Consider the following 57,671-nt stretch of genomic DNA (forward strand, 5'->3'; position numbering starts at 1 on the left):
GGTGCCGGCGACTTGTCCCAATTTGGCCTGTCATGGGGACAATATTCACAGATAGAATTGTTTTTCAAATTTCATTAATGGTAATGTTGTCTTACCTTTGATCATGAAATTAGCACGCTTATTTCTTTAAGTTGTTGATATTTTGGGCTAATTCCGGACTCGGTGGTATATGAATTTCGTAATAAACGCCGCTTATACAGAGATGGCGTGAATTCTGCACTCGTAAATCCTGCAGATAGAAGTGCAGAAAGGTAGCAACTTGATTGCTGCACCTGTAGTACAAGTAAAATGTGCGTTTCCTTAAGTTTTAGGGTCTATGAGACCTGTCGCAGAAATGCGGACAGAGTGTGAAAACAGCAAGGAGGCAACATGACCCCCGGTACAATCTTACAAATTCTGGTCGTTGAAGACGATCCTGTGGTAGCAAGCCAGTTAACCTGCTTTTTGACCGGACTGGGATGGAAAGTGGATTTTGCTGCCAGCGGAAAGCTGGCTATCCGTCTGAGCAAGGCTCAGCGATACGACGCTATTCTGCTTGATGTGGCGATGCCGGATTTACCCGGTGCGGAAATACTGGCACAAATAAAACAAGCCTGTGATTCGCCGGTATTACTGATGAACCCCGGACAAGACCCCGCAGGTAACGCAGCCTTTGCCGCTGCAGATGACAGTGTTCCGGATCCTTCAGACTATCGTGACATTGTGAGTCGTTGTCAACGTTTTGCCACACGGGAACCCCTGGCAATCACAGCCTGACAAAACGACCTCAAAAGAGAGTTCATGGAAACCTGTAGCTGAAAAGCCACAGGTTTTTTTATGCCTGTTTAACTGATGGATTAGTTCTTAATCTCAGTGTTGTAAGTAAGGGAAAGTGGTCAGAGCCTACATCCGGCATTCTTTCTATTTTGACCAGTTCGAAATGCTCAGTATGAAAGACATGGTCAAGGGGCCAGCGCAGTAACGGGTAATCCGCATGGAAAGTGTTGAAAAAACCACGGCCACGGCGGGGATCCAGCATGCCACTTATTTTTCTGAATTTTCGGGTCGTCGGTGACCATGCCACATCATTGAGGTCACCGGTAACAATGGCCGGATGCTTTAACTTTGCCATTTCTTTTCCTACCCGTGTCAGTTCCTTATCCCTGGGTCCGGCAGATTTATTTTCTGTGGGACTTGGCGGTTTAGGGTGTACAAAATGGATTTTTACCTGAGTACCGGCCATTTCCTGCCAGATTTCCATAGACGGTACGTCATCTTCAATAATGAAACGGATTTTTTCGTTGCCGAAGGGACGCCGGCTATAAAGATGCATGCCGTAAAGATTTTCTAGCGGACAAGAGAGGCGATAGGGATAGTCATCGTGAAGGACCGACAATGCCTGCTCCCAGTCTTTATTGCTTTCCAGCGTCACCAAAATATCCGGTTTACGTAGCCTGGTAAGATTAATCAGTGCGTCATAGTTATCGTTAGTCATTAATACATTGCTGGTGAGAATGCTTATTGTGCGGTCGTCATCAGTTGCCGGTACCTGATTCACTTCTGTGCGCCATACCGGTGTGTAAGGGATTACCCAGGCAAGTTGATAGAGCAAAGCACAGACAGCACCGGCCTGCATGTAAAGCGCCAGTAAGGGCGTTTCGATATACCAGTATGTCCAGACTAAGGTGAGCACAAGTAAAATAAACGCCTGCTGCAGACGGGGAAACTCCCATACGCGGATTAACCAGTGCTGACCGGGTATGTGAGGCAGTATCGCAGCCACAATAAAGAAAAGGGTAATGATAGAGAGTACTGTTGTCATGGTTCGTCCGCTGAAATTACTGTCCGGAATCAAAATATTTAGCTTACTTATATAAAGACTTTCTGTCCTGTTCGATCAAACGAGGTGATTTCAGCAATTGTAAATGCAAGGTAAAAAATACGGGGTTCTGAGAAAAGTTTGCATGAAGGGAAAGAGCGGAAAGTTGGAGTTCACTATAAAAAATCATATTTTTCAGTTATTTAATTTCCTGGCATGAAGTTGGCTTCATTTTTTTTGCTTGATAATTAAGGAGAGCAAAATTATGAAACGTTCAATTCTTTCACTATTAGTAGCTGGTACATTAACTACTTCTGCTTTTGCAGGATCTATGGATACTGCGAACAAGTGGGAGGAAGGTGCCAAGGATGCCTGGATAGACGGCAAAGCTGAAGCAACATTACTGTTTAACGGTAATCTGAATTCTTTTGATATCAACACCGATGTTCAGGATGGCAAGGTTATTCTGACCGGTAAGGTAGACAACTCGGTTGATAAAAAGCTCGCGGAAGAGCTGGTAGCGAATATCGACGGCGTAACAGATGTTGATAACCAGCTGACCATTGTAGAAGAGCATGACTCTCAAGCTATGTCCGGTGATGACATGGATATGGACTCTGCAACCGGCAAACTGACAGATGCTAAAATCGCGACTGTAATCAAAACCCGTTTACTGATGGACTCTGACATTTCCGGTTTTGATATCGACGTGGATGTTGAGCAGGGCAATGTTACGCTTACCGGTACAGTAGACTCAGACGCTGAGCGTGACCTGGCCGTTGAGATTGCGAAAAACGCCACAGATGTTACAGACGTTGAAGACAACCTGAAGGTCGTTCAACAGAAAACAGCGATGAAAAGTGAATAATACTTTTTAACTGCATAATCAGGAAAGGGCTGAGTTATCTCAGCCCTTTTTTATTGCGTTCCGGTTGATGAATCCTGCTGAAAAGCTTTCCTTCCCGTCTGTGAAAATATTTCCCGTCTGTAGTAAAAAAGTATCATCAAATTCCCGGGTCAACGGAAATTATTTGGGTGTCATTACCTGCACCTTTTTCCTCTGATTTTTCTTCTATGATAATGAATTGATACTTAAGTCTAATAAATCAGTAGGTTACGAAAACGCCGGTCATGACGTTGAAGCACGGAGGTGGCTTTTGCGGCGTTTCTGTGAGGTCTCTAAAAATATGGCGCGGAAATTGGAATGTTAAAAATAGTTGTGAGAGTAAATAAGTCATTTACCGGAATTCAATTCTACGCACGCAAGGGAGCAGTATGAAATTTCTGAAGACTAAACACCGTCCGTTACCGTCAACGTCATTTGAACGTCTCATTCACTCGCAGCCAGTTTTTAACTGGTTCGATCGCTACGACAAACGTGACCACAAAGCCGGTAAGGCAACAGCAGGTGCAGTGATGGCGGAGGCAGCGACCGCTAACTAAGTACAGGAAAGCGATCCGGACGGCCCTTGAATTAAACAACGATGGTGAAAAACATGAATTACTTAAAAATTGCGGTAATGACAGTGTTACTTCTGACCAGTCTTGTAGCTCTGGGGTCCGGAAAGCAACTTTCAACCTGGCTGGGGGAAACGCCGGCAGAAACATCAACTGGTGCTGATCTGGCAGAAGTTGAGGCGGTATTTAATGAGTTGGAATTTGACCCGGCGAATTCGTTTCATCAAATTCGTAAGCAAAGGATTGAGCATTATCTTGATTTGGCCCGTAACTATGATGATAGTGACTGGGACTACAGCAGGGATGAAGCTCTGCAGCGGGCTCAAAATATAATGAATCACCACGAAAGGAAGGAAAGTGGTATCTATGCCAGCTTATAGACAAGGTGCTTTCGCCTTAATTATTTGTGTATTTTTATTGGGCGGCTGTGCCAGCGCGCCCGACATGCCTGAAAATTCTGCTGTACAACCGCAGAACAACACACAACCTCAAAAAAACGAACCTGCACTGGCTGAAGAGCTTGCGAAAGGGAAAGACGTTACCGTACAAACCAGCCAGGGAGCCGTATCCGTTTCTCCGGTAGTGGTTGCAGTAGGTGATACCCCTGAGTCAGGGAATACCGGTGATGAGGTGTATTACAACGATCCCTGGGAAGGCTTCAACCGGGCCATGTTCAGCTTTAATAATGTGTCTTATCAGTATGTACTTTTACCGCTGGCAGACGGTTATCATTATGTAGTGCCAGGGGTGGTGAGAGACAAAATTGGTAATGCCTTTGATAATCTCAGAGAGCCGTTGAATCTGGTCAACAACACCTTTGCAGGCGAGTTCAGTGAGGCTGGTGCAAACTTAGGGCGCTTTCTGATCAATTCTTCGGTGGGACTGCTCGGCTTATTCGACCCCGCATCCGACTGGTTCGACATCAAACCGCAAAAGCAAACCATCGCAAATACCTTACAACGCTATGATATTGGCTCCGGCCCGTATCTGGTTATTCCCATTTTAGGTCCGTCTGATTCCCGCGGCGCGTTATCTACGCTCACCGAAGGGTTTGTCCATCCGGTAAATTACATTGCTGAACCACCGGAAAGCTATCAGTTGAGGATTTTTGAAGGTTTTGATGACTTCTCAAATCAGTCAGATACGTACAAGAAATTGTATGAGCAGGCTGAGGATCCTTACATCTATTTCCGTAATCAGTACATTCAGGGACAGCGACGTGACGAACTCTTCGAACTCAGTGAACGCGAACAGCAAGATAACCAGTAAGCTGGCGGCAGGGATTATTTCAGCCCGCTGGGGTATTCTGATTTTCTTTATTGCGGCTTTAGCGTGGCTGGGATTACACATATCGCAATTTCGCATTGATGCGTCCGCAGACACCTTACTGGTCAAAGATAACAAGCTCTACATTCAGACTCAGGTTGCTGATCAGACATTCGCCCCGCAGGAATTTATTCTGCTGGCTTATGAGCCGGTTTCTCATGATCTGTTCAGCCGGCAGACATTTGATGATATTGCTGCGCTGTCGGCAGAAATAAAGAAAATCGACCGTGTTGAAGCTGTGACATCCATTATCACCGTGCCGCTTATTAATGATGCCGGTGCACTTACCGGTGATACCGATGTGGCTTCTCTGTCATGGGAAAAGCAGCATTATTCTCCCGCACAAATGAAATCTATGATTTCAGGCCATCCGATCTTTACTGATCTGCTGGTTAACCGTCAGGAAACCGCAACGGGTATTCAGATCGTTTTTAAAGACAATCCTGAACTGGTAGAAATAGACAAAGAAATCACCACCATTCAGGCTAAAGTACTAGACGGTGAGAGCCTCAGTGACGCCGACAATAAGAAAATTGAAGCGTTAAAGGCGAAGGCTGAGCCTATCCGTCAGCAACTGACCACACAGCGAAAAGCCGAAATCGAACAAATTGAACAAATCACGCAGTCTTTGTCTGACAGAGCCAACACCTATCTTGGCGGGGCCTATGTGGTAGGCCAGCATCTTATCGATATCATCAAGTCAGACCTGGTGAATTTTGGCACCGCAATCGCTGCGGTTATCGTGTTACTTCTGGCCTTATTGTACCGGTCATTTAAATGGGTATTCTTTCCGTTACTTTCCTGTGCAGTAAGCGTATTTCTGACCATGGGCCTGTTCGGGTTGCTGGATTTACGTACCACGGTCATTTCCGCAAATTTTGTGGCTTTGCAACTTATTCTTACCCTGGCGGTGATGATCCACGTCATCGGCAGTTACCGCGAAATAAGCCGGGATAGCCCGGAGTATTCTCAACGCCAGCGCATTATCGCTACGTTGGAAGACAAACTGTCTCCCTGTTTTTACGCCACGCTGACCACCTCTGTAGGATTCGGCGCTCTTATCTTTTCAGGCTTGCAGCCGGTGGTCGCATTTGGATGGATGATGCTGGCTTCCATGTTGATCACCATGGCAGTAAGTTTGCTGCTGTTCCCGGCTTTGCTGTCATTTTTACCGGCCAGTAAAGAAACGAAAGAGTACGGTTTTATTAAAGCATTGCTGGAACGCCTGCGCGGGCTGTCGATGCGCGCACCATTGGCTGTCAGCGGGTTTGTGCTCATTGTGTTTGCTGTTATGGCGGCGGGCATCACACGGCTTAATGTTGAAGACTCTTTTATTAATTACTTTGATAAAGACACGCAAATCTACAAAGAACTGGCGTTTATCGACCGTGAATTTGGTGGTTCTACTGCCCTGGATGTCATTATTACACTGGATGGACAAAACGCGTCGAAGGAACTGGTGCTGACGGCAGATTCTGTCGCACAGTTGCAGCTGGCGCAGGCGGCCATCAAGGCATTTGACGCTACAGGCAGTGTGACGTCGGTAGTGAATTTTACTGAACTGGCAAAACAGTTAAATGGTGGAAAACCGCTTACTGAGTATGAGCTTACCTCTATCTACCGTTTATTGGATGAAAAGGTGGTAAATCAGCTGGTGGGGGCGTATTTTTCTGCTGAAGATAATGCCTTTCGTATCTCTACGCGTATTCAGGACACCACGGAAGGGTTGAACCGTCAACTGTTTATGACTCAACTGCAGTCTGACTTAAAAGCCACGGGGCTGGATGACTCTCAGTATGAATTGACTAACCTGTTCGTGTTGTATCAGGATATTCTCAGTCGTCTTTTTGACTCCCAAATCAAAACTCTCGGTATTGTGTATGCAGTGCTGGCACTGGTGCTGTTTGCTATTTTCCGCTCGCTTAAGGTCACACTGATTGCACTTCTACCGAATATACTCACTACACTGGGAGTTTTAGGGATCATAGGCTGGTCCGGTATTTCCCTTGATATTATGACTATCACTATTGCGGCCATAGCCATGGGCATAGCTGTCGATGATACCATTCACTTTTTACACAGTTACCTGTCTGGTATGAAACAGGGAGATGGCAGCGCATACGCGGGGAGCCGTTCAGCCTTCGGGCATTCCGGACTGGCTATATTGTTCACCTCTACCATTATTGCAACGGGTTTCTCACTGTTCGGTTTTTCTGACTTTTTACCCAGTGTGTATTTTGGCTTGCTGACGGCACTGGCGATGCTGCTGGCACTGTTTACTGACCTGAGTTTATTGCCGGCGCTGCTAAACCGTTTTGTTGGTAAGAAAAGTAGCGGGTAATGCCCCTGCAATCAGGTATGATGTATAGACGAATAAAGGCTTGCAGCGATGCAGGTCTTTTTTACTGATGGCTGAGAAAGGAGCTGAGCAATGCCGGAGGCAGATTCCGTTGCAGGGTTAGGGTGTGAAGAGGCGTGTATTCAGGTGTTTATGGCAAACCGGCCTGATTATCCTCTGACGGGGCCTCCGGGACAATTGTTGCCGGCAAATAATACCCTCATTGAGAACATAAACCGGGAATGCGGAAATGGCTGGCGTAAAGTATTTAATGTCTACGCAAAATGGGTATTTGCCTTGTCAGAGAGTGCCGGCAAAACACAAGGCATTTCCTCATGGCAGCAGTATCGTGACGAGCTTTTGCTGACAGAACAGGGGGAGTACTGCGCTCTGGTTTGAAGCGCCGGAACATTTTAACCCTGCCAGATTAAACATTGTGATGGGCAAAACCTTTGCCGGAACGTTGGGACTTACAGACAGTGTGGAATGGCTGACGGCTGATTTTGCTGTGTGCTTGCAACGGTCACTGGTTGTGACGCCGTATTTTGACTACCGGCAGCTGACAAATGAAAAAGTTGGTTTTCTGAATTATCTGATCAGAAGCAGGCCGGCTTTGCTGAAACAGGCTATGGGGTGTCAGAAATAAAAAACCAGACCCGGAGGTCTGGTTTTGATTTTTCTTAGTACTGATTAACAGTCTTTGTCTTCTGCATTCATGCCTTCTTTGGCATCTTCACAGGCGTCTTCAACTGCGTTACCTGCATCGGTAACGACTTCGTCGAGTTTTTCACCTGCGTTTTCTGCTTCACCGTCGCCGCATGCGGCCAGTGAGAATGCGAAACCTGCTACTAACAGTGCCTTAAGCATTAATTTAGATAAGTTCATAGTCCTTTCTCCTTGTTCCAATGTAAATTGTTAGACTCTAGGTGATTTGCCGCGTAATGCATTTGCGATCAGAGAGATCACCAGCAACGCTACAAACACGAAGAATAAAAACTGAGCAATGCCTGATGCTGCACCGGCAATGCCGCCAAAGCCAAAAACTGCTGCGATAATGGCGATAATGAAAAATGTAACTGCCCAACCTAGCATAATTATTTCCTCATATTGCTCTAGTAAATGACATATACACTTATGCTGGTATTGTGCCATTATTTAAGATGTTGAAAATTAAGGGTTATTTTTTGTTTTACTGCGTTTGACCCTGATGGACAGGGCGGTAGTTACAACTTACTTGCATTTTTTACACAGTCTCCGGAAAGCTTTCATGCAGTGCATTAGAGACGCTGGTACACTAGATTTATATTTCATCATTTATTTAATCCGGCTTACCCGTGGCCCGCCAGCCGTTGCCGGTCCCGCTTTCGATATACGGACAACTATTCATGAGTAAAAACCATTCTGCATTTATCGGTTTGATGCAAAGAGCAAGAAACGTAAAACGCTGGCCCTTAATGGCGCAGTTTCAGGAAGAAATGTTATCGACGCATATTTATGAAGCGGCGGTGGTTGCTCATATGCTCGGGGCAATTGCAAAAGAAGTATTTAACGAAGATGTTGAGCCTGACCGGGTAGCCTCCATGGCTATTTTCCATGAAGGCAGTGAAATTGCCGGTATGAGCGACATTCCCAGCCCGGTAAAATATCACGACCCGGAAACCACCATGGCGATTAAAAAGCTGGAGCGGAGGTTTGAAGCCATGTTACTTCAAACACTACCTGAACCACTACGTCAGCGTTATCAGCCTCTGATTGAGCAGGATAAAGAAGATATTCATGTGGCGCTGGCGAAAGCCGCAGACGTATTGTGTGCTTATCTGAAATGTGACTATGAGTTATCAAAATCTAACTCAGAGTTTTCAAATGCTATGCACGAAATGGACATACAACTGAAAAAATACCGGGACACGTTTAAATGTGTGGATTATTTCTGTCAGGTATTTCTTGAAGATGCAAAAGGAACGCTGGATGAGCAGACCCGCGATCTAGACTGGGTCGAAAGGGCTAATACGCTGAATATTAAAGAATAACAGGGAACATTTAACGTCCTCAGTTCAGGCGCGGTCCTTCAATAACCGCGTTCTGGCTTGTTTCAGGGATAATAATTCATCATAGCATTGCTGCATGCGGGTGCGGATTTTCCGCAACAGCTGAGCACAAGACTGGCTCTGTTTTTCGTTTAACGCATCATCGAACTGTTTCAGAACCCGTGATTCCAGCGCTACCAGTTGCTCAACAAACACCTGCTCACTGTTTGCAGAAAGCTTACTGACTACATGGGTATAGAGTTTTCTCGCTTCGATAAGCAAAGACGTTTCAGTAAAATCACTGTGCTGACCTGCATAAGGCATGAGATCAGTACAGGCTTGTTGCTTCTCTCTTAATATACGCGAAAACAGGGCGCGGGTACTGTCGCAGCTCACGGCTTTAATTCCGTCACTGTAAAACGTGATACCGCTTTGCAGCATATTGATGAGATATGAAATATTATCAGACGGATAATTAGCAGCAGACACAGCGGATTCCCTTTGTTGCAAAACTCTGTATGGGAATTTGCAGGGATCAGGCCATATGTTATGTCTGCTAATTAAATTTTATATTCATGATATACAAAGTTTTTTTTCCGGATGTTCAAACTGGCAGCGTGTGGAAGAAACGGGTAAATACATCTTTACAATTTGCTCTGTAAAAAAGTAAAAGCCGGCATTGCGAACAATGCCGGCTTTTAAGTGCTGTTAACAGTAATTACAGGTTGTACATTTTCACATCGCCTGGATTACCGGAATAGGTAGATACAGTGAGATCCTGAGTGAAGTACACGAAATGTACCTGAGTCGGATTACCGGTGTCGTCGTAAAATACTTCGCCGGCATTACCGGGAATGTATCCGCAGGCGCCACTGTAGTAGTAAGCGTTCCAGCCAGTCACCAGGGGACTGTTGTAGCTGGCCAGCGCATTCACCGGTTCAGGGCTGCTGTAAACTTTGTTCCAGAGGTCCACACAGCCGGCGGTGTCCGCAGTGCTACCCTGAGCCCAGCCATCCGATGTGAAATCTACAGATTGTCCGCCGATATTTATCGGCGTTGTCTGACGAATCTGATATTTGGCCTGTAACAGCGTAATGCCCGACTTGAATGCGCCCATCTGACCCTGAGTGACGGCATTAGTGGCATCTTCAGACAAATCAATAAAACGGGGAGCAGCTGTTACTGCCAGCACGCCAAGAATGACAATGACGATGACCAGTTCGATTTAAAGCCTGCAGAATATTTAATAGTTTTCATCATGGTATCAGGTTCTGATTAACGACATGATGAGAATAGAGTAAAGGAACGTTTGCGCCAATAAAGAAACGCCTGAAACGGGTATTTCAGGCGTTTATCAGGTGTAGAGCAGAATAAGTAAATGACTGCCCGGGCGCTGCTTACAATTCGGATATCAGGCAGGTTTGTTTGCCAGCAGTTCACTGACTGTAAAGGCTTTTTTACCCAGAGTAGCCGCATCATTGCTCATTCTTACCATGATTGAAAAATACACGTCTTCCATGGTCTGCGTTTCAACGGTCATCTCTGTGGTTTGTGCCGGGAATGGCTGGGCTACGCCGGAACAGCCTGACATTGTGCATTGTTCTTCCTGCAGTACAGGGATTTGAGCAGCACTGGTGTCTTTTACCAGGCGTTTGCCGGTAGTCATTTTGCGTTCAACATCTGTTTTCACGATAGCCAGATACTGATAGCCGGCGGCCTGAGCGATTTCAGCTGCGCGGTATAAAGTATATTCCTGCACCAGCGCCGCATCGGTGGCTTCTGTGGCGCGGAACATCACCCTGTACTCCGCATCAGACAGTTGAACAGATGAATATCCGTACTGTTTCTCAGATTTTGCCGCCTTATATGGCGTTGGCGCTGAGTCCGGAACACTGCTGCAGGCACTGAGAACCAGCACACTTGCCGTTAGAACCGGTAAAAATACGTTGCGCGTTTTAATCATTAATCCTGATGCAAAACCTGGCATATAGTGTCCTTATCCTAAGAAATTGAAAACTGCGGTGCGGGCAAAAGCAAACAGGGCTTGCCGGCGCTTGCCTGGCGGATCATCACTGGTTGCACCTTTCCATGCACCGGCACCGAAACAGGTAAGCAGAGTTTCGGGACGGGCAACAAAAAGTCTTGCCGTCACTTTAGCATGGTTCACTGCAACCGCACTTTCATATTGCGATATTTCGTAGTTTTCCTGCGCCTTGTCACGGGCGCGCAGTGCCGAAGTTAAAAACAGGTTCATGATTTTGTTTCCTCCTGTTTTTCCTCTTTGTTCACACCAACAGCCTGCAACAGCGTTCTGATTGCAGGCATCAGCGAAATGTAGCGGTAAGCATTTCTGGCTATCGCAAATGCAGCCACGGCCAGAACGAGATTAAGTACAAAAACAATCAGCGCTGTTATGCCGTTGTGAACGTTAAAATGATGCAATGTAATGGCGATGCCGATATTGGCGATGAGCCAGCAGAAGCAGGCAAACACGAATGACGCCAGAATTGATATGCCGGTGACGACCACTGATTGCCTGGCCACATTCACTTCGGCTGCGGTAAGTTCCGTCAGTGCTATCAATTCCTGTTGCTTTTGGAACAGCACCCATTGCGCGTTGGTAATCATGTCGTCCAGCGAAGGATCAGACTCATCGGAAGTCTCTGTGCCTTCATTGCCAGCGTCTTCAGCGTAAGGATCCTGACGGCCTTCCGGCGATTCTGAGCGGGAAGGAGAAAAACCCCGGTCAGTATCACTGACCAGGGCTTCGTCGGGAATGTGCCCGGTGACCATCTCTTCACCGGGACCAGTCGGCTCCCTGACGCTCATGTTACTTTTTACGTAAAAGTGAAGTAACCAGCATGCCTGCAGCAAACGCGATACCTGCAGTAGCTACCGGGTTTTCGATGGCGTACTTACGTACCCCTGAGGCCTTCCACTTCGCGTCCATCTGGGCCTTACGTGCTGCCATGTTGTCAGCAGAGTCAGACGCGGTGGAGCGGATATTCTGTTCGGCACGGGCCGCTGATTCAGCCAGCTTATCTACAGACGAGTGCAGAGAAGCCTGAGCTTTGTCTGTAAAAGGATGAGTCGAATCAGCCACACCGTTAGAAGTCTTTGTTGCTGAAGCGGTTGATGCTGCGTTAGCCATAATAATTTCTCCTTTTTGGAATGTTCACAAGGAGTATTGCAAGGCCAATACCAATACGAGTTTTGGTGCAAGTTGTTGATAATTTGTGCTTTTTGTTTTTCGGTGAATTGATGTGGCTTGCGAGGACCAGCGTTTGTTACAGGTTGCCTGTAATAATTGCAGGCAACCTCTTACTAAAACAGCGTGGCAAGATCGTTCCGGTTAACCGGTTTGAGCAATGTGCCGGCGATGTCGACGTCTTTTAAGTCATTTTCATCAGGCTCCCGGCCACTGACAATGTATATCTTCAAATCTTTGTGGTCCTGACGGATATCACTGGCAAGGCTGATCCCGTCAGCATCCGGCAGGGTTAAATCCAGCAGGGCGGCATCGAATGGCTTAATCGCAATGAGGGATTTCGCGTCACGGGCATTATGTGCCACCTCAACACTGTGGCCCAGGTGACTGAGCAACAACTTCATCAGTTCTGCAGCATCGTGATCATCTTCAACCAGTAATACCTGTTTTCCGTCAGAATCACCGGGTTGATTGTCACTAGTATCTGGAAGCGGGGGGGAGGACTCCGTTTCAGATGTTTTATAAGGAACAAACTCCAGCGCTTTATTGACATTGGATGCTTCATCTTCTGAAGGCTTTGCCATTCCCGGTGTGCTGATAAGATATCGATCCAGTATGTCGAACAACGCCGGTTTATCGATGGGCTTGCCAAGCACATCATCAAATCCTTCGTCCAGAAGTGACTGTCTCAGGCCTTTTCTGCTGGCGGCGGTAATTGCCACTACGGCGACATTACACTGGTGTTTACGCATGGCTTTAAGAGCATCAATGCCGTTCATCACCGGCATGTGTATATCCATCAGCACCAGGTGATAAGGTTTGCCCGCTTGTTCAGCCTGCAAAACGGCCTCCAGCGCTTTAACACCGTTCTCAGCATAGGACACAGTCGCATGGCACTGGCTGACCATATGACCAGTGAGCTTTCTCAGTTCACGTAAGTCGTCGACAATAAGCACCCGGCCGGTGACATGAAGATGGTTCTTGTTGAGGTCATCCGGCGTTGGCGCTGATAACCGGAAAACGTCAAAGTGCTGTTCGCTGATGTCACCGGGGTCAATGGTGAAAGAGAAAGTACTACCGCGGCCAAATACTGACTCAACACTGATTTCTCCTCCCATTTTGGACACCAGTTCACGGCATATCGCCAGGCCAAGACCCGCGCCGCCATGGTTAGCCCGCATAACATCTTCAATCTGCTCAAAAGGACGGAAGATGTCATCCAGTTTGTTCGGCGGCATGCCAATACCCGAATCGGTGACCCGGAATAACAGCAATTCTTTATTATCAGATTTTCGGGGGGGCAGGGTTTCCACTGACACCCGGATGGTGCCGGTATCAGTAAACTTAACCGCATTACTGATAAGGTTGATTAATACCTGTCTGAGCCGGGTAGGATCGGCGGTGATAAAATCCGGAATATCATTTTGCGAAAAGACTTCCATGGAAAGCCCTTTGTCTTTCGCTGCCAGATTCATCAGTGAATGGACGTCTGTGAGAAAGCCGTTGAGATTCACTTCTCTGAGTGAAAGCTCAAGTTTATTAGCCATAATGCGTGACATATCCAGCAAATCGTTCAGCAAACTGAGCAGGTGTTTGCCATTGGTGTGGATAATCGACAGTTCCTGGTTCATCGGTTCGTTGGCTTCATCGTCAAGTAACAGCTCGGTGTAGCCCAGAATGGATGTCAGCGGTGTGCGTAACTCATGGCCAAGGTGTGCCAGGAACTTATCTTTTGCTTTATTTTGTTGCTCAACTTTATGCCGTTCGATGCGCTCGTTTTCTATCTCGCGACGAACCATGGCATATCGCATAGTCCGCATGAAACGGGGGGATTCAATTTCGCTTTTGTTCAGATAGTCAGCTGCACCGGCACGCATCACCATGTCATCCACCTGACTGTCTGTCTGGCCGGTCAGAATGACAACAGGTACGGTGATACCCGCAGCTTTAAAGGTGGCAAGCACATCAAGTGCATTTTCTGCCCCTAAAATGTAGTCCAGCAAACAAATGTCAAAGGTGCGCTTCTGAAAAGCATCGATGGCGGCCTTGCCGTTTGTTACCCATGTGATGTGGAATTTAGGGTCTTCACACTGGGACATATAGTCGGCGGTGAGGAAATAATCATCCTCATCGTCTTCTACCAGTAAAACCCGAATAACTTCTGCCACGCTCGTTTCCCCGTGCACTATTGATTGCTGCTTATTGCTGACCACTTAATCGTGGGGTAACTCTACAAACTCAATCCAGTAACGTCCTAATGCCCGCATGAGGTCCACCAGGCCTTCAAAGTTTACCGGCTTGGTAATATATGAAGCGCAACCAAGGTCATAGCCTCTAAGCATGTCTTCTTCCTCTTTCGAGGTCGTCAGAATGACCACGGGAATGCCTCTCAGAGACGGGTCAGCTTTGATTTCCTGTAAGGCTTCACGGCCGTCCTTCCTGGGCATATTTAAATCCAGAAGAATGAGACTGGGGCGGGGCGAGTCTTTCGGATCGGCATATTTTCCTTCACGGCGAAGGTACTCCAGAAGTTCGACACCGTCTTCGACACAATACAGGTTATTCAGTACACGGCTTTCTTTTAGTGCATCGAGGGTAAGCAAACGATCGTCTTCGTCGTCATCTGCCATCAGAATATTTATCGGGGTGCCATGTTTAAGAGACATGTTTTTCTACTCCTTCACTGTTTGTCGCAAACGGTTCGCCATTGACAGGCATCGTAATGACAAAGCGCGATCCTTTGCCAGGTTCACTGAATGCTTTTATAACGCCATTGTGCCGCTCTACAATCCGGCGGCACACGGCAAGTCCTATGCCCGTTCCTTTGTAGGCACTTCTGCCATGTAAACGCTGGAACGGCGCAAAAATTTTCTCAGCAAAAGACTGTTCAAAGCCAATGCCGTTATCTTCAACTGTGATGGTTACCCATTCATATTCATCTTTCAATAAAATGGGTTCGAGTTCTTCCTCTGTAGACGGGCGGGAATTGAGGGAAATAACCGGTGAGGTATCTTCAGATCTGAATTTCAGTGCATTGGACATCAGATTGAGCAACAGTTGTTCAATTTGCGTTTTATCGCACTGCACCACCGGCAGGGCGCCTGCATTGATGGTGGCTTTGCATTCTTCTATGGCAATTTCCAGGTCACTGGTGACATTGTCGAGGATCTCAGACAGGGCAACCTCTGAAAAGTCCTTACCTCTTGTGGTCACCCGGGAGAAGGCGAGTAAGTCACTGATTAACATCGACATGCGTTCGGCTGCATTGAGCATGCGCTGCAGAAAATCTCTTCCCCGTTCATCCATCACATCAGTATAGCCGGCTTCCAGACGGTTACCGAAAGCACGAATCTTCCTTAACGGTTCCTGCAAGTCATGAGAGGCGACGAAAGCGAAATCTTCAAGTTCGCGATTGCTCCGGGAGAGCTCATCTGCATACAGTTTGAGTTCCTGGGTGCGATCCTCAATTTTATCTTCAAGCTCTTCATTGTATTCTTCGAGATCCCGCTGATGTTTAACGGTTTCCCGCAGGTTAATGCGCAATAAGATAAGAATGGCGATGATCAGCAAGCCGGTGGTGATACCGGAAATGATGAGGGTCGTTACCGAGTCTGAACGCAGACGCATAAGGCTGTCCAGATGCTTAACCTGAGCCTCTCTTTCTGTGGCATCCACTTTGTCATAACGTAAATCGAATTCATCGTATAAGCTCAGTCCCAAATCAGTATTCACCAGAGACAGTGCTTCGGCGTATTCACCTGCACGGGTAAGCTCTACGGTTTTGATAAGCTCGTTAATTTTTGCCTTACTCAAATCGATTAAATCTTCGATATTATCTTCCTGTTCGGGAAGATCCGATTCCACAGATGCGGCTTCAACTTCTTCAAGCAATTCATTGAGCTTGTTCAGGGTGACGGTGTAATCGGTGAGGTAGGCTTCATCTTTGGTTAGCAGGTAACCCCGTTGCCCCGATTCAGCACGAAGTACAGCCATGTGAAGTTTATTGATAGCGCTAATCACGCGGTTAGTACTGAACAGCCTGCTCTCAAGAGAGGCGAGCTCATCCAGTGTACTGACAACGTAAAATGCATTACCGGTAATAATAACAATGACCACGGTAACCAACGTGATCCAGCTGTAAGCAGATTGAACAACTTTATTCAGCATATACTATTATTCCGCCGTACCGCTGGCCAGATCATCCATCATTTCTGTCAGGGCGTGGCTGCAATCTTTAGTGCTTACGATAATTTTATCCAGCGCTTCCTGCGCTTTCTCTAACGGAATATCACCGTTCAGAGCCATCTTTACCAGTTCGGCCTGCATGGAGATTCGGTTGAGCGGTTTTCTTGCATCGTGTACCCACTTTGCAATTTCCGCCAGCTTTTCATCAGTCATGGATCCTTTCCTCAGGACTCGTCTTTGCTCAAATCACCGTATGCGTGCAAACGGTTATAGAGTGTTTTGGTACTGATCCCCAGCATCTCTGCGGCCAGTGTTTTATTACCGTTCACTTTCTCGAGAGTGGCATAGATTAGTTCTTTTTCCACATCCTCAATGGTCCGTCCGGCTTCCAGCGCAGTCGTCGTCGATTGCTTTTTCGCGAAAGGAGACTCAATTGTCTTCGGTAATTCTATGTTGGTTTTGTCTGGGTCACTCATGATGGCAGCGCGGTGCACAAAGTGGCGCAATTCACGTACGTTACCCGGCCAGTCGTAGGCTGTGAGGGTATCGAGCTGGGCTTCATCCCATTCAAAACGGGTATCATTTTCTTTATTGAATTCTTCAATAAATTGCATGGCCAGAAGCGGAATATCTTCCTTGCGTTCCCGCAATGGCGGAATCGTGATGGGAAACACGGCGAGTCGAAAATAGATGTCTTCCCGCAATACTTTACTTTCAGCGATTTCTTCCATCCGGCGGTTTGTCGCTGATACGACACGGCAGTTTACCGGAATGGTTTTTGTGCCGCCCACGCGGATGACCACTTTATTTTCCAGTACCCGTAACAGGTTAGGCTGCATATCGATGGGCATTTCAGTGATCTCATCTAAAAACAGCGTACCGCTTTCAGCCTGTTCAAATACCCCTTCCTTACGGTTCACCGCGCCAGTAAAAGCGCCTTTTTCGTGACCAAATAATTCACTGCCGATCAATTCTTTAGAAAACGCACCACAGTTGGTGGCGATGTACGGGCCGGTTACATCAGAGGCCTGATGAATTGAGGCGGCAACCACTTCTTTACCCACGCCGCTTTCACCCAGCAACATGACGTTTGCGCTGGTGCGGCTTACCCGTTCAATAAGTTTATACAGTTCTTTCATTGGCGCTGATTCACCAATGAGATGACCGAAATACTTCTTAATTTTATTACCACCGGAAGCCGGTTTTTCTTTTTTACCGGACAGGGCCGCTTCGATGTCTTCCCGCTGTATGGGTTTGACCAGATAATCGATATTCGGTCCGCACAGACCCTTGATAATGCCGCGGACAGAAGGATGGCCGGTAATTAACGTCACTTTGGGACGTTTGGACAGGGCGTCGAGTTCTTCAAAAAGGTGGACGCCGCTACCGTCGGGGAGCATGAAATCCAGCAGAACATGGTCGAAGGTTTCTTTTTCCAGCCATTCCCTGGCTTCGGCAAGGTTGCCTGCGGTCAGAATGTCATGACCCAAAAATTCGATAATTGTGCAAGCTACCTCGGTAAACTCAGGGTCGTCATCCACAAGTAAAACAGTCAGCACTGTGTTAGTCCTTTAGTAAAAATTATTGTCGCAATGTACGTTTTACAGGGTGTCTGCGGATTAAGATCACGCATTATTTTATAATTATAAATTTAGTGACCGCCGGTGTGAGTACGGCTTTGCGGTGATGTCAGGGAACTACCGTCCTGCATCACAGAAAGGATGTCTTTTGCCGGCATGGGTTTGCCGTAAAGATAACCTTGTGCGATGTGACAGTCCAGCCGGGTCAACAGGCTGGCTTGTTGCTGTGTTTCTACACCTTCGGCGATCACATCGATCCCCAGGTTACGGCATAAAGACACAATGCCTTCCACTATTTTTGCGTCACGGTTTCCTTCAGCCAGACCACGAATAAAGGACTGGTCAAGTTTGACAGTATGAATATCCAGTTCCCGCAAGTAGGCAAATGAACTCATGCCGGTACCAAAGTCGTCAATCGAGGTGGCAATGCCCATTTCTCTGAAATCTGACAATACACGGCGGCTTACCGCGATGTCCACCATCGTGGCGCTTTCAGTGAGTTCAAATTCCAGCAAGGCCGGTTTAATACCCGACTTTTCCAGCAAACTACGGACAAAGGGGATGAATGCGCTGTCCATTAAATTATAAGCAGACAGATTGACAGAAACAGGTAATTCAAACCCGCAGGATGACCAGGTTTTGATCTGATTGACCGCCATTTCCACCGTGTAACGGGTAAAAGCATGAATAATTCCGCTTTGTTCGACCAAATCAATGAATAACGAAGGTTGCAGCAGTCCTTCTTCAGGATGCTGCCACCGTACAATGGCTTCGGCGCCTGCCAGCCTGCCACTGCCAATTTCTACTTTGGGCTGATAATGCAGTACAAATTCTTTATTGTTTAATGCAGAGCGAAGCTGACTGCGCAACGTCACTTTAATGGTGCTGTTATATGCCAGTCTCTCATTATAAATTTGCACGCCAAGACGCAATTTTTTTGCCCTGTGCATGGCGTTTTCAGCATTTCTGATCAGCATTTCGTGGTGATGACCATGCTCAGGGAAACAGGCAACACCAATACTGCAACTGACCTCAAATGCACTGTTTCCGATAAATAACGGCTCGCGGCAATCGTACAGCATGGTAAACGCGCGGCTGAGCACATCGTCTGCCGGCAGGTCAGGGTGCCAGATAACAAATTCATCACTACGGTAGCGATATACCTTGACGCCTTTTCCGGCAATATTTTTTAACCGCTGTGAAAAAGCAAACAACATTCTGTCACCCATCGCGTGTCCCAGCGCATCATTTATTTCTCTGAATCGGTCGAGATCAAGAAAAAACAACGCGCCATGGGTTGAATTGAAGGTATCACCGGACAGCAGCGCATTGCGGTTGGGAAGTTTGGTCAGTGCATCTTCAAGAGCCAGTCGCTCCAGCGTGTTGTTAGCCTGCTCAAAGCGGCGGGCAATAAAGGCGGACATCAACAGGGCAGCCCACACTGCAACCCAAAACGTAATAAAGCCGGCGACAGAAAGGGTGTTGACTATCTGTGAGGATATCTCAGTGAGATCTTTTGTGCGCCAGATAACGGTTAACGGGGCTTCATCTGCGGTTGAAGGCAGTTCACGGATATAAAGACGCAGGTTATTAAATTCTGTGACCGGCTCGCCTGAATTTGCCGTCAGTGTGTCTGGAAGGTCAGCTATGCCGGACTTTTGATACAAGATTACCGGACCCCGTTTCACCATCATTACCGCATCAGGCATCAGTCTTTTGTTAATGGCCGGCCGACTGGCAAGGGTGCTGATAAAAGGCATCTGGCTGTCGAAATACTGTTTTTCAAAATCGGTTTCAAGCTCAATCAGAATGCCATGGCCGAGGTAGCACAATACGCCTATAAGCAGCATAGATAAGCCTGTGGAGCCTGCCAGCAACCGCTTGCGCAAGCTGGCTTTATTATGTTGAATTTCGACTCTATGCGGCATTTATTGTGGTATCCGCTTTGGAAGACTGAATCTCAGGTGCAGACCCTGTGGTTCCGGAATAACAATAACTGATGGTATGTGGCACGGGTCCCTCCTTTGTTATTATTTTATACGGGACCTGTTTGTTATACCTGCTTACGCTTTTTGGGGCAACTTTTGCGCCCGATTTGCGTGCTGTTTAACGAATTAAAAAGCCTTCCGCTTCTGCTGTGGGAAGATTCATTGACTGATAGCGCAGTTCGCCAATAAAAGCACGGGCAGCGGGTCCGAGACGGTCTCCGTCTTCAAAACAAAGATACAACAGGCCTTTACGTATACCGCTGGTCTCCATCGGAAGTGGTTTCAACAGTCCCTGATTCAGCTGTGGCTTGATAATAGCCAGTGGCAGCCATGCGAAACCCAGACCTTTGCATATAATGTCGATTGATGTACGTACGTGGCTTACTGTCCAGCGTTGGTCGGCACCCAGCCAGCCGGATTCGGCTTTGCGTTCTGCCGACGAATCACGTACCACTATCTGACGGTGAGATTTTAAATCTTCTACGGTTAAAGCACGTTCAAGCTGATGCAGCGGATGGTCCGGGTGGGCAACGGCAACAAATTCGATTTCGCATAAATCTTCACTGAAACCGTTTTTAACTGCAAAAGGTGAGATAGCAATATCTACTTCAGCAGCTTTTAAAAGTGAATTTGCACCATTAAGTACGGTTTCCATCAGTTCTATCCGTAAAAGGGGATATTCCTGAGAGACTTTATTTAAAACATTATATAAAAGCGTAGGCGGGAAAATAATATCAACAGCAATGCGTAATTGCGTCTCGGTGCCACTTTGCAGGTTCGTTGCAACGGCTTCCAGTTTGTGCGCTTCATCAAGGAGAAAATTAGCACGGCGCAGCATCAAATCACCGGCCTCTGTTAATTTAACTTTTCGCCCGTCATTTTCAAATAAAGTAATGCCAAGGGCTGTTTCCAGTTTTTGAACGGCGTGATGCACACTCGACTGACTTTTATGTACCAGCTGTGCTGCCTGATTAAAGCCACCTGCATCCACGACGGCTTTAAACATCCGCCACTGCTCTAACGTTGCTTTCAACATAATTTTCCGTGTCTGTCTTTAATCAACCACTAAGGTAACTTTGCTTCTGTTTCTGATAATCAGTTTACCTCAGAGCGCACGCTGGTAAAACACGAAAGCATAAAACCTTATCAGCCGGTTGCGCCGGTCTGTCATTCAGGGAAGTGTTTACAAATATCTATAACAGGACAGGTGATCACAGAGACATTTTCGTATCCCATCAATGCAAGTTGTTCTGCAGCCAGTTTGGCGCGAACCCCTGATGCGCAATGTAAATAAACCGGTTTGGCGGCGTCAGGGAACTTTTCGGCCATCTTCATCTCTAATACCCCCCTGGGGAAATTGATAGCGCTTTCAGTCGGTTGGTTCTGACATTCACCCGGCTCACGAACGTCAATCAATACGCCGTCATTGCCGGCACATTCCGACGCTGCCTCTTGAGCGGTAATAATTCGTAAGGGCAGGGTGATAGAAGCAATGCGTTCCTGAATCGTCTTCAGCATGGTTATTCTCCGGAAATGGTCGGGTCATGACAGTCATGTCCCCCGATAGTGATAACATTTTCAATATAAGGTGAATGTAATATAGCTTGCGATAAATAAACAGTGGTAATACCTTGGAACGCATGTTATTTACGATGAACATTGTTGATAAGTGAGAATCATTTACGCTTTAATACCCACAAATAAATAATAAAGAAGTACTACTAATGACAGCGACTGCAAACAACATTGACACAGAAGAATTGTTATCCCATGCCTCCGAGGCTGAGCGATATTTAAAGCAATTAGCGAACAAAACCCGCCTTATGGTGTTATGTTCTCTGCTAAATGATGAATTTTCTGTATCTGATTTACTGACCAGGATTCCGGTAACTCAGCCGGTACTTTCTCAACATCTGGCACTTTTACGTGAGGCCAACATGGTGGCCACACGTCGTGACGGGCAGACAATTTACTATAGTCTGGCCGACGACAGAGTGAAGCAGACTATAGGCCTGCTTTATGGTTTCTTCTGTGCTGCAGAGTGACATCTCCGGTTCTTATTGAATTAAGGCGGCGGCTGCCGCCTTTATTATTTTCGAGCTGTCATTAAAGGTTTACTTGCCAGATACGCAAGGTAGTCGGCGTCATCAAGGCGGTCATCATCCACTTCCGGTAATGCCATCAGGTCATCATGACTGACGTTCACATGAATTTTATGCGTCGACCAGTCGATGTCTTTTATCAGCGCGGGAGCGAGCGCAATTTTTTTCCCGCCGGGCAGCCAGTTTCGTGTATCAATAATGAAAAGCTGAATGGCCCAGTTGCGTTTGTCGATGACAAAATCACATACGTGACCTGTGTCCTCGCCCTGCGCACTGATATCGTACCCGTTTACTTCGTCGCAGGACCGTAAGTGATTTTCAGGCTTGCTTTCAAGGCTGTCCATGTCGTCCTGCATACTTTGCTGATCAACAAGCTCTGTAGGATGTGAGAAGTCGCCCCAGGCACCAGGACCCGTCCAGTAATAGCCGTAACCGAAATATTTAAACAAGATTTCTTCATATTCCCGCGATAACGGTTTGTGGTCGTCGATGGACGGACTTTCTTTCAAAGCATCTTTGGTCATAGACACATAAAGTTTTTCTTCTGTGTCATTCACCTCAGTAAGTGAAATGGGGGAGAGTACTACTTTGCGGCCAAGGGGCAGCCACTTGTGTGTATCGGCCACAAAATACCGGATAACGAAATCCTGATCATCAAACAAAACATCTTTGCACTGACCAATATCGCCGTCAGTGGCATGAATTCCGAATTTTGTCAGGGTATTAAAAGCAATCATCTTTTTGTCCTTTTTGCCTGCTCAGACCATAAGCGCAGTGAAAGCCCGGTCCTGTAAATACTGAAATTGCACGGGTATACATGCTGTTTCGTACAGGCAATCCAAAAAGATCACAAAAAGGTGCGGGAAAAAGTAAAAAGTTAAGGCGTGAATAAAACGGCAAAACCTCACCGGTTCCGTGAAAGGAACCGGGCAGGTTCATAAATTTGGCTGTGAAGATGAATCAGGCGACGTCGAATGTTTCGTCTGAGTAGTCATCATCAAATTCAGCCGCGTTACTGGCCGAACTGTGTAACGTGTAGAAGTTACGTTTTCCACGGGCAAGGTGTACGTACTTTTGCCACGCTTTTTCCAGTCCGTTCTCAGCCGGAACAGTACCGGAAATGAAAGCGACAAAATGTTTTTCATCAGCGGATTCAGGTTGTATTGCGCCTGATTCCAAGTCACATAAAGTTTTCCCGTAGCGGGTCAGCAAGTCGGCTTCAGGAATACTGAAGTCTCCGGATTTTTTAAAACCGTACGGAAATTTAACCCTGTCGATGAAGGGCTTTGGAGCTGGTCGGATATCAAACGTTTTCATGGCGAAGTCTCGAAAAGGAGTAAACTCAGCAGACTTTTAATTCAATAAAAACATCATGGGAAACAAATTTTTTTTACCTTTAAGATAAATAATTTTGAATGTGCTTTTGTCAGGACGACAAGCACCGTGAGCAGTCCGGGAAACGGGCTCAACGGGGAAATCAGACCTTTAACGCTACACTAATGAGGTATCTCATGAACAGAGAGTGGTTAATTTTTGTTCAGTGAAATTATTCATCGTCACGATGATTAATTTTTGTTTCCCATTTTTGTCAGCACACTGATAATGGAGATGTGGCAATAACTATGAGACTGCAATGAGTAAAGACTATCGTTACCAGCGTGAAGAATGGGACTCGGTAGAAGATGGTGACCTTCACGGCAAAAAAAGCCAGGACCGTCGTCATCAGGTGAAAACTAAGCAAAAGCGTGACGTTCAGCGTCGCGAAAAACAGCGAAGGCTTCACCAGGAAAGTTACTGATAACACGCGAGTAATGTTATCTGAGCAACGCATCAGTTTTCTGATGCGTTGTATACATTTTTGTTTTACAACCATAGAAAGCTGTGAGACCGTATACCTTGTAACGTGACTCGCTGTGTAGCATCTATGGATATCCGCTTTTTATCTACCTTTCTTGAAGTTGTTAAGACCCGGCATTTTGGTAAAGCCGCTGAGAATCTTTATCTGACGCAGTCTGCTGTCAGCGCCAGAATTAAACTGCTGGAAGAGTATTTTCAGACCACTTTATTTATTCGCCACCGCAACAGTATTCAATTGACGCAGGCTGGTGAGAAACTCCTTCCTTTCGCGCATCAACTGACTGACACGCTAAAAGACGCAAAACGGGAGCTGCAAGCCGAATCCGGTGAGTTTGTGGTATGCGCCGCTACCCAACTGACCAGTGAAATGGGATTCACCTCTGTGCTGGGGAAAGTTCATCAGGCATTTCCTGACTGGTCTGTAAAAGCCGAAGTGCTTACGCTGGACAGCTTATCCCGTCAGCTTCATGAAAGAACTATCGATATTGCACTATCCTCAGAACCGCTGAAGTCTGAAGAAATTCTGAGTACCGAGTTGCTGTGTGAACCCCTTGCTATGTTTGCTTATGGTACTGAAGCAGAAGAGCCTGCGCCGAACACCTATGTGTCTGTAGAGTGGGGCAGCAAAGTCAGGGATAAGTTACAGCAAATCAGTCCTCAGCTCCGTGATGCCAGACTCAGTACAAATTCTCTCCGGCTGGCTGCCAGCAGCCTTACTGAAGAAGGCGGCTTTGCGTTGTTACCGGAATCGGTTGCAAAAAAACTGTTACCGGCCGGGGAACTCCGTTGTGTCAGAACCTTTGAGGATCTCTCTGCGACGGTTTATCTTAATACAATGAAATCGGTTAAACGTCCCGGGCTACCCGCACTGCTCGATTTACTCACATCCGCTCAAGTGTGATATTACCGGTATTGTCCGGTCACTCACTTCCTTAATTACACCGTCAGACTGGCGTAATACCAGTCTGAATCTGGAATTTAATTCTGTTTGGGTTATGATACCTGCATGCGGTTAAACTTTCGCCAGGCTGGCGGATGAAAAGTTTACCGTTTATCTCTGTGTCTGACGGATTTAGCACAGATGAGAACCAAATCACTATTAATACGGTATTGACTGACAGAATATGCGGCCATGGAAGGAGTAAAAGCATGCGTTGTCTGAAAATATGGGGTCTGGTAATCGCGTGTTTGACCTCATGGGCGTTAACAGCCTCTGTTGAAACTGTCTCTGCGAAACCAGTTCCGGCGAAATATTCCTCATCTGTTACCAGTGTAGTACAGCTACAGCCTGCCAACGGCGAAGTGTTCAATTCTGTTGCTCAGGGCGCGATAACGTTCACCCTGGAAAATGGCCTTAACGTGGTCATGCTGCCCATGGATACAACAGCCGCCGTCACCTTACATTTGCAGTTTGATACCAACCGGTATCCTGATAAACCTTTGCCCGGATTACCTGCGCTGGCTTTCGACGTATTGGCAGCAAATCCCGCTTTGTCAGATTTTAACGGTGATCTCCGGTTGGTCAGCGGCGCCCGTACCAGTCAGGTGAGCGTGGATACGTCCGGCGAAAAAGCTATAGAAGCGACTAATGTGCTGGCACAGGCTGTACGCTATAACGGTATTGATGAAGACATTCTGGCAAGAACAAAAGCCGAACACTGGCGGAACTATGAAATTGCCGGTTTGCAAAAAGCCACCGGTATTGAGGCCGGTAATTTAAGCCGCGGGACAGTGCAACCGGAAGCGGCTTCATTTTTGAATATCACTGGCGATGATATCCGCAACTATGTGACTGACACACTGGTGGCCAGCCGTGCCAGACTCTTTGTGGCAGGAGATTTTATGCCGGATAAAATGGAACAGGCCATACGACAGTCATTTGCCGGCATGCCGGCTGGAAACGCAGGTGCGTCCGCCGGTGAAAACCGCTATGCCGGCTACATGTTAGTTCACCGTGAAGTGGCAACGCCCGCCAGCCGGTTAACAGCGGCCTTTGCGCCGGAAAAACGCTTAACGGCAGGGGATAAACCTGCTTCCAGCTTTGTGTTACCGCAACACCAACGCGGTGAATTAATTAATCAGTTAGCAAATCTTTACGCTTTTGACTTGCAGGAAAGAAGTCTGACCCAATATATCAGCTATATTCATCAAAGATCAGTCGTCCGGTCTGGGAATACTGTGGAGAGAAATCCCATGGCAGATTCATTATCACCTGGTAACGGAAAGCCGGAATATCAAACACAGGATGATAAGCCGGATGCTGAAAAATTTAAGTCAGATAACCGCTTGACGGTTCTGTAAGGAAATGTATGTCTTTATCTCACCCTCTACTGGAAGTCAGTGCTGAAAAACGCCTTCAGGCCACCGTTGAATCCGTCATTGAAAATGGCGAGGTGTGGATCTTAAAAGATGACGATGGTTGTGTGATGCTCACTTCTGATGAAGAAGACGGTGTGCCGGTATGGCCTGATGAGGCGCTGGCTGCACTCTGGGCTACGGATGAATGGTCTCACTGTGAGCCGTTACGTATTTCCCTGCAGGACTGGATGCAAAAGTGGACACCGGGCTTGTTGAAAGACGCGCTGGTGGTCATGGTTTGCCCGGTACCGGGTGAAGAAGGCGAGATTATTGAGCCGGACGTCATGGCGGAGAAAATTCTCGCTGCAAAAGGCTGATCGCAGGGGCTGCCTCTTACGTTAAAACCTTATCAGAAATGAATAAAAGGAGCAGCGTATGTTATTGCAACAACCCACAATGCAGGATCTGTTCGCTCAACTGGGTTTGGACAACAGCGATGAAGCGATGGAGAGTTTTATCGAAAAGCACCGGGGTTTGAACGACAGCAGACACATTGAAGATGCACCTTTCTGGAATGATGCGCAGGCTACATTCTTGAGAAGTGCTTTGCTGGAGGATGCTGAATGGGTCGAAATTATCGATCAACTAAATGCTGAACTGCATCATTAAATAAAGTCACGCCCTGCATCTGACAGGGCTTTTTTTGCTCTTCCCTGACACATTTTCACACACTCTTTAGCGTCTCATCGCGATGCAGTCTCCTTTTGCAATTTCCATTCTGACGTCTGCCGGGTAAACTAGGGACGTAAAATAACGACGGAAAAAAGCAAAAGGAATCAAGATGTCCCGAAAAACAATCATTGCTGCGTCAGTAGCATTTTGCTGTGCAGCGCTTCCGGCACTGGCAAAAGAAGGTATGTTTACCCCTGAACAGCTCCCGCAAATAGCCGGTGATCTTAAAAATACCGGTCTGGAGATTTCTCCTGAAACACTCTCTGACTTAACCGGTTTTCCCATGGGCGCGATTGTTTCCCTTGGCGGTTGCTCTGCTTCCTTCGTTTCCGCACAGGGTCTTGCCGTTACCAACCATCACTGTGCGCGTGGCTCAGTGCAATACAACAGTACACCTGACAACAATTATCTGAAAAACGGTTTTCTTGCAAAGGAGCTCGCAGATGAGTTGCCGGCCGCGCCCGGCACGCGCATGTTCGTCACTGTGGATGTTGCCGACGTGACCAGTCAGGTTACCGGCACGCTCAGTGAGAAATTACAGGGGCGGGAACGATACGATGCCATCGAGCAAAACCGCAAGGCGATTATTGCTGAATGTGAAGCCGAGCCCGGTTACCGCTGTTCCGTGCCGGCTTTTTTCCAGGGCCTGGAATATAAATTAATCAGGCAAATGGAAATACGCGATGTACGCATCGCCTATGCACCGGCGGAATCCACCGGGACATACGGTGGGGAAATTGATAACTGGATGTGGCCCCGCCACACAGGGGATTTCTCATTTTACCGCGCTTATGTGGGACCGGACGGAAAGCCGGCAGTCTACAGTGAAGATAATGTCCCTTATCAGCCAGCACAAATACTCAAGGTCTCTGCAGCCGGGTTGGATGACGGCGATTTTGTTATGGCGGCAGGTTATCCCGGCTCTACAAACCGTTATGCCAGACATTCACTGGTTTCCTATACGTTTGACTGGTTGTATCCAACGAACCTTGATTTGGGGGGGCAGTGGGTTGATACCATCAAGGGCGCATCTGAAGAGGGTAGTGATGCGCGGATAAAATATGATGCCTTACTCGCCAGCCTGAATAACTTCCTGAAAAATATACAGGGACAACTTGAAGGCGCTAAGCGGGTGGGACTGGTTTCGCGCCGCGCCGAAAGGGAAGAGGCTCTGACTTCCTGGCTAATGTCGCAGGGTAAAAATGCCCTGGTTGACAATATCACTCAACTGGACAGCGTCATGGACGAGCGCATCAGAAACAACAAGCAAAATTTCTGGTATAGAAATTTGTCCCGCGCACAGCTATTGTCAGTGGCGAAACAGCTTTACCGCAATGCAATAGAAAGTGAGAAGCCGGATGCTGAACATGAACCGGGTTTTCAGGATCGGGACCGTTCACGGCTGGAAGAAAGCATGACACGGGTTGATCGCCGCTTCGATGTCGCTGTTGATAAAGCGGTATGGAAAAAAATGATTTCTCTTTATATGGCTCAGCCTGAAGATGCACGGGTAAAAGCCTTTGACAATGCTATGGGTCTGAAGGCCGCTGCCGATAAAGGAAACCTTGATGAAGTACTGGATACTTTTTATCGTGAAACTACACTGAAAGATACTGAAATGCGGGTAAACTGGCTTAAGGCCGGTCGCAGTGAATTTGAGAGCAGTAAAGATCCTTTCATTCGTCTTGCTGTGGCGTTATATGACACTGAAATGCAAATAGAAGATGCCACAAAAGCGCTGCGGGGGCAGTCTGCTGCCTTGCAGCCTCTGTATATGCAAGCCATTATTGACTGGCAGAAATCAAAAGGTAATCTGGCGTACCCTGATGCCAACAGTACTCTGAGGGTGACCTACGGAAATGTACTCGGCGGCTCGCCAAAAGACGGTTTAATCTATGAACCGTTTACCCGTCTTGAAGGTATTTTAGAGAAAGACACCGGGGAAAGTCCCTTCAATGCACCGGCAAAATTGTTGTCGCTGATTGAAGAAAAGCAGTACGGACCTTATAAGCTGGATAGTATTAGTAGTGTGCCGGTCAATTTCCTTACCGATCTGGATTCCACCGGCGGTAACTCAGGCTCTGCAACGCTGAATGCCAATGCTGAGCTGGTTGGCTTGTTGTTCGACGGTACATTTGAAAGTGTCAACTCAGACTGGGATTTTGATCCCCGTACAACACGTACTATTCATGTTGATGCGCGATACATGCTGTGGGTAATGGAATATGTAGACGGCGCAACCAATCTCATTGATGAAATGACCATCGTGAAATAATTGCCCGTTCTGACTACGTACGGCCTGTGATTGACAGGCCGTTTCTATTTTAACTTCTTGATGGGGAGGTGATTATCAGCTCACTTAATCCGGCAAAAGATGATTTATGGTTTATTCCGCTGGGCGGTACCGGTGAAATTGGCATGAACCTGAATCTTTATGGACACGACGGACAGTGGTTAATGGTGGATTGCGGCGTCTCATTTAATGAGCCTCTGTATCCGGCCGCTGAAACGGGCGTCACGAAAGATGCCTTATTTTCTGTCGTCGCGCCGGACCCGGAATTTATCACCTCCCGCAAAGAGCAACTGGCCGGGCTGGTGATAACCCATGCTCATGAAGATCACGTCGGTGCGGTTCCTTATATCTGGCAACGGTTTCGTTGTCCTGTTTATACCACGCCGTTTACTGCCGAAGTGCTGCGCCGCAAACTGGCAAGGGAAAATATGGCCGGACGGGTGCCAATTATAGAAGTGTCGGAAAACAGCTCCCACACGATTGGGCCTTTCACCGTGCGTTGGCTGGCTATCACTCATTCCATTCCTGATCCCTACGCCATATTGATAGACACCTCCGCAGGTAAAATTTTTCATACCGCTGACTGGAAAATTGATGCGCAGCCTGTGTCAGGCAAGCCTTTTCAGCACACACTTTATCAGGCCCTGCAGGACGAAAACATTCTGGCCATGGTGGGGGATTCCACCAACGCATTAAAGCCCGGTATGTCACTGTCTGAACGTAATTGCTTCGATGGTTTGTTATCAGTTATCAAACCATTGAAGGGCAGAGTAGTGGTAGCCTGTTTTGCCAGTAACATCGCCAGATTGATTTCTCTGGCGCGGATTGCTCAACGGACAGGGCGTTACCTTGCCCTGCTTGGCCGCTCACTCATCAACATGGTCAGCATTGCCAGGGCTCAGGGCTTCTGGCCGGAAGATATTACGCTGGCAGATCCTGAACATATTGGCTATTTACCACCCGAAGAAGTGCTGGTAGTGGCAACAGGCAGTCAGGGGGAGCCCCGGGCTGCACTCTCCCGTCTGGCAACAAACAGTCATCCGCAACTGGAGCTGGCCAGAGGCGACCATGTTATTTTTTCCAGCATAGTGATACCCGGTAACGAAAAGCCGGTAGAGCGGTTACTGTCCCGTTTTGCAGCCATGGGAGTCAGAACGTTGCTCAGTGAAGACAGCCCGTTGCCGGTTCACGCCAGCGGTCACCCCTGTGCTGAGGAACTCAAGCTTATGTATCACTGGGTGAAGCCGGAAATTGCCATTCCTGTACATGGCGAAGCTGCACATCTGCAGGCCCATGCAGATATTGCAAAATCATGCGGTATCCGGAAAACCTATGTGGGCACCAATGGTGATCTTTACCGCCTCGCTCCTCAGGCCGGTATCAAACGCGGCGCAGTGAAAGCCGGCCGGATCCCTATCAGGGAAAAGGACTGATACGTATTAACAGCTTCTTATTTTTCAATGGGGTATGTAAATTTATCCTCAGGTCAGACAGTGCCACTTTCAATTATGTGCAGAACCGTTAAACTGCACACCATAGACAAATAGCAATTGCGGTTCGCTGTGTCTGACCGGTAAAAAAACGGTGCACGGCGAAGTTGTCAGGCCCGCTGAGGCCTTTCATGTCGAAGTGAAACGACACCTGATGATAACAATGAAAATAATGCGCCAGTTCCCGGACATCAGGGAACGATTAATGACACTGTTGTTTTTTATTCTGTTTTTTCTTACCGGCACGGTGAATGCCGCTCCTCTTATCGAAGATCCCACGTTTTTACAGCTCGGTACCGCCGATGGTCTGGCTCAGGACAAGGTTCAGGATATCGTGCGCGACCGTGACGGATTTATCTGGGTGGCGACAGAAGGGGGCGTGAGCCGCTGGGACGGTTACCGCTTTGTTACCCTGGAAGGTCCTGACGGATTGTTCGTTAACAACGAAATCCGTAATTTGTTTGTCGACAGCAGCAATCGTCTGTGGGTTTCCACTTATTCTGACGGCGTTTATTTTTTTGATTTAAACAGTAACCGTTACCAACTGGTCAGCAGAGTCAGTTATTTTGATGAAGAAGGTTGGACGCAGGGTGCTGATGCCTTCGAAGAACTGGCGGACGGTTCTATGGTGGTAGCGCTGGAACAGCACATTATCAGATATTATCCCCAAACCGGTGAAAGTACTGAAATGTATCGTCTTACCAAAGAGCATATCGGAGAGGGGAATGTAATCAGGGATGTAAAGAGTATTGGTGACCAGCTCTTTATCGCCACAAGTTACGGCCTGGAAGTTATGTCACTGTCAAAAGGGCTGGCAAGTCTTAAAACACTCAACTATCTGCCTGCCGGTGATATCTCCAATCTTTCTGTTAATACAAAAACCTTATATACCCCTTCTCCGGATACATTATTTATCGGCACGGTAGGGGGACTTTTTTCAATCCCGGTGACTGTTTTTACCGCAGAAGTCGGTGATGTTATTGAGGTTCAGGGCAGCCGTGTCGTTAGAGATCGCAATATCTGGACAATGGTGCCGGCCGGCAACGGAGAGTACTGGCTGGGCACAGACCTTGGACTGTTCAGGTTATATCGTGAAAATGACCAGTGGCAAAACAGCCATATTCTTTATCCTCATGCAGGCATCATTACACTGGCTGACAAAAGTATCCGCAGCTTGTTGTCAGATGAGCAGGGGAATTTATGGATGGGCAGCGTATATGGTGGTCTTTTGTTCTGGTATGCCAAGCCATTAGGTATCGAGACGTATCAGAACACCATTCGTGACGATAAGCCGGTCGTGGCGGATAACACCGTGTGGTCATTTTTGCAGGAAGACGACATTCTGTGGGTGGGTACCAAAAACGGATTAACAGCATTCAATCTTAAAACAGAAGAAAGCCGGCATTTCCTTCGTGAAAATGATATCGCCAACAGCAGCGATGTCAGTATTATCATGAATATCTATTCTGCACCGGGTGACAATTTAATTCTCGAGACATACAGAGGACTGCGAATGTTCTCTAAGCAAACCGGAGAAATCAGTCCGCTGCCGTCACATACACCGGAGGCTGAAAAAGTTTTAAATGACTGGAATTTTGGCACCGCAACGGACAACGAAGGCCGCATTTATTTTATTTCCCGGGGCTTCTGGCGCTACGATCCGGCCACAGAAAAACTGGAATCGCTGCCGCTGGATATTGAAGGCATTAACGCCAACTATTCCTACACCTTTCTTGGCGCAGATAAGCGCTACCCCGGCAAGATTTTTTTGTCAGTGAGAGACGCCGTACTGATGGTAGATACCACGGATTTCGGGATCCGCGATGTCTACCGGTTTCCTGAAAAGGAACGCAATAATATCAGCGCGGTTACCAGCTTCATGGTCGACAGTCACGATGTACTCTGGCTGGGCTTTCCCAGTTACGGCATGGTGGGTTTAGACGCTGAAACCTTTACCGTGAAAACATACCTGAACGGAACAGAGTCGTTGTTCACAGACATTGTTTACAGCCTGACCGGAGATGAAAGCGGGAACATCTGGTTTACTACCCATGGATTCCTCGGGCGTTATTCACCCCTTTCCGGTTCCGTAGAGCGGTACCGTTACGGAGAAGACATCAGAGTCTCTGAGTTTAATGATGGCGCAGCGTTAAAGCTCAGTGACGGACGGCTGGTATTTGGTTCTACGGCGGGGTTCGTGTTGTTTGATCCGGAAAAATTGCTGGATAAAGTAAAGCAACGGGCCCGTAGCGTGAAAAAAATGGTGATCAGCAATGTGTTGCTGGATTCCCGCATGATCCATGAACCCATGCGAAACCTTAGTGGTGAACATGTTACGTTTAATCATGACGACTACGGCATTACTATTCAGTTCACTGCGCTGTCGTCCAGTTACAGCCGCGATACAACATTCCGCTATAAGCTCGTCAGAGAAAATTCGGTGGTCAGTGAGTCGGTCTCCAAAAATGGGAGTGTCACATTTGCATTCCTATCTCCGGGCGAATATCACTTTGATGTGTCTCCGTTAAAGCAGGACAACGATGTGGTGCTGCTGCCGGCATCTCTGTCTTTTACCATTCCGTATCCGCCGTTACGTTCACCGGTGGCCTACAGTCTTTATTTTTGTTTTCTGCTGGTTTTACTTGCCAGTTATCTCTTTCACCGGCAGCGTCAGCAAAACCGTTTACATCAGGCGCAACACCAGGTGCGTCTGTTCGGCGACGCGTTTCAGCACACCCGTGACTGGGTAATGATTTTCGACAACGCCTATATGCCGGTGGCTGTGAATCCTTCATGCTGTGCTGCATTCGGGCTCGACAGCGACAAGGGCCTGGAACGCCAGCTGAATCGTATGTTTGAGAACTCGCCGCGACTGGGTAAAACGTTAAGAGAAAAATTATCTGCACTGAAAGCTGGCGAGTTCTGGAAGAGCGAAGAAAGTCTTACCGGTGCTGATGGCCGCCATTATGACGTGCTGGTTGAAGTCTCTGTGACCGGTACGATGACGGATGCGGATAAAATCGACCATTACCTCATTATCATGTCAGATATTACGGAGCAGAAAAACGCTGAAAGAAAGCTTATAAAAGTGGCGAATTATGACAATCTGACCGGTCTGGTTAACCGGACTCTGTTGCTCGAGAGGCTTGAACAGGCCATCGAGCGTGCCAATCACCACGGCGGTGAAGTGGGGGTATTGTTCGTCGATCTGGACAGGTTTAAAGGCATCAATGATTCTTTAGGGCATGATTATGGCGATAAATTACTCAGAATTGTTGCCAACCGCATGCTGAATCTGGCATCACCGGACGATACTGTAGCCAGACTGGGTGGTGATGAATTTGTCATTGTGACTGAAAATGTTACTGACCGGCAGAAAGTCGGCGAGTTTGTGGGTCACCTGATTGAGTCCGTAGAAACCCCTATTGCCCTTGGCAACGAAGTGGTGCGGGTGTCTGCCAGTGTAGGGATTTCTTTTTATCCCGAAGATGCCTCTGAGCCTGCTGAATTGCTGAAACAGTCGGATGTGGCCATGTATACGGCGAAGAAAGATACTGTGTCCGGCTTCAGTTATTTCACTGAAGATATGAATGCCAAAGTCCGTGACAGACTTAAGCTGGAAAACAGAGTGAAAAAGGCCTGGCAGGAACAGTGTTTTTACAATCATTATCAGCCCATCATTAATGCGAAAACCGGCAAAACTGTTGGCGTCGAACTACTGCTTCGTTGCTCACTCAATGATCCTCCTTTATACCCGTCCGAATTCATTCCGGTACTGGAAGAATTACGTTATGTGATTGATGTGACCCGTGCTGCCATGCAGGGCGCCGTGGATGATCTGAAAACGTGGTATGCGGACGGCTTTGAGGGGTATGTGGCAATTAACCTCTCAGCTTTACACTTTAAAACTGAGTTCGATATTGATGGTGTGAAAGCCTTACTGGATGAGGCCGGATTGCCACGGAGTGCATTGCGCTTCGAGCTTACTGAAGGGATCCTGATGGATGATGCCGAAGGTGCTCTCCGTCAGGTTAACCGGTTTATCGAAGCCGGATTTGTACTGGCACTGGATGACTTTGGTACCGGCTATTCATCATTGAGTTATCTGAAAAAATTCCCGCTTCAGGTACTAAAAATCGATAAAAGTTTTGTCGATGATATCGAGCCCGATGGCAGTAACGATGCGCTGGTGCTGGCAACCATAGAAATGGCAACTAACCTGAATATGCGTTGTGTCGCTGAAGGGGTAGAAGAAGCCGGGCAGGTAGAATATTTACTTGAGAAGGGATGTATTTACCATCAGGGCTATTATTATTCCCGCCCTGTAGAGGCGAAATATGTGCCTGAATTACTGAACCGGCAATGGTAATAGCCATTCACCTGTCATAACCGGCAAAATGCCTGTACTGAGTACAGGCATTTTACTTTTTAAACCTTAGCTTTTCAGATTGAGTTTTAACGGTAACGGCAAGGTTTTAAAACGCTGGCCGGTAGCGGCAAATAACGCATTGCACAGCGCCGGCGTAAATGGCGGCGTCGGCGGCTCACCGACTCCGGCGGCCGGAGCATCACTGTCGACGATATCAATCTCAAAGTGTGCCGGTGCGTGTTGCATGCGCGCCACGGTGTAATTGTGGAAATTGCTCTGATCTATCGCCCCGTCTGTGGCTGAAATCTGCCCCAGCGCACAGCTCAAACCATAAACAGAACCCCCTTCACACTGCGCCCGTACGTGTTCCGGGTTCACGATGGTGCCGGCATCAATACTGACCCAGGTAGCCGGAATACGCCACGTACCGTCTTCTTTCACTTCTATTTCCACCACGGTTGCGGTGTAACTTAAAAATGAGCGGTGGGCTGCAAGACCCAGGTAGCGACCCTGTGACTTCCGTTTATCCCAGTCTGCCATGGCCGTCACCCTTTCAATCACATTGATCAGGCGGCCGGTATCTACAGGGTATTTTTCAATGGGATCGCCATAGTTTTCATACGCCGCACCTTCCGCTTTTAAGTCAATCAGGCGGGCAGGTCCAATGAGGGACAGTAAATGGGCTTTGGGATCCTGACCGGCGTGATGGGCCAGTTCGTCAGCGAAACTCTGCACTGCCCAGGCATGGAAAATATTGCATACACTGCGTAACCAGCCGATCCTCACATGATTAACCGCTTCACCTTTTTGCAGCAACATATTATCGATGCTAAAAGGGTTATCCATGAATCCCAGACTCAGCTCGCCGTTTGATGGTGTGGTAACCCCGCCGGCGAAGGTAGTGGAAATTGAGGGAAATGCGGTGCAGTGTTGCCAGGCCAGCGTTTTTCCATTTTCATCCTGCGCAGCCTTAAGGTGCTGGGCACTCACACTGTGATAATAGCCATGCTGAATGTCGTCTTCCCGCCGCCAGATAAGCTTTACCGGAGCGCCGGTTTGCTTTGAAAGCAGCGCGGCTTCAGCAGCATAATCCGGCTTTGATTTACGTCCGAAGCCGCCACCGAGCAAGGTCACATTTACTGTTCCATTGTCAGCCGGGATCCCAAGGGTGCCGGCCACGTTGTTACGGGTAGCCTGAGGTGTTTGCGTACATGCCCAGATTTCAGCTTTATCACCCTGTACGTGTGCTGTTGCCGCCGGCGGTTCCATAGGAGCCTGCGCGAGAAGGGGGGCGAAGTAAGTCGATTCAATGACCTTGTCTGACGATGCCAGTACAGCCGGAGCATCTCCTTTCGACCTGACGGTTTCGCCGCCTTTTTGGGCTGAGGCAATCAGCGCCTGCTTTTCTTCTTCAAACTGATAATGGCTATGTTCGTTTTGTGTCCACTCAATGTTCAGCGCTTTTGCGCCCTGCATGGCAGACCAGGTGGACGCGGCCACGACAGCAACACCACCTAACGGATTAAACATGGCCGGTGCCGCAGCAGCCGGCATGGTGATAATATGTTTAACGCCTCTGACCTGTTTCGCTTTGCTGTCGTCCAGGGATTTTACCGTCGTGAACATGACAGGAGGGCGCACAATGACAGCGGTAAGCATACCTTCACGTTGCACATCCTGACCATATACGGTGTTGCCGGCTACTACATCCGGTAAGTCGACGCTGGCCATGCCTTTGCCGCTGTATTTTAAGGCGGACTTTTCCTTAACAGTGACATCTGCTTCGGCAGGGACAGACAAGGTTGCTGCAACAGGAACCAGACTGGCAAAGCCGGCTTTGCGGCCTGTCGGCTTGTGTACTACGTAATGGTTTTCACAAATGCACTCACTGCTGTCGGTTCCCCAGCCTTTTGCTGCGGCCTGCCTCAGCATCAATGCAGCGGTAGCGCCTGCTGTTCTCAGCCGGTCGTAATTCCGGCGAATACTTCTGGAGCCGTCTGTATTCTGGTCACCGTAAACCGGATCGCCTGTTGCCTGAGTCACCTTGACCTTGGACCAGTCGGCATCCAGTTCGTCAGCAATGATTTGCGCAATGGCTGTGCGGATTTGCTGACCCATCTCCGAGCGGTGGCAGGTGACAGTAATCACACCTTCCTCACTGACAGACACAAACAGGTTCGGCGCAAGACGCTCTGCTGATGTGGCCATTTCTGCACCAAGAGCGTGAGTGGCCGGCAGCAATGTCACGGACAGGGAAAAGCCACCGGCAGCGGCAGACTTTTTCAGAAACGAGCGGCGTGACAGTTTCAAGTCAGACGTAGTCATTTTCCTGCCTCCGCTGCTTTTTTAATGGCTTTTTTAATTCTGGGATACGTACCGCACCGGCAAATATTGCCCGACATGGCCCGTTCAATGTCTGCGTCATCAGGCGATGGATTAGAGGCAAGCAGGGAGGCTGCCTGCATAATCTGACCACTCTGGCAGTAGCCACATTGGGGAACATGTTCTTCTGCCCAGCTTATTTGCAACGGGTGAGCATTGTTTTCATCCAGCCCTTCTATCGTGGTGACTGTTTTACCGTCTGCTGCAGACATGGGTAACTGACAGGAACGCGTAGCCTGACCATCCAGGTGTACAGTACATGCGCCGCACAGTGCCATGCCACAGCCGTATTTCGTGCCGGTCATCTTCAGATCATCACGGATGTACCACAGCAGGGGCATGGCCGGGTCGCCGTCATACTCCTGAGTTTTGCCATTAATTGTAATTTTCATGATTTCGCCTTGTTTGTTCATTCCTTGTTCCCTGGTCAGTGCCGGGAGCGAAAAATGTATGCCTGTTAACTGGTTTAAGTGGTGTAAGTGTCAGTATCTACTATGATTAACCATGAATAACGCTTAGATTTATATAACCGCTTTGTGAATTTAATGTTAATCTCTGCGATACAATAGCAATAAAAACGGATGTAATGTCAATGACTCTAGCCGTCGTAAATGAAAATCAGCAAGTTCAGTATAGCCCTCTGGCCATGCTGTACCATTGGGAAAATACCCGGCCCGCCGATACCTTTCTTGTTCAGCCTTCAGATGGTCATTATCAACCTTATTCCTACGCGCAGGTTGCCGGTCTTGCAAGACGGGTTGCCCGCCGGTTAACTGAGTTGTCACTGCCTGCCGGCAGCCGTATTGGTATTTTCGCTAAAAATTGCGCGGAATGGTTTGTCGTTGATCTCGGGATCATGATGGCTGGTCATATTTCGGTACCCATTTTTGCTTCTGCCGGCGGGGATACACTGAATTATGTTATTCGCCATGCAGATATTAAGCTCTTGTTCATCGGCAAACTGGATAAGCCCGACACACAATTACCTGCTGTGCCGGCTGACTTGCATACTGTAGCGATGCCTTATCCCGGGATCCCTGCCAGCGAGCAATGGGATGCCTTTATTGCCTGCGAACCGCTAGCTGGCTCGCCTGATCGAGATCTTGATGATGTAATGACCATTATCTACACCTCCGGCAGCACCGGCGAGCCTAAAGGTGTGGTGCACAGCTTTCGCAGTATCTGCTGGGCTGCGGCTAATTCACTGGATGCGCTGACGTTTTGTGCCACTGACCGGATGATGAGTTATTTGCCGCTGGCGCACATAACCGAACGGGTACTGGTAGAACTGGCCAGTTTCTATTCCGGCGGAAAAATCCACTTTGTCGAATCCCTTGATACCTTCCAGCGGGACGTAAAACATTGTCAGCCCACCTTGTTTATTTCTGTACCGCGTCTGTGGACCAAGTTCAGAGATGGTGTGCTTGGCAAAATGCCGCAGAAAAAATTGTCTTTGCTGTTAGCTATACCTTTCATCAATTCCATGGTGAAAAAGAAGATACAGCAGGGGCTGGGCTTATCAGAAGCACGCTTGTTTGCCAGTGGTTCAGCACCACTGGCTCCCGCAATTATCAGTTGGTTCAGTAAGATTGGTATTCCCATCAGTGAAGGTTGGGGAATGACGGAAAACAGTGCATACGGGTCTGCCTGCGTACCGTTCCGGCAGGATAAAATAGGTAAAATTGGGAAGGCCTATAAAGGTGTGGATATCCGCATCAGCAGTGAAGGCGAAATTCAGGTTAAATCTCCCTGCAATATGGTGGAGTATTACCTGGATCCGGTAAAAACGGCAGAAGTCCTGACCCCTGACGGCTATTTAAAAACCGGTGATAAGGGAGAAATTGACAACGAAGGGTACGTGAAAATTACCGGACGCCTGAAGGATATATTTAAAACAGAAAAAGGAAAATATGTGACGCCGGCGCCTATTGAAGCCCGCATCATGGAGAATGATTTAATTGAGCAGGTGTGTGTCGTCGGTACCGGATTGCCTCAACCGGTGGCCTTACTGGTGTTATCGGAGGAAGCAGCTAAGCAACCCAAACTGACACTGGAAACCCGTTTGCAAAGCACACTGAACGCAGTAAACAGCAATCTGGAAAGCCATCAGAAGCTTGATCATATGCTGGTGATCAATGAGGAGTGGACCATCGACAATGGGTTACTCACCCCCACGCTGAAAGTGAAGCGACATGTGCTGGAGGAGCGGTATAAGTCAGTGATTCTGGCCGGATACCGGGAACCGGTTGTGTGGATTAACTAAATTTTTTGGTTAAATTTAATACAGTTTTCAGTTTCTCTGTTACTATTGAAACTCTCCGGGTCGCCGGGGCCCGGCATGCAAAGGAACGCTTATGAAAATGAATGTATTACCCGCCACAATAGTATTCGCTTCACTGGCCTTATCTGCTTCAGCACACGCTGACGTTGCTGACTACATGAAAGCTGCCGGTGCGTTCTGCGACAAGCTGAAAGTGTGTATATCGCTGGAAATGGAAAAAGAAATGGACGGCGAAGTTCCCCCTCAAATGCGCGGGATGGTAGAAGGTATGGCCGACCAGATGTGTCAGCAATATGTACCTGAAATGTTCGAAGAGAAATTTGCTGCGCACGAAGACATAGTGGAGAAAAGTACAGAGTGTCTTAATGAGATGCTTGATGTTGACTGCAGTGAGTTTGAAGACTTAAATGAACCCGCTTCATGCAAAGAAGCTGAATCTATGGCAAAGGCCAGGGGTCTGATTGAATAGCCTCTCAGCCCGGATAAAAAAGTAGAAAGCTCACTAAGAAGTGAGCTTTTTACTATGATTTATTCTCAGGCAGGATAGCGTTCTGCCAGTCCTGCGTAAACCTGATCAGCGTAGCCTTCGTGGTTGATATCAAGCGCCGCTAATACTTCCACAAGGTGTTCATTATCTTCCCGGCCTTGCCACTCTTTAATATAGGTTCCGGCTTTATAACCATTGTCCTGACGGAAAAAGTTCAGCACATTCTTACCCACATACTGGCGAAACAACTCATCACTACTCATTTCGCTTTGACCGGCGATATGCATAAACAATGGCACACTGAAACGTTTTGCCGCACAAAGGCCGGCCATCAGTTCCAGGTTATCCAGCAGTGATTGCTGCTCCGGGTGATAATCTGTGCCGTCAAACTGCACTTGCACTGAAGTCTGTGCAAGTTGTGCCGCCAGTGCATCAGCGGTTGCCTGCACATCACCCTGATAATCAATAATGCTTGCAGACAGGGCAAAGTGCCAGATATCTACCAGCTCCATCTGTAACTGAGGTAAATCTTTCTGTTGTGCTTTCCACCACTTCCAGCCGTGGTGCTCAATAGCCTCTACCGATTCCACCATCGCGGCACGCAGGTAACCATATCCGGCGGTTAACCACTGAGGGTTCACTTTGGTGTTCATTTTATTTTGCAGCGAGAGCATGGTGGCGAGTTGTTGTTGGCTTAACATGTTTTTCTTCATAACGATTGTCAGGATGACAGAATTGTATAGGAACAGCATACGGGAGAAAAGCACTGGCAAGTTGCCTTGTCTTGGTGCGTTTGCACCAAAACAAAAAAACTGCTTTCGCAGTTTTTTGATGGGGTTATGGCTAAGCTTTTGAATTTTATAGATTATTGTTTTCTGGCACGCATAGTGCCTTATCTAAAGTGTTATCTGTGCTTTCTCCTGGCGTTAACCTTTTCCGGTGCCAGGCAACGCCGCGAACCGGTTGTCACGAGTGAGCCCGTAACCTTGCCCATACAGATTTTTCGTGTCCTGAGGTCTGTATGGGTTTTTTTATCCGCATAATTCTACCTCAAGGCCATTTTTTAGCCAACCGTTTATTTATTGAACTTTAGTCTGTTTTTTGCTGCTGGCTCATTCTCACGTTATCCCGTAACATGGAAAAAAACGCGTGAATTCAGGTGATCATTGCTAGCCCTTTATCCCTCAAACAAGCTCGAACATCTCAGTTTTTTATTGTCAGCGTTGCTTAGCCAACAGAGCCAGTCGGAAGACACGGCCACTCTGTTCACACCGCAAACGATTCTGGTTGAAAGCCCCGGTATGCAACACTGGCTGAACATGTCACTGGCTCAGGACCGTTCCGTGGCGATGAACCTGTCATTCCCTTTGCCGGTCAGGTTCATGTGGGATACCGCACGTAAAATACTCGGGGAAGAACGGGTGCCGAAGCAGTCGCCGTTCCGGCGGGAAGTGCTGGTATGGCGGATTGACGCCATCATCCGCAGCGCTGCATTCTGTGAATTGCCGGAGGCTGAAGCGGTAAACCGTTACTGGCAGCAGTGCAGTAATGAAGAGGAAGCCAGTGTACAGCGCCTTCAATTTGCCACGGCGTTGGCAGACGTATACGAACAATACCTGTTATTCCGGCCTCAGTGGCTGTTCGCCTGGGAAGATGGGAAGGGCGCAGACACTGGTAACAGCGATGAAGTCTGGCAGGCTGTTATATGGCGCGCGCTGGTAAAAGAGAACCGCGATCATCCGGCCCGGCTTCATGTCGATGCGATGCAAGCACTGGCAGAACGGGGCAGCGAACTGTCCTTACCGGAAAATATCATTGTTTTTGCCATTAACACCATGGCTCCGCAACTGGTGCAATTTCTCGATGCACTGGCTGTGCACACACATATCCATGTGTTTCACCTTAATCCCAGTGTGAATTACTGGGGCGAGGTAAAAAGTAACAAAGAGCAGGCGAAACTGTTACGGGAGTCCGGCCTGGCCCAATGGCAGGAAGCCCGGCAGGACAACCCCCTGTTAGGTAATCTGGGTCAGCAGGGGCGTGATTTGTTTAACCTGCTTACCCCCCTTGAAAGCTATGAAGTCAGCGCATTCGACACCGACCCCGTGGTGACAGAAGAGCTGGCCGGCCGGCGCCTGCATGCTATGCAGGAAGATATTTTACACGCCTGTGCTCCTGAAGCCCGTTCCGGTTTTAACAGCGAAGACAACAGCATTACTGTTGTAAGTGCCCATACGGCGCTGCGGGAAGTTCAGGCACTGCACGATTACCTGCTGACGTTAATGAATACCGCTGGTGCTGACGGTGAAACCCCGTTAAAACCCTCTGATATTGTAGTGATGTGTCCCGCAATTGAAGAATATGCCCCATTTGTGGAAGCGGTTTTTCACCGCGTAGGCACGCCGTCACCGGGCGATACTGAACCGCCCCGTATCCCGTGCTCCATCGCAGACCGTGCTCCCCTTGATGCTGAACCTATGATCGCCGCTTTTGTACGGTTACTCAGTTTGCCTGACAGTCGCTTTGAGGTTAGTCAGATCATTGATTATCTGCGTCTTGAACCGGTTCAGCGAAAGTTCCGGCTTACCTCTGAAGACATCGATATGATGAGCGAATGGTTGCATCAGGCACATGTGCACTGGGGTCGAAATGCAGCGCACAAATCTGCCTTACTTGATAAGGAAGCGGCTGAGACCTTTACCTGGGCCTGGGGGTTGCGACGTTTGCTCACCGGCATGACTATGAAGGACTCACCGTTAATAGCCGGCGATATTCTGACTATTCCTGATGTGGAAGGGCAGAGTACAGTATTGCTGGGTAAGCTGATCCATTTACTTGAAGCGCTTTCCTTATTTGCCTCAGAATTAAAAGCGCCGCGAAATGCTGAAGACTGGCATGATTATCTCAATGAGATGAAAGCAGAATGTTTTGAAGCTACACCGGAAGATATGCCCGGCTGGGAAGCAATATCCAAAGCCACTGCTGATCTGGTAACCCATTGTGAGCAGGCCGGTTTCAGTGATGAACTTACACTGAGTCAAATCCGTGCGGTGCTGGTGAAAAAATTCACTACGCCGGATGCGGCTAACCACTTCCTCACTGGTCAGGTAACCTTTTGTTCCATGTTGCCTATGCGCAGCATCCCTTTCAAAGTGGTGTGTATTCTTGGCCTTAATGACGGTGAATTTCCCCGTCAATCAGCGCCGCTCAGCATCGATTTAATGGCAAAGACGCCCCGTAAAACCGGTGACCGTTCAAGACGTCTGGAAGATCGCTATCTGTTTCTGGAAGCATTAATCTCTGCCCGTGAATACTTGTATCTGAGTTATCAGGGACGGCGGGGAAAAGACAATACAGAACGTCAGCCGAGCCTGGTGTTATCAGAATTACTTGCGGTTCTCAGCAGCGGGTATGAATTTAAGCCATCCTGTGTCCGGCAGTTACCTTTACATCCGTTCAGTCCCGCCAACTTTGCCGGTGATATGCCATCGTTTGAAAGCGGCTGGTTCCGTCTGGCCGGTGCGGTAACGACTGTACCTGACGGAAGTCAGGGTGAGTTTGCTGCTACTTCTGCCCCGTTGCCACAGGCTGTTATCAGCACAGACGATATAGCAGGCGTTTTCGACAACCCGCTGCGGGCATTTGCCGGTCAGAGGCTGGGTGTCCGGCTGGAACAGGCTGAACCTTTGCTCGCCGATGAGGAGCCCTTCAGTGAAAACAATCTGCTGCGGTTTAATGCGTTAAGGGCCTTTACGGAGGCGGGTATTCACCAGCAGGATAAGACACTGGTGAGAGAAACGTTACAAAAAAGCGGTGACTTTCCTGATACCCCGCTGACACCTGCACTGATGGAAAGCTGGGAACAGGCAGGCGCACAATTATCTTCAAGCCTGGGTTTGCATATGGCAGAGCAGAACCATGTCAGTGCTGATCTTGGGGAATTACAGTTAGAAGCCGGTGCCTGGCTTGGCAGCGACGGCCTTAAAATGCTGCATTACGGTTCGCAGAACGCTAAAAGGATGATGGCTCAGTACCTGACGTTGTTATGTTTTAACGCAAACGGGAATGATATGCCCCTGCAGGTTTTTTACCTGAAATGGGCAAAGGGACAGGCAGAGCTCAGGCAGGCGACATGGCACCCTGTCATGATGGAAGAAGCTCAGCAACGTCTTGAAGAAATTGGTGCATTGTACAGGCAGATATTAAGCGAACCGGTGCCCTGTTTTGCCGGGCTGGCAGTAGAACTGACGAAAAAATATACCGGTGGCCGGAAAAAAGAAAAGCCACAAATCCCGCTATCACAATGGTTGTCGTCGCCTGAGGGCTTAAAAACCTGGGAGAACGCACTGGACAGCGGTTTTATGCAGGCAAGCATCAACGACGACCCGTATGTGCGCTGGTTCTTCCCGCAAGGCTTGCTACCGGATCAATTTCCCTGTGAAGCCGCAGAGCGGTTTTTCGTGCCGCTGTTGTTAAATCAGAAAGATGGAAAAGTCTCGTGAGTGAATCTTCCGTGCAATCTTCCCCCCTTGATGTTATTGCCATGCCCCTTCGCGGCCGGCACTTAATTGAAGCCAGTGCCGGAACCGGTAAAACCTTCAATATCACCCGTATTTATCTCCGGCTGTTGCTGGAAAAAAACTTTACCGTGCAACAGATCCTGGTCATGACGTTTACCAAAGCGGCCACAGAAGAAATTAAAGGACGGATAGCTGAAACTCTTCGTGAAGCTGTTGATTTGTGGCGGCATGCGGCTTCTCAATCATCGTTACCGGACAGCGCCGATCCGGTATTTCACGCGCTGTATGCTGTTGCTCCGGGTGAGCCGGGGCTGGCAAAGCTGGAAGCGGCATTGCTGGAACTGGATGAAGCTGCGGTATTTACCATTCATGGCTTTTGTAATCACGTGTTGTCCCAACTGGCGTTTGCCAGCGGCTCGCCCATGTCTCTGACGCTTGAAACGGATACACAGGCGCTCTGGGAAGAAGCGGCAGCAGACTGGATACGGATTATGGCATTGCAACCGCAGCAATATGCGTTGCTCGCAGAAGCGGGCTGGCATGTGCCCAGGCAGTTTATCGCTGAGTTTAATCAGGCTATTAAGAGTGAGCTGGAACCGGAATACTGCGATGATAAATCTGTTCTGCGCCAGTACGAAAAAGGACTGTACAACCTGAAAGTACGCTTTCAGCACACGTTTCATGATTTATACAGCGAACTGAAAATCCATGAAGCACTCATCAGCGAGAAACTGATTTTAAGTAGAAAAGACAGTGAGCGGGATGAGCGGTCAGCAGAGTGGGAAGTGTTGCTGAACTGGCTGGAAGCGAAGCGGATTAGTGCTCCTGATAAAGCGGCGAAAGAATTTGTCAAAGGCACCAGGTATGCCAGACAGAAAGAGGTGAAGGCGGTCCTGGAGTCGGTTAAAGATTTCATCAATACCCTGGAAAAAGAGCTGGCGCAGCTGGACGCGGCAAAACAAAAAAATGAACAGCAACAACCGCTGTATAAACTGGTCTGTGAAGGCTTTGCATGGATACGGCAGCATGTAGCTACTGCAAAACGCAGGTTGGGCATTGTCGATTTTGACGACCTGATCCGTCTGCTGGCGCAGAAGGTGAAAGGTGGCGATGACACGCTGAAAAAAGCGCTGCGGGCGTTATATCCGGTGGCACTGATTGATGAATTTCAGGATACCGACGACAGCCAGTACAGCATTTTATCTGCGGTTTATCCTTCCGGCAGCGATGATTTGACCCTGATGATGATTGGCGATCCTAAACAGGCGATTTACGGCTTCAGGGGCGGGGATATTTTCACTTATCTGGAAGCTGGCCGTCAGGCGGATTACCGGTGGGTGATGGACACAAACTGGCGTTCTGTTGCGCCCATGGTTGATGCGTATAACCGTCTCTTTTACGGTGCGCCTGTCGAAGCGCAAGCCCGTGATGTCTTTGGTTACGGTATCCGGTACGAGCCGGTAAAATCGACTGAGCATGCCAAAGCCGCGAAACATCCCCTGAGCGATCCTGCTGAGCGTGCCGCACTGAATTATGTGGTACTGGAAGCTGAAGAAGACACGCCGGCCAATGCCAATACGTTGTCCCTGCAACTGGCTAACTGGATGAGTCATGAGATTCAACGCTTGCTGTCTGAGGCAATGTTGGGAGATACAGCTTTACAGCCTGCTGATATCGCCATTCTCGTCCGCTCCGGGCCGGAAGCCGAGCTGGTCAAAAAGGCATTGCGGCAGGTCGGGCTGGGTTCGGTTTATCTCAGCACCAGTACCTCTTTGTTCGCATCGGCAGAAGCTGCAGATTTATACCGTGTACTCGACGGCATATGGCATAGTGAGCAAATACGGCGTCTTTCTGCTGCCCTTGCCAGTCCGCTGATGGGGTATCCCCATGAAGAGCTCGTTGCCATGCTTCATGATGAAGACGACGACCTGTGGGAAGACTGCATGGCAGAAGTGGGCACACTTCGCCAGATATGGTTGAAGCAGGGTTGTATGGCCGTGGTACTGAATTTGCTGCGGCGCAGGTTCCGGGTCACTGGCAGGGATACTGAACGGCAACTGACCAACTATATGCATCTGGCGGAAGTGCTGGAACAACAGGCGTCGGCTACATTGCAGCCAGAGCAGCTACTGCAATGGTTACACCGTCAGGTTCATGATCCTCAGTATGGTGAGGAACAAATCCAGCGCCTTGAGAGCGATGCTCGGCTGATTCAAATCATTACTCAGCACGGTTCTAAAGGACTGGAATATCCGGTGGTTTTTGTACCTTTTGCCAGCCGCTACCGCGACCCGGTAAAGCAGGGCACCCAGGATCTGACAATTTATAAATACTACAACAGCGAGACCGGAAAGCAGACCCTGCAACTCGGGGCCACTGAGGAAGTGGCAGCACAGGTCCGTGATGAAGGTGAAGCGGAAGCCATGCGCTTATTGTATGTGGCCATTACCCGTGCGGCACACCGGTGTTACTTAGGCGTAGCCCCTTATAAAAATAATGAGCGCTCAGCGCTGGGTAAAGCCGCTGATGTGAAAGACGGGGAAAGCTGGTATTTGCCGGTAAACAAAGTGGAGCAGGAGAATGGCGGGCATACCCGCTATTTGCAGGCCGCTGATTTACCTGCAGAGCCTCATTCCGGCCACACTGTTTCCGCACAAGCCAGTGAAGCACCACTGGCACTCAGCCAGTTCAGAGGCTCCGTTGAAGATGCATGGCGTTTATATTCTTTTACCGCGCTGACCAGACAGCAGATTGCGGTTAAACAGACTGCCCGTGACGAAGAAACCGACCTTGCAGTGCCGGGAAGCGAGCCTGTAGCAGGTGAATTACCCATCCGTTTTACCCTTGAAAAAGGGGCAACGGCCGGGAACTTGCTGCACGATTTACTGGAAGTGACAGATTTTACTGCGCCCGACTGGCAGTCCCATCGCAGTCTCGCCAATCGCCTGAGCCTGAGTGATGACGATTTCAGTGCGCTCAGCCGTTGGATGGACGAAGTGCTCGCCACGCCGCTGTGCGCCGCGGGACTACGCGTTCCCCTCAACAGTTTGCCGCTGTCTGTCACACTGCGGGAGGCAGAATTTTATTTTCCGGTAGAGAAAGCTAACTGGTGGTCGGTCAGCCGTATTCTTACTGTGCACCGCAGCGCAGTAAACGGTGATAACGCGCTGGCAGTACCTAAGTTATCCCGTCCCATGCTGGAAGGTATGATGCACGGTTTCATCGATTTGATTTTTGAGCATGACGGCCGTTTTTATGTGGCGGATTATAAGTCCACCCATCTGGGCGATGCGTTCACCGGTTATTCTTTCAATGCGCTGGCGCACAATAATCAGCACCATTTGTACGACCTGCAATATTTATTGTATGCACTGGCATTGCACCGGTTTCTGACGGTCAGTAAACCGGATTATGACATTCACCGCCACCTTGGCGGGGTGTTTTATCTTTATGTACGCGGCATGCATCCTGACAACAGGGGTAGTGAAGGCGTGTTCTATACGCCCCTTGCGGCTGAACTCATTCTCGCACTGGATGCGGCCTTCAAAGGTGAAAACCGGGAGGTCGCGTTATGACAATACCTGCAATGAAAACCTACGCTGGTATCGAATCCATCGATTATTATTTTGCCCGCCATTATGCGCAGGCAGTGGATGCATCAATCCGCACTGAGGCGTTTCATTTGCTGGTGGCATTGTCATGGCACTTGCGTCAGGGACATACCTGTCTGCCTCTGGCAGAAATTGCCGGAAAGCAATTGTTTGATGATAAGGAACAGGAATGTGACGGGGTAACGTTTGCGGAACTGACATCCCTTATCAGGCTGGCAAGAACTTTGGCTGATACCTTTGAAGATCCGCAACAGATGGTTTATCACAGAGGCAAGCTCTATACCGCCCGCTACCACGACTTTGAACAAGTTGTCTCAAAAGGTGTCGTGCAGCGACTCCACGCCAGACAATTTACTGATGAAGACTATACGCGGTTGCAAAAGATCTGGCGGCATCTGTTTCCGGTGACGCCGGTTCTGGAACAGGACTGGCAGCAGATCGCGGTTGCCTGTGCACTGACACGGGAATTTGCAGTAATCAACGGTGGCCCCGGGACAGGAAAAACTTACACCGTAGCCCGTTTACTGCTGGCATTGCAGGCATCGTCGGAAAAAGCGCTGAACATTAAACTGGCGGCGCCTACCGGAAAAGCGGCTCAACGTTTAACAGAGTCAGTGAGTGACAGCCTGAATGGCATTACCGGCGCAGATATTGAGCCACTTAAAGCGCGCATAGTCACACAGGCCAGCACCTTGCACCGGTTACTGGGAATCCGGCCAAACCGGGTCAGACCGCGGCATCATTCCGATAATCCGGTGCAGTGTGACGTACTCATTATCGATGAGGCTTCAATGGTAGATCTTGCCCTGATGGCGCGGGTTTTCCGTGCCTTACCGGATGACGCCAGGGTGTATCTGGTGGGCGATGCCAATCAGTTACCTTCCGTTGAGTCGGGCAATGTGCTTGAAGCGCTGGCTGGCAATGATGACGACCGTCATCTTACTGTGCCTGCTGAGCTTGCTGCACATGTACATAAATTGTGTCCGCATTTACCCGGTCTTGCCACCGACGATGAACAGCTTACTACCGTGTTTTCTCTGAAAGTCAGTCAGCGTTACAGCGGTAAACTGGCAGAAATTGCAGTGGCGGTCAGAACCGGTAACAGCGATGACATGCTGGCACGGCTGACCCGGGTCAGTGAGCCGGTAACCGGTTTGTTGAGCCTGGAAGATGTGGTGCTCATGCCGCCACCTGAAAACACGGATTTCACCAAACTGGTAAAAGACAGCTTCGCACCATTGCAGCAGGCAACATCACCGGCTTCTGCACTGGCTGCTATGGGGCAATGCCGGTGGCTGACGCCGGTGCGCAACGGCAAAGAAAGTGTCAGCGAACTGAATGCGTCTATAGAGCGCATTTTACAGCCCGGTAAGCTGAATGGCCGAGACATCCACTATACAGGAAGGCCGGTGATGGTCATGGAAAATGACTACACACAGCGATTGTTTAATGGTGATACGGGCGTGATCTGGCCGGATGACAATAAACAACTGAAAGCATGGTTTACTGACGACCAGGGTGCGTTAAGGGCGGTGAGTTTATCCCGGTTACCTGCAGTAGAAACGGTGTACGCCATGACCATACACAAATCACAGGGCTCGGAGTTTCAGCGGGTGGTAATGTGGTTGCCGGAAGCAAGCGGTAAAGCAGCCAGCTTGTTTACCCGCGAACTGTTATATACCGGACTGACCAGAGCGAAAAAAGGGTGTGTGATGATAGGTCACACTCAGCGGATCAAAGAGATTATCGCTCAGCGGGCTACCCGTTTCTCCGGCTTACAGGTGTGCATTGAAGAAAACTGGCATCACAGCTGAACATCAAACCTGAAAATAAAACAGGCAATCTGATTTGGCCGTTTCTGCCAGCCGGTTTACTACAATGAGCATCATGGGCATGGTCACGGTAAGACAATGGTCGTCAGCACAGAACCAGGTGCTGACTGCTTCTCTGGGGCTTCTTCCGGCGATGCGGAAATGGCTGAGTTTATGATGGTCCACCCATCCGAGTACATCGCCGGGATTGACCTGTGTAAAACTCAAACCGGATATGTCCTGCCGCAACGTGCAATTGACGCCGAACACCGGTTTATCTGAATACGTCAGCGCCGCACTTCTTCGCAGTTCTAGTCTTCGCGGCTGTTTAAGTATGTTAACCAGCTGACGGGGATGGATTGATTCGGTATGCCAGAAATGCATCAGGCCTTTGTATAACTGACTACGCTGAAGACCGGTATATTCCGCCGGTGCATAAACAGAAATGAGGGGATAATCTGCAGATAAATCCGTAATCGCACCGGTCTTGAGGGGAGACCAGAGCAGATTGCCGGAGAAAAAAGACGTCAGAGCACAGGTATCTCTGTTTTCTGTCGCCGAAATGGCAAAGGTTTCTGTGAGCACGCAGGAGTCGTGGATATCGACCAGCGCACCGGGTTGCCATTTTTCAATCTGGTTAAGCAGTGTATTAGCGGGATGTCCGGGCTGGCAGATGAAAGGGTCGCGAAAGCAGCGGTTGAGATCCCGCTGACCCGGTAAAAACGGATGACTGAATTGAGGAAGCAGTTTCGCTGCTTCTACCGAGATAATCACAATTTTCATGTCCGTGGCAGGTTCGCCGCCATGAATCATGGTAGCCAGTAATGTTCGTAAACTGTTGCTGTTGTCTCCGTGCAGCAGGCTGGTAATTACTCTGCAGGGTGTTTCTTTCCCCTTTTTTTCCTTCCCTTTGATGTGCAGTACTGACGGGCCGGGCAATTGAGTTATGAAATCTGTTGCAGAGGCGGGGAGCAGTGCGGTATCCACATCATAAAAGTGATAGAAGCCGTCCTGATCAGTATCGGTTTTCCGGAATGCCGCCGTCATAATTATTCCTGTATCGCCATGAGATCCGTTATTCACAGAAAGCATAGTTGCCCGTGGTTTTTATGCGTTGACGCAGATCAAGAGGAAGGATTTCTACAGAAATGGCCACCGTCCGGAAGAAATTCCACCCGACATTCGTGGTAAAGGCGGGAGAATTTAATCGCAAAACCAGCATTATTCAGCGTGTGATCTTGCACCTTGCGAAATAATCAGGGTAGGGTAGGAAACGGAACTTCCCGTTCACTAAAACATAATAAATATAAATTCGCGCAGGCTTTTCTGCCTGTCGCAGACGTTCAGACACGATACTTGTTGAACTTATAATTTGGAGAACTCACTTTGCGCAAATCCCTCTCGATGTTGCTGCTGCTTGTCAGCAGTAATCTGTGGGCTGCACTGCCGTCGGTATCTGACTTTACGAAGGATATGACCCGCAGTGATGGCTACCTGCCATTCTATTACGATGACGGCTCAGACAAAATTTATCTGCTGGTTAATAAGCCTGATACCCAAATGCTGTTGCAGACCAGTCTGCCACAGGGTGTAGGTTCTAATGATATTGGTCTGGATCGTGGTCAGCTTGGCCTGGCTCACCTGATAGTGTTTGAACGTCACGGTAACAAAGTGCTGATGAAAGAGCTGAACACCCGTTACCGTTCAGTCTCAGATAATGCTGCCGAACTGGCCAGTATTGATGAAGCCTTTGCAGACTCTGTGCTGGCGGGTTTTACCGCAGTCGCAGAGAACGGTGACAACGTCCTGATTGATTATACGGCGTATCTGCTCAGTGACGTGCACGGTATATCAAACCGTCTTACCCGTGCGAAGCAGGGCAGTTATAAACCTGACCCGTCACGCAGTGCCGTTTTTCTTCCACGCAGTAAAGGTTTTCCAAAAAATACGGAGCTGGAGTCTATTGTTACTTTTGCAGGTAGCAATCCCGGTGAGTATGTAAAGCAGGTTACCCCGAGTGCGGAAAGTATCACTGTGCATTTGCATCACTCGTTCGTAGAGTTACCTGAACCGGGTTATACGCCGCGGGCATATCATCCTTTTGCTGGGTACGGTAAGCAATATTATTACGACTACGCCACGGATATTACTGAACCTACTGAAGTAAAATATATAGCCCGTCACCGTCTGCAAAAGAAAGACATTGATGCAGAGATGAGCGAGCCGGTAGAACCTATTATCTATTACCTTGATCCGGGTATTCCGGAACCGGTAATGAGTGCGCTTAAAGAAGGTGCAAGCTGGTGGAATCAGGCTTATGAAGCTATCGGCTATAAAGATGCTTTCCAGGTAAAAGTACTGCCTGAAGGTGCCGATCCTATGGACATCCGTTACAACATGATTAACTGGGTTCACCGTGCAACCCGTGGCTGGTCATACGGTTATTCAGTGAAAGATCCCCGTACCGGTGAAATCATTAAAGGCAATGTGACCCTTGGCTCTTTGCGCGTCCGTCAGGATTTTCTGATTGCTCTGGGTATGACCAGCCCGTTTGACGGTGAGCAGACAACAGATGCCCAGAAAGAGATGGCGCTGGCCCGTATCCGTCAGTTGTCAGCTCACGAAGTGGGACACACACTGGGCTTGTCGCATAATTTTGCTGCCAGTGAAGACGGCCGCGAGTCTGTGATGGATTATCCTCATCCCCTTATCAGCGTTAAGAACGACAAAATCGTGCTGGATGACGCGTATGATACCGGTATGGGCAAGTGGGACTTCCACACGATTGCTTACGGCTACCAGGACTATGCTTCTGCGGAAGCTGAAGCTGCCGGACTGGCTGCATTAATTGAATCGGACCGTGAAAAGGGTCTCGAATTTAAAACCGACTGGGACACCCGTTCTGCTTATCACCCTTCAAGTAATGGTCATATGTGGGACAACGGCAATGATCCGCTGGATGCCTTTGATGAAATGGCCGGTATTCGTAGTCTGGCGCTGAAAAACTTTGGAATGAATTCTATCCCTGATAATGCCAGTTTGTCGTCTCTTGAAGACGTACTTGTGCCGGTTTATCTGTCTCACCGTTATCAGCTGGAAGCGGTTTCCAAGCAGATTGGCGGCCTGAATTATGAATATGAGCGCAAAGGTGATTACAGCAAACCAAAAGGTGTGAGTTTTGTTGCTGCAGAGCGTCAGAAGCGGGCACTGAAACAATTGCTTGAAGCGACGTCACCGGCTTTCCTGCGCTTACCGGATGAAGTGCTTGCCCTTATCCCGCCAACGGCATTCGGCGATGATATTACCCGTGAGCAATTCAAAAGCCGTATGGGACTGGCATTCGACCCTGTCAGTGCCGCAGAAGCCGCAGCCAACTTCAGTTACAGCCTGTTACTGCATCCTGAACGCCTGAACCGTGTCTCCTGGCAGGCCAGCCAGTCGAAAGGGATCCCTGACGTGGCAGAAATTGCCGGCCGTATTTTTGCTATGCACTGGTATGACAAAAAGCAGGCTGATTATGGTCTGAATGCCAGATTACGCATGGTGGCGCTGAACGCTGTTATAAAAGCGGCAACGGCAGATGAGCTGGCGCCGGAAGCGAAACTGGCGCTGAATGATGCGCTTATGGAGCTTGACGAGTGGCTGGATGATAAAAGTAAATTGCCGGGCTCTGAGCTGTTACATAAACAACTCGGCGTATACTTTGAAACAGGCAGCTGGCCGGGGGCATTCGAACCTAAACCTCTGCCACCTGGTTCACCCATTTAAGCGGTGTCAGCAGGCAGTTTGTCTGCTGAATCACCGGTGTATTACGGTATAAAAAAACGGCGCATCATGCGCCGTTTTTATTTGTGTCCTTTTTCTGCTCAGGCTGTAGTCAGGTAGGTATAGTTTGTAAATACCTTAAATAACTGGGTGCCGCTGAGCACCGATGCGGACGGAAAATGAAGCATGGGAATTAAATCGCAGGGGGCTTCCAGGGTAAAACAGCCGGCCTCTGTATCGAGTTCATCAATGTTGAGGACCCTCGCCATCGTGTCGCCCCGTGTGACTTTCTGACCGGGTTTAACGCAGTACTCCACCATACCGCCCCACTGGGTGAACAATGTTTTGTAGTCTCTCAGTGCCACGCCGATCCGGTTCATCACGGCTGGCTCCAGCGTAGATGCCGGTAACACGTCTTTTTGTGTCAGGTAAGTCAGAATACTCAGCGCATCCACTTTTCCTTCAGAGAACTGAATCACTTCCTGACTACCCATTTCAAGGGTGAACCCTTCCACGCCGAATGCGAAAGGCCGGCCGAACCTTGTTGTCAGTGCATCCTCCAGTGTCCACCAGGGACAGAACGTGGCTTCATCCAGTGCACCGGCAAATTTGTTAGGAATAAAAATACAGTGAGGAAAGTTAAACTGGTAGGCCGCGTCTCTGGCATATTCAGGAATATAAATGTGTCTTGTGGATACCGGTCCGTTGTGTAAGTCCAGCACATAATCAGCATTCACAGCCAGTTGCTGTAACTTCAGATTAAGTTGTTGAGCCAGCCCGAGTCCCCAGGGCGAAGCCAGCTTTTCGGCAATACATTCTGCCCAGTAATGACGGAAGTCGTTGCGGATAGTGGCTATATCGTCATTGTCCTGCACTGTTTCTGCAAACGCCAGGACTTTTTCTTCATCATAAAAATAGCCGCGGTTCCAGTTTGTGCCGTTGACCGGGTCAAAGCGCCCCAGGGTGTATTCACCGGCTTTGATGTTGGTGCCAATGGGATTACAGTTCGGGACGAGAATGATTTCACCGGCAATCTGCTGATCTTTCAGTGCCTGAATTAGCTGATATATCACCACGTTGCCCTGAACTTCAGCGCCATGGATAGAGCTCTGGATATAGACTACAGGACCGGGTTTTTCTCCCTTGAAACGGTAAACAGGCACATTCATGCTGCGGCCTGAAGCATTCTGGGCAACCACCATGTGGTTTTTCGTCATTATTGTCATAATATCTCTTTTATTTTGGCTGACAAATGTCACAGTCTGGCAGCGGTGGTACGGTAAATTTTTGCCATTGAAAAGTGAGGCCGTCAAAAAGGTGAAGTTCACCGGCGGGTAATGTACCAAAACCGGTCAGTACCTGCATGGCAAGTTGCGCCTGGCAGGCACCGGTAATACTGACTACCGGAGAAAGAATACCTGCTTCGTTACAACTCAGCTCCGTCATACTGAAGCGTTTTTCCACACATTGATAGCAGGCTTTACTGCTGCCGGGAATGCTGACAAAAAGCTGACCTTCAAACCGGATGGCAGCACCGCTGACAAGGGGTTTACCAAGGCGGTAACTGATTGCATTGATTTGCTTTCTGCTGGCAAGATTGTCTGTGCAGTCAATAACTATGTCATGGCTTTCTACCAGACGGCTCAGCAGGTTATCATCCGGCCTTTCGGATACACAATGAATGACACATTCCGGCACGAGTGCAAGTAAACGTTGCCGGGCCGCTTCTGTTTTTAATTTACCGCAATCTTCTGGCGTAAACAGAATTTGTCGGGGGAGATTGTGTGCTTCCACTTTGTCATCGTCGGCCAGTGTGATTGTTCCCGCGCCGCCGGTGCACATGAGTTGGGCAACCGTATTACCCAGGCCTCCGGCGCCAAGGATTAATACTTGGCTGTTGAGCAGTTTTTCCTGACCTTCCAGGTCAAACTGTGGCAGCACGACGTGCCGGTTGTATCGCATAGCTTGAGTATGCGTTAAAGTATCTGGCATAGTAGTAAAAAATCTCTTTTCAGCGACGGTGCGGTACTAAGCGTACACGTATATTTACCGCCGTATTTTATCAGGAAAACCCATGTCTTCAGCAGTATCTCTTAATATCGCCGTTCTTACTATCTCTGACACCCGGACAACAGACACAGACACGTCCGGCGCTTACCTCATTGAAGCTGTAGAAACAGCAGGCCATAAGCTGGCTGCGCGGGATCTGGTAAAAGATGATATTTATGCTCAGCGTGCGATTGTGTCTGCATGGATTGCCGACCCTGCTATCCATGCGATTCTGGTGACAGGTGGTACCGGCTTTACCCACAGAGATTCAACGCCTGAAGCGTTGTCTGTTTTATTTGATAAAACCGTTGACGGTTTTGGCGAGCTGTTCCGTCATCTGAGTTATCAGGAAATCGGCACCTCTACCATTCAGTCCCGTGCTATTGCCGGGTTTGCCAACCGGACTGCTATTTTCTGTTTGCCGGGCAGCACCGGTGCCTGCCGCACCGCCTGGGAAGGCATTGTTCGCAGTCAGCTGGATTCTGAATACCGTCCGTGTAACTTTGTAAAACACCTTACCGGTGAACTGTAATGAGCGGATTCAGTCATTTAAATGCCAGTGGCGAAGCAAATATGGTCGACGTGTCCGGCAAGCAGGAAACTCAGCGTGAAGCACTGGCAGAAGGCTACCTGTATGTGTCTGATGCCGTTATGACAGCCATTTCAGAGCAAACAGTGATGAAAGGCGATGTGTATGCCGTAGCCAGAGTAGCGGGTATACAGGGCGCGAAACGTTGCGCTGATTTAATTCCGTTATGCCACCCGTTACCGCTGACCAAAGTGGACATCGGCTTTACCGCTGAGCCTGAACAAAACCGCATTCACACGACCTGCTTTTGCAAAGTCAGCGGCAAAACCGGCGTGGAAATGGAAGCACTTACCGGTGTGAATATCGCCTTACTGACATTGTTCGACATGTGCAAAGCGCTGGATCCGGCCATGCGCATAGAAGGCGTCAGAGTGTTACAAAAGCGGGGCGGTAAAACCGGTGACTGGAAGGCAGAGCAAAAAGCATGATTACCATAAAAACCTTTGCGCAGATCCGTGAAATCAGTGGCGACAGTGACCTATCTCTTCCCCTGCCGGAAAACTGCACTACCGTTGCCGGTCTGAAAGCGCATCTTGCAACCCGGTCATCCGCCTGGGAGCAGGCCTTGTCTGCCGGGGTGCTCTGCGCGGTTAATCAGTCGCTGGGTGATGAAACCAGTGCGGTTAACGATGGTGACGAGGTGGCGTTTTTCCCGCCGGTGACAGGAGGCTGAATGTTTGCTGAAGTAACCACAGCCTTACTGGATGAAACGGCTTATGTTGAAAAGCTCCGTCAATCATCGCACAATGCTGGTGCAATAGTAACGTTCACTGGCCTGGTCCGTGACTATAACGCTGACGGTGCAATTGAAGGTATCAGTCTGGAGCAGTACCCGGGGATGACCGCGAGTGCCATGCAACAGTTGTTGCAGCAGGCCTCAGCCAGGTTTGCATTGCTCAGTGCCGGTATTGTACACCGCGTCGGTTACATCGGAAATTACGAGCCGGTGGTGTGGGTAGGCTGCAGCGCCAGCCACCGTAAGGCTGCCTTCGACGGCGCAGAATTCGTTATGGATATGCTGAAAAAGTCGGTGCCGCTTTGGAAGAAAGAACATGCTGACGGAAAAACAGCATGGGTTGCCGCAAAGGCATCAGATGAAGAAGCCGCCATGAAGTGGCTCAGGAATG

At 48.7% G+C, this 57,671-nt stretch carries 52 protein-coding genes and 1 pseudogene (1 of these 53 only partly in view); 28 read left to right on the plus strand and 25 right to left on the minus strand.

Annotated elements, in window-relative coordinates:
- The first annotated feature begins 369 nt into the window (after window positions 1-369).
- Entirely contained in the window at window positions 370-756 is a 387-nt protein-coding gene (locus ACXAG2_RS16190; protein WP_474868641.1) for a response regulator transcription factor, read from the plus strand.
- Window positions 757-814: 58 nt separating this feature from the next.
- Here ACXAG2_RS16190 and ACXAG2_RS16195 read toward each other — a convergent pair whose 3' ends face one another.
- Window positions 815-1,801, minus strand: coding sequence for an endonuclease/exonuclease/phosphatase family protein (locus ACXAG2_RS16195; protein WP_474868644.1), 987 nt, complete (start codon window positions 1,799-1,801; stop codon window positions 815-817).
- Between the two features lie 262 nt (window positions 1,802-2,063).
- Between ACXAG2_RS16195 and ACXAG2_RS16200 the strand changes: the two genes are divergently transcribed.
- From ACXAG2_RS16200 to ACXAG2_RS16230, 7 genes and pseudogenes are all read left to right on the plus strand, one after another.
- Window positions 2,064-2,666 (plus strand): BON domain-containing protein, encoded by a 603-nt coding sequence (locus ACXAG2_RS16200; protein ID WP_474868647.1) that lies wholly within the window; start codon window positions 2,064-2,066, stop codon window positions 2,664-2,666.
- A 407-nt stretch (window positions 2,667-3,073) separates the two neighbouring features.
- Entirely contained in the window at window positions 3,074-3,241 is a 168-nt protein-coding gene (locus ACXAG2_RS16205; protein ID WP_474868650.1) for a hypothetical protein, read from the plus strand.
- A gap of 53 nt (window positions 3,242-3,294) precedes the next feature.
- Entirely contained in the window at window positions 3,295-3,636 is a 342-nt protein-coding gene (locus tag ACXAG2_RS16210; protein WP_150154265.1) for a hypothetical protein, read from the plus strand.
- Window positions 3,623-4,525 carry an MlaA family lipoprotein gene (locus ACXAG2_RS16215; RefSeq protein WP_474868653.1) on the plus strand — a complete coding sequence of 301 codons (903 nt, stop codon included), beginning with the start codon at window positions 3,623-3,625 and terminating at the stop codon, window positions 4,523-4,525. The genes ACXAG2_RS16210 and ACXAG2_RS16215 overlap by 14 nt, the downstream gene beginning before the upstream one ends.
- Complete coding sequence (locus ACXAG2_RS16220) at window positions 4,476-6,923, plus strand: efflux RND transporter permease subunit (protein ID WP_474868656.1); 2,448 nt, start codon at window positions 4,476-4,478, stop codon at window positions 6,921-6,923. The genes ACXAG2_RS16215 and ACXAG2_RS16220 overlap by 50 nt, the downstream gene beginning before the upstream one ends.
- A 90-nt stretch (window positions 6,924-7,013) precedes the next feature.
- The gene (locus ACXAG2_RS16225) at window positions 7,014-7,319 is read left to right on the plus strand and encodes a DUF6942 family protein (protein ID WP_474868658.1); all 306 of its coding nucleotides are present in this window, start codon (window positions 7,014-7,016) and stop codon (window positions 7,317-7,319) included.
- 31 nt (window positions 7,320-7,350) lie between these two features.
- A pseudogene (locus ACXAG2_RS16230) lies at window positions 7,351-7,566 on the plus strand (DUF6942 family protein); the annotation flags it as partial.
- 44 nt (window positions 7,567-7,610) lie between these two features.
- On the opposite strand, the gene ACXAG2_RS16235 reads toward ACXAG2_RS16230, so the two are convergent.
- Both ACXAG2_RS16235 and ACXAG2_RS16240 read right to left on the minus strand, forming a co-directional pair.
- Entirely contained in the window at window positions 7,611-7,805 is a 195-nt protein-coding gene (locus ACXAG2_RS16235) for a hypothetical protein (protein ID WP_119500971.1), read from the minus strand.
- A gap of 30 nt (window positions 7,806-7,835) precedes the next feature.
- A complete protein-coding gene (locus tag ACXAG2_RS16240) occupies window positions 7,836-8,012 on the minus strand; it encodes a DUF1328 domain-containing protein (protein WP_070125299.1) in 177 nt (58 codons plus the stop codon).
- Between the two features lie 293 nt (window positions 8,013-8,305).
- Between ACXAG2_RS16240 and yfbR the strand changes: the two genes are divergently transcribed.
- Window positions 8,306-8,950, plus strand: a complete 645-nt coding sequence (gene yfbR / locus ACXAG2_RS16245) for a 5'-deoxynucleotidase (RefSeq protein WP_474868661.1) — start codon at window positions 8,306-8,308, stop codon at window positions 8,948-8,950.
- 24 nt (window positions 8,951-8,974) lie between these two features.
- Here yfbR and ACXAG2_RS16250 read toward each other — a convergent pair whose 3' ends face one another.
- The 14 genes from ACXAG2_RS16250 to ACXAG2_RS16315 all read right to left on the minus strand — a co-directional run bounded on the left by ACXAG2_RS16250 (window position 8,975) and on the right by ACXAG2_RS16315 (window position 21,426).
- Window positions 8,975-9,436, minus strand: a complete 462-nt coding sequence (locus tag ACXAG2_RS16250) for a ferritin family protein (protein ID WP_474868663.1) — start codon at window positions 9,434-9,436, stop codon at window positions 8,975-8,977.
- A gap of 229 nt (window positions 9,437-9,665) precedes the next feature.
- Entirely contained in the window at window positions 9,666-10,139 is a 474-nt protein-coding gene (locus tag ACXAG2_RS16255; RefSeq protein WP_474868665.1) for a hypothetical protein, read from the minus strand.
- 219 nt (window positions 10,140-10,358) lie between these two features.
- Window positions 10,359-10,934 (minus strand): CC0125/CC1285 family lipoprotein, encoded by a 576-nt coding sequence (locus ACXAG2_RS16260; RefSeq protein WP_474868668.1) that lies wholly within the window; start codon window positions 10,932-10,934, stop codon window positions 10,359-10,361.
- A 9-nt stretch (window positions 10,935-10,943) separates the two neighbouring features.
- Entirely contained in the window at window positions 10,944-11,201 is a 258-nt protein-coding gene (locus ACXAG2_RS16265) for a hypothetical protein (protein ID WP_119500975.1), read from the minus strand.
- Window positions 11,198-11,776, minus strand: a complete 579-nt coding sequence (locus tag ACXAG2_RS16270) for a phage holin family protein (RefSeq protein ID WP_474868670.1) — start codon at window positions 11,774-11,776, stop codon at window positions 11,198-11,200. The genes ACXAG2_RS16265 and ACXAG2_RS16270 overlap by 4 nt, the downstream gene beginning before the upstream one ends.
- 1 nt (window position 11,777) lies before the next feature.
- The gene (locus tag ACXAG2_RS16275; RefSeq protein ID WP_474868673.1) at window positions 11,778-12,098 is read right to left on the minus strand and encodes a DUF883 domain-containing protein; all 321 of its coding nucleotides are present in this window, start codon (window positions 12,096-12,098) and stop codon (window positions 11,778-11,780) included.
- 173 nt (window positions 12,099-12,271) lie between these two features.
- Complete coding sequence (locus ACXAG2_RS16280; RefSeq protein WP_474868675.1) at window positions 12,272-14,323, minus strand: response regulator; 2,052 nt, start codon at window positions 14,321-14,323, stop codon at window positions 12,272-12,274.
- Between the two features lie 45 nt (window positions 14,324-14,368).
- Entirely contained in the window at window positions 14,369-14,821 is a 453-nt protein-coding gene (locus ACXAG2_RS16285) for a response regulator (protein ID WP_119500978.1), read from the minus strand.
- Window positions 14,811-16,322: a sensor histidine kinase gene (locus tag ACXAG2_RS16290; protein WP_474868677.1), complete on the minus strand. Its 1,512-nt coding sequence runs from the start codon at window positions 16,320-16,322 to the stop codon at window positions 14,811-14,813. Before ACXAG2_RS16290 ends, ACXAG2_RS16285 begins: the two co-directional genes overlap by 11 nt.
- 6 nt (window positions 16,323-16,328) lie before the next feature.
- Entirely contained in the window at window positions 16,329-16,553 is a 225-nt protein-coding gene (locus tag ACXAG2_RS16295) for a histidine kinase dimerization/phospho-acceptor domain-containing protein (protein ID WP_474868679.1), read from the minus strand.
- Window positions 16,554-16,564: 11 nt separating this feature from the next.
- A complete protein-coding gene (locus ACXAG2_RS16300; protein ID WP_474868682.1) occupies window positions 16,565-17,899 on the minus strand; it encodes a sigma-54-dependent transcriptional regulator in 1,335 nt (444 codons plus the stop codon).
- Window positions 17,900-17,991: 92 nt separating this feature from the next.
- The gene (locus tag ACXAG2_RS16305) at window positions 17,992-19,848 is read right to left on the minus strand and encodes a putative bifunctional diguanylate cyclase/phosphodiesterase (RefSeq protein ID WP_474868685.1); all 1,857 of its coding nucleotides are present in this window, start codon (window positions 19,846-19,848) and stop codon (window positions 17,992-17,994) included.
- Between the two features lie 178 nt (window positions 19,849-20,026).
- Window positions 20,027-20,944 carry a LysR family transcriptional regulator gene (locus tag ACXAG2_RS16310; RefSeq protein WP_119500983.1) on the minus strand — a complete coding sequence of 306 codons (918 nt, stop codon included), beginning with the start codon at window positions 20,942-20,944 and terminating at the stop codon, window positions 20,027-20,029.
- Window positions 20,945-21,075: 131 nt separating this feature from the next.
- The gene (locus ACXAG2_RS16315) at window positions 21,076-21,426 is read right to left on the minus strand and encodes a rhodanese-like domain-containing protein (RefSeq protein WP_474868687.1); all 351 of its coding nucleotides are present in this window, start codon (window positions 21,424-21,426) and stop codon (window positions 21,076-21,078) included.
- A gap of 206 nt (window positions 21,427-21,632) precedes the next feature.
- Between ACXAG2_RS16315 and ACXAG2_RS16320 the strand changes: the two genes are divergently transcribed.
- Entirely contained in the window at window positions 21,633-21,953 is a 321-nt protein-coding gene (locus tag ACXAG2_RS16320) for an ArsR/SmtB family transcription factor (protein WP_119500985.1), read from the plus strand.
- Between the two features lie 44 nt (window positions 21,954-21,997).
- Here ACXAG2_RS16320 and ACXAG2_RS16325 read toward each other — a convergent pair whose 3' ends face one another.
- A complete protein-coding gene (locus ACXAG2_RS16325) occupies window positions 21,998-22,747 on the minus strand; it encodes a PRC-barrel domain containing protein (RefSeq protein ID WP_474868689.1) in 750 nt (249 codons plus the stop codon).
- Window positions 22,748-22,970: 223 nt separating this feature from the next.
- On the minus strand, window positions 22,971-23,327 hold the full coding sequence (locus tag ACXAG2_RS16330) for a MaoP family protein (RefSeq protein ID WP_474868691.1): 357 nt from the start codon (window positions 23,325-23,327) through the stop codon (window positions 22,971-22,973).
- A gap of 316 nt (window positions 23,328-23,643) precedes the next feature.
- Here ACXAG2_RS16330 and ACXAG2_RS16335 point away from each other — a divergent pair, with 316 nt between their 5' ends.
- The 8 genes from ACXAG2_RS16335 (at window position 23,644) to ACXAG2_RS16370 (ending at window position 35,049) form a co-directional block, all read left to right on the plus strand.
- Window positions 23,644-23,808: a hypothetical protein gene (locus ACXAG2_RS16335; RefSeq protein WP_474845595.1), complete on the plus strand. Its 165-nt coding sequence runs from the start codon at window positions 23,644-23,646 to the stop codon at window positions 23,806-23,808.
- Window positions 23,809-23,934: 126 nt separating this feature from the next.
- Complete coding sequence (locus ACXAG2_RS16340; protein WP_474868693.1) at window positions 23,935-24,768, plus strand: LysR family transcriptional regulator; 834 nt, start codon at window positions 23,935-23,937, stop codon at window positions 24,766-24,768.
- 248 nt (window positions 24,769-25,016) lie between these two features.
- The gene (locus ACXAG2_RS16345; protein ID WP_474868695.1) at window positions 25,017-26,168 is read left to right on the plus strand and encodes a peptidase M16 family protein; all 1,152 of its coding nucleotides are present in this window, start codon (window positions 25,017-25,019) and stop codon (window positions 26,166-26,168) included.
- Between the two features lie 8 nt (window positions 26,169-26,176).
- Complete coding sequence (locus tag ACXAG2_RS16350) at window positions 26,177-26,542, plus strand: DUF2750 domain-containing protein (RefSeq protein WP_303574529.1); 366 nt, start codon at window positions 26,177-26,179, stop codon at window positions 26,540-26,542.
- 58 nt (window positions 26,543-26,600) lie between these two features.
- A complete protein-coding gene (locus tag ACXAG2_RS16355; RefSeq protein WP_474868698.1) occupies window positions 26,601-26,834 on the plus strand; it encodes a DUF2789 family protein in 234 nt (77 codons plus the stop codon).
- A gap of 172 nt (window positions 26,835-27,006) precedes the next feature.
- Complete coding sequence (locus tag ACXAG2_RS16360) at window positions 27,007-29,172, plus strand: S46 family peptidase (RefSeq protein WP_474868701.1); 2,166 nt, start codon at window positions 27,007-27,009, stop codon at window positions 29,170-29,172.
- A 143-nt stretch (window positions 29,173-29,315) separates the two neighbouring features.
- The gene (locus tag ACXAG2_RS16365; protein ID WP_474868806.1) at window positions 29,316-30,623 is read left to right on the plus strand and encodes a ribonuclease J; all 1,308 of its coding nucleotides are present in this window, start codon (window positions 29,316-29,318) and stop codon (window positions 30,621-30,623) included.
- Between the two features lie 262 nt (window positions 30,624-30,885).
- Complete coding sequence (locus ACXAG2_RS16370; RefSeq protein ID WP_474868703.1) at window positions 30,886-35,049, plus strand: EAL domain-containing protein; 4,164 nt, start codon at window positions 30,886-30,888, stop codon at window positions 35,047-35,049.
- Between the two features lie 66 nt (window positions 35,050-35,115).
- Here ACXAG2_RS16370 and ACXAG2_RS16375 read toward each other — a convergent pair whose 3' ends face one another.
- Window positions 35,116-37,374, minus strand: a complete 2,259-nt coding sequence (locus ACXAG2_RS16375; RefSeq protein ID WP_474868706.1) for a xanthine dehydrogenase family protein molybdopterin-binding subunit — start codon at window positions 37,372-37,374, stop codon at window positions 35,116-35,118.
- Window positions 37,371-37,826 carry a (2Fe-2S)-binding protein gene (locus ACXAG2_RS16380; RefSeq protein WP_119503371.1) on the minus strand — a complete coding sequence of 152 codons (456 nt, stop codon included), beginning with the start codon at window positions 37,824-37,826 and terminating at the stop codon, window positions 37,371-37,373. Before ACXAG2_RS16380 ends, ACXAG2_RS16375 begins: the two co-directional genes overlap by 4 nt.
- A 191-nt stretch (window positions 37,827-38,017) precedes the next feature.
- Here ACXAG2_RS16380 and ACXAG2_RS16385 point away from each other — a divergent pair, with 191 nt between their 5' ends.
- Both ACXAG2_RS16385 and ACXAG2_RS16390 read left to right on the plus strand, forming a co-directional pair.
- A complete protein-coding gene (locus ACXAG2_RS16385) occupies window positions 38,018-39,694 on the plus strand; it encodes an AMP-binding protein (protein ID WP_474868707.1) in 1,677 nt (558 codons plus the stop codon).
- Window positions 39,695-39,785: 91 nt separating this feature from the next.
- Window positions 39,786-40,181, plus strand: coding sequence for a hypothetical protein (locus tag ACXAG2_RS16390; protein ID WP_474868710.1), 396 nt, complete (start codon window positions 39,786-39,788; stop codon window positions 40,179-40,181).
- Between the two features lie 65 nt (window positions 40,182-40,246).
- Here the strand turns inward: ACXAG2_RS16390 and ACXAG2_RS16395 are convergent, their stop codons facing one another.
- The gene (locus tag ACXAG2_RS16395; protein WP_474845965.1) at window positions 40,247-40,900 is read right to left on the minus strand and encodes a dUTP diphosphatase; all 654 of its coding nucleotides are present in this window, start codon (window positions 40,898-40,900) and stop codon (window positions 40,247-40,249) included.
- 465 nt (window positions 40,901-41,365) lie between these two features.
- Between ACXAG2_RS16395 and recC the strand changes: the two genes are divergently transcribed.
- Genes recC through recD form a run of 3 tightly spaced genes read left to right on the plus strand, consistent with a single transcriptional unit; the run spans window position 41,366 to window position 50,144 of the window.
- Window positions 41,366-44,701 carry an exodeoxyribonuclease V subunit gamma gene (gene recC, locus ACXAG2_RS16400; protein WP_474868712.1) on the plus strand — a complete coding sequence of 1,112 codons (3,336 nt, stop codon included), beginning with the start codon at window positions 41,366-41,368 and terminating at the stop codon, window positions 44,699-44,701.
- Window positions 44,698-48,294, plus strand: coding sequence for an exodeoxyribonuclease V subunit beta (gene recB / locus ACXAG2_RS16405; RefSeq protein WP_474868715.1), 3,597 nt, complete (start codon window positions 44,698-44,700; stop codon window positions 48,292-48,294). The genes recC and recB overlap by 4 nt, the downstream gene beginning before the upstream one ends.
- Window positions 48,291-50,144, plus strand: a complete 1,854-nt coding sequence (recD, locus tag ACXAG2_RS16410) for an exodeoxyribonuclease V subunit alpha (protein ID WP_474868718.1) — start codon at window positions 48,291-48,293, stop codon at window positions 50,142-50,144. Before recB ends, recD begins: the two co-directional genes overlap by 4 nt.
- A gap of 3 nt (window positions 50,145-50,147) precedes the next feature.
- Here the strand turns inward: recD and ACXAG2_RS16415 are convergent, their stop codons facing one another.
- Window positions 50,148-51,188 (minus strand): M14 family metallopeptidase, encoded by a 1,041-nt coding sequence (locus ACXAG2_RS16415; protein WP_474868721.1) that lies wholly within the window; start codon window positions 51,186-51,188, stop codon window positions 50,148-50,150.
- 357 nt (window positions 51,189-51,545) lie between these two features.
- On the opposite strand from ACXAG2_RS16415, the gene ACXAG2_RS16420 reads away from it, so the two are divergent.
- A complete protein-coding gene (locus ACXAG2_RS16420; protein ID WP_474868809.1) occupies window positions 51,546-53,909 on the plus strand; it encodes a zinc-dependent metalloprotease in 2,364 nt (787 codons plus the stop codon).
- Between the two features lie 98 nt (window positions 53,910-54,007).
- Here the strand turns inward: ACXAG2_RS16420 and ACXAG2_RS16425 are convergent, their stop codons facing one another.
- Together ACXAG2_RS16425 and ACXAG2_RS16430 are read right to left on the minus strand one after the other, a co-directional pair.
- The gene (locus ACXAG2_RS16425) at window positions 54,008-55,132 is read right to left on the minus strand and encodes a M14 family metallopeptidase (protein WP_474868724.1); all 1,125 of its coding nucleotides are present in this window, start codon (window positions 55,130-55,132) and stop codon (window positions 54,008-54,010) included.
- A gap of 10 nt (window positions 55,133-55,142) precedes the next feature.
- Window positions 55,143-55,898 carry a HesA/MoeB/ThiF family protein gene (locus tag ACXAG2_RS16430; protein ID WP_474868726.1) on the minus strand — a complete coding sequence of 252 codons (756 nt, stop codon included), beginning with the start codon at window positions 55,896-55,898 and terminating at the stop codon, window positions 55,143-55,145.
- 82 nt (window positions 55,899-55,980) lie between these two features.
- Between ACXAG2_RS16430 and moaB the strand changes: the two genes are divergently transcribed.
- The 4 genes in view from moaB to ACXAG2_RS16450 are tightly spaced (each overlapping or abutting the next) and all read left to right on the plus strand, a layout consistent with a single transcriptional unit that may run on beyond the window.
- Window positions 55,981-56,487 (plus strand): molybdenum cofactor biosynthesis protein B, encoded by a 507-nt coding sequence (gene moaB / locus ACXAG2_RS16435; protein WP_119501003.1) that lies wholly within the window; start codon window positions 55,981-55,983, stop codon window positions 56,485-56,487.
- The gene (gene moaC, locus ACXAG2_RS16440; protein ID WP_474868729.1) at window positions 56,487-56,972 is read left to right on the plus strand and encodes a cyclic pyranopterin monophosphate synthase MoaC; all 486 of its coding nucleotides are present in this window, start codon (window positions 56,487-56,489) and stop codon (window positions 56,970-56,972) included. Before moaB ends, moaC begins: the two co-directional genes overlap by 1 nt.
- Entirely contained in the window at window positions 56,969-57,217 is a 249-nt protein-coding gene (gene moaD / locus ACXAG2_RS16445; RefSeq protein ID WP_474851860.1) for a molybdopterin converting factor subunit 1, read from the plus strand. The genes moaC and moaD overlap by 4 nt, the downstream gene beginning before the upstream one ends.
- A protein-coding gene (locus ACXAG2_RS16450) for a molybdenum cofactor biosynthesis protein MoaE (protein WP_474868731.1) crosses the window boundary here: on the plus strand, window positions 57,218-57,671 show its 5' portion. The gene runs 23 nt beyond the window's last position; 454 of the gene's 477 nt are visible here — the first part of the coding sequence; the start codon lies at window positions 57,218-57,220; its stop codon lies off the right edge, out of view.

Source organism: Alteromonas sp. ABH4_456, assembly GCF_056160645.1.

What these genes read in the sequence shown, in the direction of transcription:
- ACXAG2_RS16190 (WP_474868641.1), top strand. Translation starts at nt 370, where the DNA reads ATGACCCCCGGTACAATCTTACAAATTCTGGTCGTTGAAGACGATCCT.
- ACXAG2_RS16195 (WP_474868644.1), bottom strand. Translation starts at nt 1,801, where the DNA reads ATGACAACAGTACTCTCTATCATTACCCTTTTCTTTATTGTGGCTGCG.
- ACXAG2_RS16200 (WP_474868647.1), top strand. Translation starts at nt 2,064, where the DNA reads ATGAAACGTTCAATTCTTTCACTATTAGTAGCTGGTACATTAACTACT.
- ACXAG2_RS16205 (WP_474868650.1), top strand. Translation starts at nt 3,074, where the DNA reads ATGAAATTTCTGAAGACTAAACACCGTCCGTTACCGTCAACGTCATTT.
- ACXAG2_RS16210 (WP_150154265.1), top strand. Translation starts at nt 3,295, where the DNA reads ATGAATTACTTAAAAATTGCGGTAATGACAGTGTTACTTCTGACCAGT.
- ACXAG2_RS16215 (WP_474868653.1), top strand. Translation starts at nt 3,623, where the DNA reads ATGCCAGCTTATAGACAAGGTGCTTTCGCCTTAATTATTTGTGTATTT.
- ACXAG2_RS16225 (WP_474868658.1), top strand. Translation starts at nt 7,014, where the DNA reads ATGCCGGAGGCAGATTCCGTTGCAGGGTTAGGGTGTGAAGAGGCGTGT.
- ACXAG2_RS16235 (WP_119500971.1), bottom strand. Translation starts at nt 7,805, where the DNA reads ATGAACTTATCTAAATTAATGCTTAAGGCACTGTTAGTAGCAGGTTTC.
- ACXAG2_RS16240 (WP_070125299.1), bottom strand. Translation starts at nt 8,012, where the DNA reads ATGCTAGGTTGGGCAGTTACATTTTTCATTATCGCCATTATCGCAGCA.
- yfbR (WP_474868661.1), top strand. Translation starts at nt 8,306, where the DNA reads ATGAGTAAAAACCATTCTGCATTTATCGGTTTGATGCAAAGAGCAAGA.
- ACXAG2_RS16260 (WP_474868668.1), bottom strand. Translation starts at nt 10,934, where the DNA reads ATGCCAGGTTTTGCATCAGGATTAATGATTAAAACGCGCAACGTATTT.
- ACXAG2_RS16265 (WP_119500975.1), bottom strand. Translation starts at nt 11,201, where the DNA reads ATGAACCTGTTTTTAACTTCGGCACTGCGCGCCCGTGACAAGGCGCAG.
- ACXAG2_RS16270 (WP_474868670.1), bottom strand. Translation starts at nt 11,776, where the DNA reads ATGAGCGTCAGGGAGCCGACTGGTCCCGGTGAAGAGATGGTCACCGGG.
- ACXAG2_RS16275 (WP_474868673.1), bottom strand. Translation starts at nt 12,098, where the DNA reads ATGGCTAACGCAGCATCAACCGCTTCAGCAACAAAGACTTCTAACGGT.
- ACXAG2_RS16285 (WP_119500978.1), bottom strand. Translation starts at nt 14,821, where the DNA reads ATGTCTCTTAAACATGGCACCCCGATAAATATTCTGATGGCAGATGAC.
- ACXAG2_RS16290 (WP_474868677.1), bottom strand. Translation starts at nt 16,322, where the DNA reads ATGCTGAATAAAGTTGTTCAATCTGCTTACAGCTGGATCACGTTGGTT.
- ACXAG2_RS16295 (WP_474868679.1), bottom strand. Translation starts at nt 16,553, where the DNA reads ATGACTGATGAAAAGCTGGCGGAAATTGCAAAGTGGGTACACGATGCA.
- ACXAG2_RS16305 (WP_474868685.1), bottom strand. Translation starts at nt 19,848, where the DNA reads ATGCCGCATAGAGTCGAAATTCAACATAATAAAGCCAGCTTGCGCAAG.
- ACXAG2_RS16310 (WP_119500983.1), bottom strand. Translation starts at nt 20,944, where the DNA reads ATGTTGAAAGCAACGTTAGAGCAGTGGCGGATGTTTAAAGCCGTCGTG.
- ACXAG2_RS16315 (WP_474868687.1), bottom strand. Translation starts at nt 21,426, where the DNA reads ATGCTGAAGACGATTCAGGAACGCATTGCTTCTATCACCCTGCCCTTA.
- ACXAG2_RS16320 (WP_119500985.1), top strand. Translation starts at nt 21,633, where the DNA reads ATGACAGCGACTGCAAACAACATTGACACAGAAGAATTGTTATCCCAT.
- ACXAG2_RS16325 (WP_474868689.1), bottom strand. Translation starts at nt 22,747, where the DNA reads ATGATTGCTTTTAATACCCTGACAAAATTCGGAATTCATGCCACTGAC.
- ACXAG2_RS16330 (WP_474868691.1), bottom strand. Translation starts at nt 23,327, where the DNA reads ATGAAAACGTTTGATATCCGACCAGCTCCAAAGCCCTTCATCGACAGG.
- ACXAG2_RS16335 (WP_474845595.1), top strand. Translation starts at nt 23,644, where the DNA reads ATGAGTAAAGACTATCGTTACCAGCGTGAAGAATGGGACTCGGTAGAA.
- ACXAG2_RS16340 (WP_474868693.1), top strand. Translation starts at nt 23,935, where the DNA reads ATGGATATCCGCTTTTTATCTACCTTTCTTGAAGTTGTTAAGACCCGG.
- ACXAG2_RS16345 (WP_474868695.1), top strand. Translation starts at nt 25,017, where the DNA reads ATGCGTTGTCTGAAAATATGGGGTCTGGTAATCGCGTGTTTGACCTCA.
- ACXAG2_RS16350 (WP_303574529.1), top strand. Translation starts at nt 26,177, where the DNA reads ATGTCTTTATCTCACCCTCTACTGGAAGTCAGTGCTGAAAAACGCCTT.
- ACXAG2_RS16355 (WP_474868698.1), top strand. Translation starts at nt 26,601, where the DNA reads ATGTTATTGCAACAACCCACAATGCAGGATCTGTTCGCTCAACTGGGT.
- ACXAG2_RS16360 (WP_474868701.1), top strand. Translation starts at nt 27,007, where the DNA reads ATGTCCCGAAAAACAATCATTGCTGCGTCAGTAGCATTTTGCTGTGCA.
- ACXAG2_RS16365 (WP_474868806.1), top strand. Translation starts at nt 29,316, where the DNA reads ATGAACCTGAATCTTTATGGACACGACGGACAGTGGTTAATGGTGGAT.
- ACXAG2_RS16370 (WP_474868703.1), top strand. Translation starts at nt 30,886, where the DNA reads ATGACACTGTTGTTTTTTATTCTGTTTTTTCTTACCGGCACGGTGAAT.
- ACXAG2_RS16375 (WP_474868706.1), bottom strand. Translation starts at nt 37,374, where the DNA reads ATGACTACGTCTGACTTGAAACTGTCACGCCGCTCGTTTCTGAAAAAG.
- ACXAG2_RS16385 (WP_474868707.1), top strand. Translation starts at nt 38,018, where the DNA reads ATGTCAATGACTCTAGCCGTCGTAAATGAAAATCAGCAAGTTCAGTAT.
- ACXAG2_RS16390 (WP_474868710.1), top strand. Translation starts at nt 39,786, where the DNA reads ATGAAAATGAATGTATTACCCGCCACAATAGTATTCGCTTCACTGGCC.
- ACXAG2_RS16395 (WP_474845965.1), bottom strand. Translation starts at nt 40,900, where the DNA reads ATGTTAAGCCAACAACAACTCGCCACCATGCTCTCGCTGCAAAATAAA.
- recD (WP_474868718.1), top strand. Translation starts at nt 48,291, where the DNA reads ATGACAATACCTGCAATGAAAACCTACGCTGGTATCGAATCCATCGAT.
- ACXAG2_RS16415 (WP_474868721.1), bottom strand. Translation starts at nt 51,188, where the DNA reads ATGACGGCGGCATTCCGGAAAACCGATACTGATCAGGACGGCTTCTAT.
- ACXAG2_RS16420 (WP_474868809.1), top strand. Translation starts at nt 51,546, where the DNA reads ATGTTGCTGCTGCTTGTCAGCAGTAATCTGTGGGCTGCACTGCCGTCG.
- ACXAG2_RS16425 (WP_474868724.1), bottom strand. Translation starts at nt 55,132, where the DNA reads ATGACAATAATGACGAAAAACCACATGGTGGTTGCCCAGAATGCTTCA.
- ACXAG2_RS16430 (WP_474868726.1), bottom strand. Translation starts at nt 55,898, where the DNA reads ATGCCAGATACTTTAACGCATACTCAAGCTATGCGATACAACCGGCAC.
- moaB (WP_119501003.1), top strand. Translation starts at nt 55,981, where the DNA reads ATGTCTTCAGCAGTATCTCTTAATATCGCCGTTCTTACTATCTCTGAC.
- moaC (WP_474868729.1), top strand. Translation starts at nt 56,487, where the DNA reads ATGAGCGGATTCAGTCATTTAAATGCCAGTGGCGAAGCAAATATGGTC.
- moaD (WP_474851860.1), top strand. Translation starts at nt 56,969, where the DNA reads ATGATTACCATAAAAACCTTTGCGCAGATCCGTGAAATCAGTGGCGAC.